The sequence below is a fragment of the Agrococcus sp. AC640b genome, from assembly GCF_979255995.1.
The window spans coordinates 57,672-112,156 of record NZ_CEEDMM010000003.1; the positions used below are offsets into that span (position 1 = coordinate 57,672).

The window sequence follows — 54,485 nt, forward strand, 5'->3', positions numbered from 1 at the left end:
TCGCCGAGCATCGCGTAGGTGCGCGAGTCGCCGACGTTGAAGATCGCGAAGTACGGCTCGCCGTCGTGCTCGGCGAACGCGCAGCCCGTCACGGTCGTGCCGGTGCCCGCGTCGGCGTCGCCGACGAGCCTGGCGATGTCGGCCGTCGCCTCGCGCAGCGCCTCGACGACGTCGGCGGGCTCGATGCGCTCGCGTCCACCGAGCTCGCCGAGCCGTTCGACGACGACGCGGCTGGCGAGGTCGCCGTGGGAGTGGCCGCCCATGCCGTCGGCGATCGCGAAGACGGGCGGCAGCGTCACGAGGCTGTCCTCGTTGTGCTGGCGACGCAGGCCGACGTCGGTCGTGCCCGCCCAGCGCACCTGGAACGCCTGGCTCGCCGGCCCCTGGCCGGTGTGCTCGCCGACTGCTGCTCCGATGTGCGTCACACGGACCAGTCTCCCAGATGCGCACGGCCACCGCGTGCGCCCGCGCCGTCGCCGTCGTCACGACGGATTCCACCTGCCACGACAGGCTCCGACGACGGAATCCCTTGCAGACGCGCCGACCCTCGGCCAGGATCGTAGGCATGAGCGACCGCAGGGGCCCTGTGCTCGACGACGTGTCGAAGGCCATCATCGAGCGTCTCCAACGCGACGGACGCCGCTCGTACGCCGAGATCGGCCGCGAGGTGGGGCTGAGCGAGGCTGCGGTGCGCCAGCGCGTGCAGCGGCTCACGGAGTCGGGCGTCATGCAGATCGTCGCGGTCACCGACCCGCTGCAGCTCGGCTTCCGCAGGCAGGCGATGGTCGGCATCCGCGTGCACGGCGACACCGTGCTGGTCGCCGACACGCTCGCATCGCTGCCGCAGATCGACTACGTCGTGCTGACGGCGGGCTCGTTCGACATCATCTGCGAGGTGGTCTGCGAGGACGACGACGCGCTCATCGAGGTGCTGAACACCCACGTGCGCACCATCGAGGGCGTCGCGGCGACCGAGACGTTCCTGTACATGCGCCTCGTCGAGCAGCGCTACGACTGGGGCACCCGCTAGGAGGATGCGATGACCGAGCTCACCGATCTGCAGACGAAGGCCGCCGACCATCTCTGGATGCACTTCGCGCGCCAGTCGGCGCTCGAGGCGGGGCAGACGCCGATCATCGTGAAGGGCGAGGGGCACCGGATCTTCGACGACGCCGGCCGCTCGTACATCGACGGCCTCGCCGGCCTCTTCGTCGTCGCCGCCGGCCACGGCCGCGAGTCGATCGCGGAGGCCGCGGCGCGGCAGGCGAAGGAGCTCGCGTTCTTCCCGCTGTGGTCGTACGCGCACCCGCCCGCCATCGAGCTCGCCGACCGCATCGCCTCCTACGCGCCCGGCTCGCTCGACCACGTGTTCTTCTCCTCCGGCGGTGGCGAGGCCGTCGAGACGGCGTTCAAGCTCGCGAAGCAGTTCTGGCGCATGCAGGGCAAGCCCATGAAGCACAAGGTGATCTCGCGCGCCGTCGCCTACCACGGCACGCCGCAGGGCGCGCTGGCCATCACGGGCATCCCGGCGCTCAAGCAGATGTTCGAGCCGCTCGTGCCAGGCGGCTTCCGCGTGCCCAACACCAACCGGTATCGGGCTGAGGAGTCGGGCTTCACGGGCACGACCGACGAGGAGTTCGGCATCTGGGCCGCCGACCGCATCGAGGAGATGATCCAGTTCGAGGGAGCCGACACCGTCGCGGCCGTGTTCCTCGAGCCCGTGCAGAACGCAGGAGGCTGCTTCCCGCCGCCGCCCGGCTACTTCCAGCGGGTGCGCGAGATCTGCGACCGGCACGACGTGCTGCTCGTGAGCGACGAGGTCATCTGCGCCTTCGGCCGCATCGGGCACATGTTCGCGTGCGACGCATACGGGTACGAGCCCGACATGATCACGTTCGCGAAGGCCGTCACGAGCGGCTACGCGCCGCTGGGCGGCACGGTCGTGAACGACCGCGTCTACGAGCCGTTCCGGCACGGCGATGCGATGTTCAGCCACGGCTACACCTTCGGAGGGCATCCCGTCTCGGCGGCGGTCGCGAACGCGAACCTCGACGTGTTCGACGACGAGGGGCTGCTGGAGCGCGTGCGCACCCTGTCGCCTGCGTTCCGATCGTCGCTGGAGTCGTTGCTCGACCTCGACATCGTCGGCGACGTGCGCGGCGACGGCTACTTCTTCGGCATCGAGCTCGTGAAGGACAAGGCCACGAAGACGTCGTTCGACGGGCCGGAGTCCGAGCGCCTGCTGCGGGGCTTCCTCTCGAAGGAGCTGTGGGAGGCGGGGCTGTACTGCCGCGCAGACGACCGCGGCGACCCCGTCATCCAGCTCGCGCCGCCGCTCACGATCGGCGAGCCCGAGTTCGCCGAGATCACGGCGATCCTCCGCGACGTGCTCACGCGCGCGCAGGCGCAGGTGTAGCCCGTGCGCACCAGACCCGAGCTCCACGGCACGTTCGGCGCCGTCGCCTCCACCCACTGGCTCGCCTCGAGCGCAGGCATGGCCGTGCTCGAACGCGGCGGCAACGCCGCCGACGCCGCCGTCGCGGCCGGGTTCGTGCTGCACGTCGTCGAGCCGCACCTCAACGGGCCGGGCGGCGACGTGCCCGCGATCGTGCAGCAGCCCGGCGCCGAGCCTCGCGTGCTGTGCGGCCAGGGCGTCACGCCTTCCGCCGCGACGATCGACGCGTACCGTGCGCTCGGCGTCGACCACGTGCCTGGCACCGGCCTGCTCGCCGCAGTCGTGCCCGGTGCCGTGCCAGCGTGGATGACGCTGCTGCGCGATCTCGGCACGTGGACGCCAGGCGACGTCCTCGCGTTCGCGATCGACCTCGCCGAGCGCGGGCACCACGTGCTGCCGCGCGTCGCGGCGACGATCGGCGCGAACGCGGAGCGGTTCCGTCGAGACTGGCCGACGTCGGCCGCGCTGTGGCTCGGCGACGGCGTGCCGGAGCCCTGGCAGCGCATCCGGATGCCGCAACTCGCGGCGACGTATCGCAGGCTCGTGGATGCGGGCTCCGGACTCGGCCGCGAGGCCGCGTGCGACGCCGCGATCGCCGCCTGGAGCGAGGGCTTCGTCGCCGAGGCGATCGATGCGCACGGCCGCACCGCCGTCGTCGACGCCACGGGCGACGCGCATCCCGGTCTGCTGCGCGGCGACGACATGGCGGCGTGGGCGCCGACGTGGGAGGCGCCGATGGCGCTCGACTGGCGCGGACGCCGCGTGCTGAAGTGCGGCGCGTGGACGCAGGGGCCCGCGCTGCTCGCGCAGCTCGCGATCCTCGAGCCGCTGCTGCCGGCGCGTGCCCAGCGCTTCGACGCCGACCTCGTGCACGTCGCGACGGAGGCGGCGAAGCTCGCGTTCGCCGACCGCGACGCATGGTTCGGCGACGGCGCCGACCTCTCCGGCCTGCTCGACGGGGGCTACCTCGCGGACCGTCGCGCGCTCATCGGCGAGACGGCATCGCTCGAGCTTCGACCCGGCGCGCTCCACGGCGCGCCGCGCATGCCCATCGTGCAGGTCGACGGCGGCGATCGCGCCGCGGGGGCAGGCGAGCCGACGCGTGGCGACACGTGCCACCTCGACGTCGTCGACGCCGACGGGCTCGTGATCTCGGCGACGCCGAGCGGCGGCTGGCTGCAGTCGAGCCCGACGATCGACGGCCTCGGGTTCTGCCTCGGCACGCGCGCCCAGATGCTGTGGCTCGAGGAGGGCCTCACGACCTCGATGGCGCCTGGCATCCGACCGCGCACGACCCTCTCGCCCTCGATGGCGCTGCACGACGACGGCACCGTCGCGGCGTTCGGCACGCCGGGCGGCGACCAGCAGGATTCGTGGCAGCTGTCGATGCTGCTGGGCATGGGCGTGCTCGGCCTCGAGCCGCAGGCGGCGATCGACGCGCCGGCGTGGCACACGACGCACCTCGTGTCGTCGTTCGATCCGCGCGTGTGGGAGCCGGGCGGCCTGCACGTCGAGTCGCGCCTCGGCGGCGACGTCATCGCCGAGCTGCGCCGCAGGGGCCACCGCGTGACCGACGCCGGCGACTGGAGCCTCGGCAGGCTGAGCCTCGCCAGCCGGGCGCCGGACGGCACGGTGCGCGCCGCCGCGAACCCTCGCGGCGAGCAGGGCTACGCCGTCGTGCGCTGACGCGGCGCTCGCACGGCTCACGAGACCGCGGCGCGGTCGGCGGCCACCCACTCGGGCAGCATGCCCGAGTGCAGCACCGTCGCGACCAGCAGGGCCATGCCGTGCTCGGGGTCGTCGCGCAGCGCCGCCTCGACGCACGCTGCAGCCGTGCCTGACCTGCCCACGAGCCAGTGCAGGGTCGCGAGCATCACCAGCGGCGCGGCCCGCATGCCGTCGGGCGCCACCGCCGCGACCTCCTCGAGCAGCCCGATGCCCCGCTCGACGCGGTCGCGGTCGGGAGGCTCGCCCTCCCCCAGCAGACGGCCGGGGTCTGCGGCAGAGGGCTCGCCGCGCTGCAGCGCGTGGGCCTCGACGCCAGCAGCGAGCCCGTCGAGCAGCTGGCACGTCGCCGCGTCGCGCAGCGCGGGCTGCTGGACGAGCGCGAGCACCGTGGCCGCACGCTCGGGCGTCAGCACGGCCGCGTGCAGCGCGAGCTCGACGGCGACGACGGGGTCGTCGAGCGCCGCGCGCAGCTCGCCGGATGATGCGACCGTCTCGAGCGCCTCCGCGACCGCGAGACGCCTGGCAGCCGGGGCATCGCCTGGCACGGTCGGCGGCGGCGTCGGGCGCAGGAACGGCAGCCCCTCGGTGACCTCGAGCTCGGCGAGCGGGCCGCGCGCGGCCGAGGGCTCCGCGTAGTCGCCCCAGGCGTCGGCGGCCTGGCACAGCCGGGCGCGCACCGGCACGCCGGCCCTGCGTGCCGCAGCAGCCAACGCGCGGACGATCGCGCGGTGCGGCAGCGCCCCCGCGCCGACGCACGCATCGGTCACGACCGCGATGGCCAGCGCGTCGGGCTCGACGTCGAGCAGGCAGCCGACGACGTGGTCGGCCCAGGCGCGCAGCGCGGCGCGCGGGAGCTCGGGGATGTCGCATCGCAGCGCCATGCCCGTGCGGCTGCCGTGGAACGGCACGACCACGACGGAGCGCGCGATGCCGGGCCCTGCCAGATGCGGGAGGGCGAGGAGGAGCTGCTGGGGCGAGGAGGCTCTGACGATCTGCATGCGCGAGACCATGGCCTGCGCCGCCGACGACGCGACGAGCGAGGGGCACGCCTGTGGAGAACCACGGCGGGGAGGGACGCGCGCGCCCCGCCTGGCGCTACGAGAAGAGGTCGGAGATCGCCTCGACGACGTCGGCGCCCATGCGCGCCTCGCCTGCCGCGACGTTCTGCGCGATCTGCTCGGGCTTCGTCGCGCCGGCGATGACCGAGACGACGGGCTCCTGCGCGAGCAGCCACGCGAAGGTCGCCTCGAGCATCGTGAGTCCCGCGTCGCGCGCGATGCGGTCGTACTCCTCGAGCTGCGTCCAGTCGACGCCCTCGAGCAGCTGCGGCTTGATGCGCGTCAGGCGGCCGTCGTGCGGCTGCTCGGTACGCGTGTACTTGCCGGAGAGCAGGCCGTTGTACAGCGGGAAGTACGGCAGGAAGCCCAGCCGCGCCTCGCGCGCGGCCGGCAGCACGTCGGCCTCCACGCCGCGTGCGAGCAGGCTGTACTCGTCCTGCGCCGTCACGAAGCCGTTGGGAGTCGGCACGGCGGCGGCCTCGCGGATCTGCGCGCCCGAGAGGTTCGAGTGGCCGTAGCTGCGGATCTTGCCGGCCTCGACGAGCTCGTCGAGCGCGTCGATGGTCGTGGCGATCGGCGTCTCGGGATCCGGCGTGTGCAGCTGGTACAGGTCGATCCAGTCGGTCTGCAGTCGCGTGAGCGACGCGTCGACCGCGTTGCGAACGTAGCGGCGCCCACCCTTCGGGCCCCAGTCCTCCGTGCCGGGCACGGGCAGCGACGAGTGGCCCCACTTCGTGGCGAGCACCACCTGGTCGCGCTTGCCCTGCAGCGACTTGCCGAGCAACGTCTCGCTCGTCGTCGGCGGCACGCCGTAGACGTCGGCGGTGTCGAGCAGCGTGATGCCGTGGTCGATCGCGGCGTGCACGAGCCGGTCGGTGCCTGCCTGCTCCTCGGTGGCCGTGCCTGGCCTGCCGAGGTTGTTGAGCCCGAGGCCCACCTGGCTCACGACGATGTCACTGGTTCCGAGCGTGCGACGCATCCATCCAGCCTAGCCACGCATCCGCCGTGCCCGTCGCGCTGGCAGCGGACACGGCGGGCGTGCACGGCGTCGTCAGCCGAGGCCCGCCGCCGTCGCGACGAGCTCGAGCCGGTCGTCTGCGGTCGCGCGCAGCCGGATGCCGTGGTCGTCGGCCCACATCGCGAGCCCGTCCGCGCCGCTTGCCGCGAGGCCCGACTCGGCCATGCGGCGCACGAGCGCGCCCTTCGCGTGCTTGTTCCAGTGGTTGAGGGCGGCGCCGTCCTCTCCGACGACGTCGACGGCGATCGCGCCGGGCACGGGGGCGACGTCGACGTACGCCTTCGAGCGCAGGTCGACGACGACCCCGCCTGCGACCTGCTCCCCCGCCGACGCCCACGCCCCGCGCAACGGCCCCTTCAGGTCCGACGCCGAGCAGCGGTACGAGGGGATGCGGTCGCTCGCGCGCACGAAGCCCCACAGCGCCGAGCCGACGACGACGTGCCCGTCGACCCACGCGCGCGCGCCCGCGTCGAGCGTCGCAGCGCCGAGGGCGTCGTACAGCACGCCCTCGTAGCGTTCGATCGCCGGCATCGTCGGCGAGGCGCGCAGGGCGCGGTCGTCGTCGATCCACCGCTGCTTCGCCGGCGTCGCGGCCGGTGGCGCGGCGAGGGCCTTCGCGATGGTCGCGTCGAGCACGCGCTCGCGCGTGGGAGTCAGGGGCGGGAACGCCAATGCGCCGAGGTCCAGCATGGACCCCGGCGCACCGCCCGCCGCCTTCGTCTCCGAGGGCGGCAGGATGACGATCACGCGAGCTGTGCGTGCCGAGCGACGATCTCGACCCTGTCGTGGTCGACGGAGAGGAAGCCGTCCTCCGCGTCGACGGCGATGACGCTGCCGTCGATCGGCGTCACGCGCACCTGGCCGGAGCCGAGCACGGCGAGCACGGGCTCATGGCCCGTGAGGATGCCGATCTCGCCCTCGACCGTGCGGGCGATGACCTGGCTCGCCTCGCCCGACCACACCTCTGCCTCTGCGGAGACGATGCTGACGGCGAGTGCCATCAGCCGTTCTCCTTCTGGATCTGCGCCCACTTCTCCTCGACGTCGGTGATCGAGCCGACGTTGAAGAAGGCCTGCTCGGACACGTGGTCGAACTCGCCCTTGGAGATCGCGTCGAACGACTCGATCGTGTCCTTGAGCGGCACCGTGGAGCCCTCGACGCCCGTGAACTTCTTCGCCATGTACGTGTTCTGCGAGAGGAACTGCTCGATGCGACGTGCACGCGACACGACGATCTTGTCCTCCTCGGAGAGCTCGTCGACGCCGAGGATCGCGATGATCTCCTGCAGCTCCTTGTTCTTCTGCAGGATCTGCTTCACCGTCGTCGCCACGCGGTAGTGGTCGTCGCCGATGTAGCGCGGGTCGAGGATGCGGCTCGTCGACGTGAGCGGGTCGACGGCCGGGTAGAGGCCCTTCGACGCGATCGCGCGGCTCAGCTCGGTCGTCGCGTCGAGGTGCGCGAACGTCGTGGCCGGGGCCGGGTCGGTGTAGTCGTCGGCCGGCACGTAGATCGCCTGCAGCGAGGTGATCGAGTGACCGCGCGTCGAGGTGATGCGCTCCTGCAGGAGGCCCATCTCGTCGGCGAGGTTGGGCTGGTAGCCCACGGCGGAGGGCATGCGGCCCAGCAGCGTCGACACCTCGGAGCCAGCCTGCGTGAAGCGGAAGATGTTGTCGATGAAGAGCAGCACGTCCTGCTTCTGCACGTCGCGGAAGTACTCCGCCATCGTCAGCGCCGACAGCGCGACGCGCAGACGCGTCCCGGGGGGCTCGTCCATCTGGCCGAAGACGAGGGCGGTCTTGTCGAAGACGCCCGCCTCCTCCATCTCGTGGATGAGGTCGTTGCCCTCACGCGTGCGCTCGCCGACGCCTGCGAAGACCGACACGCCGCCGTGGTCCTGCGCGACGCGCTGGATCATCTCCTGGATGAGGACGGTCTTGCCGACGCCCGCACCGCCGAACAGGCCGATCTTGCCGCCCTGCACGTACGGGGTGAGGAGGTCGATGACCTTGATGCCGGTCTCGAACAGCTGCGTCTTCGACTCGAGCTGGTCGAACGCGGGCGCCTTGCGGTGGATGGGCCACCGCTCGCTCACCTCGAGCGTCTCGCCCTCGGGGAGGTTCAGCGCCTCGCCGATGACGTTGAAGACCTTGCCCTTGGTGATGTCGCCGACGGGGACCGTGATGGGCTCGCCGGTGTCGCGCACCTCCTGGCCGCGGACGAGGCCGTCCGTGGGCTTCAGGGCGATGGCGCGCACGAGGTCGTCGCCGAGGTGCTGCGCGACCTCGAGCGTGATCGTCGTCGACTCGGTGCCCTCGCCGAACGACACGTCGGTCTTGAGCGCGCTGTAGATGCCGGGGATGGCGTCGTGGGGGAACTCGATGTCGACGACCGGGCCCGTGACGCGGGCGATGCGGCCGACGGCTGCCTGCGTGGCTGCTTCCGTGATGGTCATGCTCTCAGTTGCCTTTCGTGGCTTACTTCGCCGAGCCGAGGGCGTCCGCGCCGCCCACGATCTCGGAGATCTGCTGCGTGATCTCGGCCTGACGCGCGTTGTTGCGGAGGCGCGTGTAGTCGGTGATGAGCGTGTCCGCGTTGTCGGACGCCGACTTCATGGCCTTCTGCGTCGCGGCCTGCTTGGAGGCCGCGGACTGCAGGAGCGCGTTGAAGATGCGGCTCTCGACGTACACGGGCAGGAGCGCGTCGAGCACGCGGCCCGGCTCCGGCTCGAACTCGTAGAGCGGGAGGGCGTCGGTGTCGCTCGCGTCGTCGGCCGCGTCGACGATCTCGAGGGGCAGCAGACGGACGGTCTGCGGCTCCTGCGTCATCATGCTGACGAAGCGGTTGTAGACGACGTGGATCTCGTCGACGCCACCCTCGGACGAGCCCTTGACGTACGACTCGATGACGGCGTCGGCGATCTCCTTCGCGAGGTCGGCCGAGGGCACGTCGGTGTCGCCCGTCCAGTCGCGCACCGCGGCGCGGCGACGGAACTGGAAGTACTGCACCGCCTTGCGGCCGACCAGGTAGTGCTCGACCTCCTTGCCCTGCGACTCGAGCTGCGCCCGCAGCTCGCCGGCCTCGCGGAGGATCTGCGAGTTGAACGCGCCGGCGAGGCCGCGGTCGCTCGTGAGGACCACGATCGCGCTGCGGCGGATCTCGTCGCGCTCGAGGGTGAGGTCGTGGACCTCGTTCGAGTACGTCGCGACCGCGCTCACGGCACGCGTGATCGCGCGTGCGTACGGCGAGGAGGACTCGACCCGCGCCAGCGCCTTCTGGATGCGCGACGCGGCGATGAGCTCCATCGCCTTCGTGATCTTCTTGGTCGTCTGCGCAGACTTGATCTTCTGCGTGTAGACCCTGAGCTGGGCTCCCATATGGCTTAGCGCTTGCCCTTCACGATCTGCGCCTGGTTGACGTCGTCGAGCGGCATCTCCTCAGGCGAGTCCGAGATGATCGAATCCGACTCGTCGGCGACGAAGCCGGCCGCGAACGCGTCGACCTCGCTCTCGAGCGTCGAGAGGGTCTCGTCGTCGAGCACGTTCGTCTCGCGCAGCGTGTCGAGCACCGTCGAGTTGCGACGCAGGTGGTCGAGCAGCTCGGACTCGAACCGCAGCACCTCGCTGACGGGCACCGTGTCCATCTTGCCGTTCGTGCCAGCCCAGATCGACACGACCTGCTCCTCGACCGGGTAGGGCGAGTACTGCGGCTGCTTCAGCAGCTCGGTGAGGCGAGCGCCCCTGGCGAGCTGACGACGCGACGCGGCGTCGAGGTCGGATGCGAACATCGCGAACGCCTCGAGCGAGCGGTACTGCGCGAGCTCGAGCTTCAGCGTGCCGGAGACCTTCTTGATCGACTTCACCTGCGCGTCGCCACCGACGCGCGACACCGAGATGCCCACGTCGACCGCGGGACGCTGGTTGGCGTTGAAGAGGTCGGACTGCAGGAAGATCTGGCCGTCGGTGATCGAGATCACGTTGGTGGGGATGTACGCCGAGACGTCGTTCGCCTTCGTCTCGATGATGGGCAGGCCCGTCATCGAGCCGGCGCCGAGCGCGTCGGAGAGCTTCGCGCAGCGCTCGAGCAGGCGGGAGTGCAGGTAGAACACGTCGCCCGGGTACGCCTCACGGCCCGGCGGGCGGCGCAGCAGCAGCGAGACGGCACGGTAGGCCTCCGCCTGCTTCGACAGGTCGTCGAAGATGATGAGGACGTGCTTGCCCTCGTACATCCAGTGCTGGCCGATGGCCGAGCCCGTGTACGGCGCCAGGTACTTGAAGCCGGCGGGGTCGGATGCGGGAGCCGCGACGATCGTCGTGTACTCCATGGCACCGGCGTCCTCGAGGGCGCCCTTGACCGAGGCGATCGTCGAGCCCTTCTGGCCGACGGCGACGTAGATGCAGCGAACCTGCTTCGAGACGTCGCCCGACTCCCAGTTGGCCTTCTGGTTGATGATCGTGTCGATCGCGATCGCGGTCTTGCCGGTCTGACGGTCGCCGATGATCAGCTGACGCTGACCGCGGCCGACGGGGATCATGGCGTCGATGGCCTTGATGCCGGTCTGCATGGGCTCGTGCACCGACTTGCGGTCCATGACGCCTGCAGCCTGCAGCTCGAGCGCGCGACGGCCGGTCGAGGCGATCTCGCCGAGGCCGTCGATGGGTGCGCCCAGCGGGTCGACGACGCGACCGAGGTAGCCGTCGCCGACGGGGACCGAGAGGACCTCGCCGGTGCGGGTGACCTCGAGGCCCTCGACGATGCCGCCGAACTCGCCGAGCACGACGACGCCGATCTCGGTCTCGTCGAGGTTCTGCGCGAGGCCCAGCGTGCCGTCCGCGAAGCGGACGAGCTCGTTGGCCATGACGCCGGGGAGGCCCTCGACGTGCGCGATGCCGTCGGCGGCGTCGGTGACGCGACCGACCTCGCTCGTCGACGATGCCTTGGCCTCGTACGAGGCCACGAAGTCGCTCAGCGCACCCTTGATGACATCGGGGCTGATGGTGATCTCTGCCATTGCTTCTCCTCGTGTGACCTAGGCCAGCCGAAGCCGGAGGTCGGTGAACTTCGAGCGGATCGTGCCGTCGATGACGTCGTCCGCGACCGCGACCCGGAGGCCGCCGATGATCTTGGGGTCGACGACCTGCTGCACCTGCAGGCGTCGTCCGTATCGCTGCGTCAGCCCGGACTCGAGCCTGCGCAGCTGCGCCTCCGGCAGCGCGACGGCCGTCGTGACCGTGGCGATGCTCGTGCCTGCCGCGTCGGCGACCGACTGGGCCGCCTGCTGCAGCAGGGCACCGATGCGGCGGCCGCGAGGGCTGCGCACGAGGTGGTCGAGGATCGCGAGCGTCGCGTCGGACGCCGCGCCCGCGAGCAGGCGGTCGACGAGGACCGCCTTGTCGTCGGCTGCGCCCAGCAGGCCGCCGAGCGCGAGCTCGAGCTGCGCGTCGCCGTCGACGATCTCGCCGAACTGGTGGATCTCGCCCGCGACGTCCGCGTCGGACGCGGTGGCTGCGATGCGGAATCCGGCGTCCTCGAGGCCTGCGAGGAGGTCCTCGCCCGACGACCAGCGCTGCGACGCCGCGATGGTGACGATGCGCTGCGCCTCGGCGCCGAGCTGACCGAAGACGCTCGCGACGAGCGTCGCGCGGTCGTCGGTCGTGCCGTTCGAGTCGACGAGCGCCGCCAGCAGCTGCGGGCTGCGCTCGATGGCGCGTGCCGCCTGCAGCACCTCGCGGGCGTCGGAGACGCCGGCGCCCGCCGACGCCGTGACGGCGTCGGTCAGGGCGCCGTGCGCCTCACGGGTGGCGGACCTCACCGGCGACCAGCCTCCTCGGCCTCGAGGTCCGCGAGGAAGCGGTCCACGATGCCTGCGGCACGCTGCTCGTCGAGGGCCTCGCCGACGACCTTCTCGGAGAGGTCGAGTGCGAGCACGCCGACCTCCTGGCGCAGCGACTGCACGGCAGCCTGGCGCTCGGCCTCGATCTGCGCACGCGCGGTCGCGCCGACGCGGTCGGCCTCGTCCTGCGCGGCGACCTTGAGCTCCGCGAGGATCTGCGCACCCTCGGCGCGCGCCTTCTCGCGGATCTGCGACGCCTCTGCGCGAGCCTCGGCGAGGATCGCTGCATTCTCCTCGACGGAGGCCTTGGCCTTCGCCTCCGCGGCCTCCGCACGCTCCAGCGCGCCCTCGATCGCGTCGCGACGCGCATCGAGCGCCCTGTTCAGCTTCGGGACGAGCCAGAAGAAGAACGCCAGGACGATCGCGAAGACGACCGCGCTCCAGACGATGTCGTAGATCGCGGGGATCAGCGGGTTCGGCGCGCTGGCCTCACCATGGTCATCCGCCATGACGACGGGGAATGCGAGCTGCATCCCGACTCCTTTACTTCTCGAGGACCGCTAGGCGGTGGACGATCAGGCGCCCGGGGCGACGAACGGGATGAATCCCGTCGCGATGGCGATGAACGCCAGTGCCTCGGTGAAGGCGATGCCGAGGAACATGAGGCCCGTCAGGCGGCCCTGCAGCTCGGGCTGGCGGGCGACCGACTCGATCGTCTTGCCGACGATGATGCCCACGCCGATGGCGGAGCCGATGGACGCGAGGCCGAATGCGATCGGGGCGAGGTAGCCGACGATGTTCATTGGTGCGGTTCCTTTCTGGAGGTTGCTGTACGACCTGGGTGAGGTCGGACGATCAGTGCTCGTCTGCCAGCGCGAGCTGGATGTAGACGGCAGCGAGATAGGTGAAGACGTACGCCTGCAGCACCGCGACGAGGATCTCGAACAGCGTGAACGCGAGGCCGAAGGCCAGCGTGCCGATGCCGAGCAGGCCGAGGAAGTCGCCGTATGCGAGCAGGGAGAAGAAGAAGAAGTGCGTCGCCGCGAAGCACAGCACCAGCAGCAGGTGGCCGGCGACCATGTTCATGAGGAGTCGCAGTGCGAGCGTCACCGGGCGCAGCACGAAGGTCGAGAGGAACTCGATCGGCGTCACGATGATGTAGATCGGGATCGGCACGCCCGACGGGAACAGCGAGTTCTTGAGGAACGCGCCCGGGTGCTTCTTGAGGCCCGCGTAGATGAACAGCACGTACGCGACGAGCGCGAGCACGAGCGGCATGCCGATCACGGACGTGCCCGCGATGTTCAGCCCGGGGATGATGCCCGTGATGTTCATCGCGAGGATGCCGAAGAACATGGCCATGAGCACCGGCATGAACCGGCGGCCGTCCTTCTCGCCGAGCGTGTCGATGATGACGCTCTTGCGGACGAAGCCGAGCAGGAACTCGGCACCGGCCTGGAACCTCGTGGGCACGATGCGCATGTTCCGCACGGCGAGCCAGAGGATGAGCATCATCACCGCGACCGCCAGGAAGCGGATGAGCATGATGCGGTTCAGGCCGAAGATCGGCTCCTCGGCACCCGAGAGGCCCACGGCCGTCGGGTCTGCGAGGAGGAAGACCTCAGGGAAGAACTCCGTCAGGCTCGGCGGGTGGAACGGCTCAGGCTCCGGTGCGGCGGCGGAAAGGGCCAGCAGGGGAAGCGCGCTCAGCGGTGTCTCCGTCGGTCACGGCGCGTCACGGCGCCAAGTTCGTCGTCGTAGTGCTCCCCTTCGGCCTCTCGCCGCTGCACGACCTCGCGGGCGCAGAGCATGAGGGATCAACCTGGGGGAACGCTGCCAGCCTAGCAGAGCGATGGGCTCAGCGGCGCGCGGGACGCCCCTGGGTCTCCTCCTCGGCGGGCTCGTCGACCGTCGGCTGCCTGGAGCGGCCGATGACGAGCACGTCGACGACGAGGGATCCGAGCACGGCGGCGAGCATCGTGCCGAAGACGACGCCGCCTGCGAGCCACGCCTGGTCGCGCAGCACGAGGATGAGCACGAAGAACACGGCGAACTTCAGCAGCATGCCGCCCAGCAGCACGCCGAAGAAGCCCGCGTGCAGCAGCTCGCCGCGCGAGACCTTGAATCCCACGATGACGCTCACCGCGGTGAGCGAGAGGAATGCGATCGCGATGGCGGTGCCGACGAGCGCGCTGACGACGCCCGTCCAGCCCGCGACGACGAAGCCGACGATGCCGCCGACGATCGCGACGGCGAGCGCCAGCATCCCGCCGTAGGCGAGCACGCGGCGCATGACGTCCTGGATGGTCATCGTGACTCCCCTGCGTCGACCCGGTCGATGGCTGGCTCCGCCCGCCGCGTCCGACGCTCCGCGACGCGAAGCCTCGCGAGGCGTCGCGCGGAATGCCAGACCCGCCTGCTCACCGGCAGCGCGGTCAGGATCGCGCAGACGAGGAAGCCGATCCCGATGATACCGGCTGCGAGCCACTCGTCGAGGAACAGGAACAGCAGCGTGCCGACGGAGACCACGATCGTCCACGAGTAGAAGATCAGCACGGCGCCCAGATGCGTGTGCCCCATGTCGAGCAGCCGGTGGTGCAGGTGCTTGCGGTCGGCGGCGAACGGGCTCTGCCCGTTGAGCAGCCTGCGCACGACGGCGAGCACGAAGTCGAGCAGCGGCAGCGCGAGGATCGCGAACGGCAGCAGCACGGGGATGAACGCCGGCAGCAGCTGCGAGCGGCCGCCGACGACCGTGAGGTCGATCTGGCCGGTGACCGAGATGGCGGCCGTCGCGGTGAGCAGGCCGATCATGAGCGCGCCCGCGTCGCCCATGAACATCTTGGCGCGATGCCAGTTGAGCGGCAGGAAGCCGACGCACGCGCCGACGACGATTGCCGTGAGGACGCTCGCGAGCGAGAAGTAGGTGTCGCCCTGCCCCAGGGATCGGGTCATGAAGGAGATGTAGGCGAAGAACGCGGCCGACCCGATGATCGTCGTGCCTGCGACGAGGGCGTCGAGGCCGTCGATGAAGTTCACGGCGTTCATCACGAGCACGATCGTGATGACCGTGAGCGCGATCGACATCTGCTGCGAGCCCACGGCGATGCCGCCGAACGGGTTCGGGGTGCTCGTGATGCGCACGACGAAGAAGGCGACGACGCCTGCGGCGACGAGCTGCGCGCCGAGCTTGACCATCCAGTCGAGGTCGAGGAGGTCGTCGAGCACGCCCACCACGACGATGAATCCGGTCGCGCACAGCAGGGCGACGATCTTCAGCGGCTCATCGTAGGCGGCCGCGAACTGCGGCACGAACGAGCCGGCGGTGATGGCCGCGAGCACGCCTGCGAACATCGCGACGCCGCCGAGGCGCGGCGTGGGCTTCGCGTGCACGTCGCGCTCGCGCACCGGCGGGTGGATGCCGCGGGCGAGCGCGAAGCGCAGCGTGCCGAGGCTCGTGAGCCAGGTGACGACCGCCGCGAGCACCGCGACGGCGATGAACAGCATCATGGCGCGAGCGCCTCGCCCACGACCTCCGCGATGCGCTCGCGCGCGAGCACGCCTTGGCGCACGATGCGGATGCGCTCCCCCGTCGCATCGACGATCGTCGAGCCGTTCTGCGTCGCGTCGCCGTCGGCGTGCGGCTCGTAGCCCTCGCCGACGGCGCCCGCGTCGAGCACGACGGCGACGTGCTCCGCCAGCGCCTCGGCGGGCCCTGCGGCGGTCGTCGACGCCGGCCTGCCATGGAGGTTCGCGCTCGACACGGCCAGCGGCCCGGTCTCGGCGAGCAGGCCCAGCGCGACGTCGTTCGCAGGCATGCGCAGCGCGACGGTGCCGCGCGTCTCGCCGAGATCCCACTGCAGGCTCGGGCGAGCGCGCACGATGATCGTGAGCGGGCCGGGCCAGAACGCCGCCGCGAGCGCCTCGACCTCGCCAGAGACGTGCTCGGCGAGCGCCGTGAGGGTCGCGAGGTCGGGCACGAGCACGGGAGGCGGCGACGTGCGGTCGCGACCCTTCGCCGCGAGCAGCGCCGCCACGGCCTCCCGGCTGAACGCGTCGGCGGCGATGCCGTACACCGTGTCGGTCGGCATGATCACGAGCCCGCCGGTCTGCAGCGCCTGCCGCGCGGCTCGCACGCCTGCGAGGAGGGTCGCCGGCACGCTGCAGTCGAAGGTCTCGGACACGCATCCATCGTACGGTCGCCGCTGGCAGGGCGCCGCGCGCGGCGCCGCGCGGGTCACCGGCGCGCGGTCGTGACCCGGTCGCGGCCCGTGAGATCGGGGTGGGTGGCGGCATCCCGCCAGCCGGCCGAGGCGAGGGCTGCACGCACCGCCGAGCCCTGCTCCTCGCCGTGCTCGAGCGCGAGCGCGCCGCCCGGGCGCACCATCCGCAGCCCCACGTCGGCGAGCGCGCGCACGACGTCGAGGCCGTCGCTGCCCGAGTACAGCGCGAGCGCAGGGTCGTGCAGGCGCACCTCGGCGTCGCGCGGGATCGCGGCATCAGGCACGTACGGCGGGTTCGAGACGAGCACGTCGACGATGCCGACGACCTCCGGCAGCAGCGCGTCGAGCCCGGCGACGTCGCCTGCCACGACATGCACGTCCGGTGCCAGCGCGGCGACGTTGCGCCGCGTCCACGCCAGCGCGTCCTGCGACAGCTCGACGGCGTGCACCTGCGTGCGCGGCCGCTCCGTCGAGATCGCGATCGCGACCGCGCCCGAGCCCGTGCACGCGTCGACGACGACGGGTGCTCGCCCGGCTGCCGCCGCCGCATCCACGGCCTCGAGCGCGCGGTCGACGAGCACCTCCGTCTCGGGCCTCGGCACGAAGACGCCCGGGCCGACCGCGAGGGTCGCATGGCGGAAGTGCGCCTCGCCCGTGAGGTGCTGCAGCGGCTCCCGCTCCCCTCTGCGCGCCACGAGGGCGCCGAGCGCCCGCGCCGCGCCGTCGTCGAGCGCGTCGCCGCGCACCATGCGCATCCGCAGCTCGCCGAGCGACGCGCCCAGCACGTGCGCCGCGAGGATCTCCGCATCGGGACCGACGACCTCCACGCGAGCGAGGGCGTCGCGGGCTGCGAGCACGGTCGCGCGAAGATCTGGCATCCCGGCACCGTATCCTGCACGCGGCGCCATCCGAGCCCTCGCTCGGCGTCGAACGGATACCATCATCACGACTGCTTCTCCCCCGTGAAAGGTCCACCTATGGCTCGCATCTACGACGACGTGACCGCGACGATCGGCGGCACGCCGCTGGTCCGCCTGCAGCGCGTCGACGACACCCACGCGACGATCCTCGCGAAGCTCGAGTTCTTCAACCCGGGAGCGAGCGTCAAGGACCGCATCGGCAAGGCGATCATCGACGCCGCCGTCGCCTCCGGCGAGCTCCAGCCCGGCGGCACGATCGTCGAGGGCACGAGCGGCAACACGGGCATCGCGCTCGCGCTCGTCGGCGCAGCCCGCGGCTACCGCGTCATCCTCTCGATGCCGGAGACGATGTCGGTCGAGCGCCGCGCCGTGCTGAAGGCGCTCGGTGCCGAGCTCGTGCTCACCCCCGGCTCGGAGGGCATGCGCGGCGCCGTCGAGCGGGCCGCGCAGATCGTCGAGGAGACGCCGGGCGCGATCCTCGCCCGCCAGTTCGACAACCCCGCCAACCCCCAGGTGCACCGCGAGACGACGGCGGAGGAGATCTGGGCCGACACCGACGGCGCCGTCGACATCTTCGTCGCGGGCATCGGCACCGGCGGCACCGTGACGGGCGCAGGCGCCCGCCTCAAGGAGCTGAAGCCCGACGTGCAGGTCGTCGCCGTCGAGCCCATCGACTCCCCGCTGCTGACGCAGGGCACCGCGGGACCGCACAAGATCCAGGGCATCGGCGCGAACTTCGTGCCCTCGATCCTCGACCGCGAGGTCTACGACGAGGTCGTCGACGTCGCCCTCGACGACGCGGTGCGCGTCGCGCGCGAGCTGTCGGCGAAGGAGGGCATCTTCTCGGGCATCTCCTCTGGCGCGATCGTCTGGGCAGCGCTCGAGGTCGCCCGCCGACCCGAGAACGCGGGCAAGACGATCGTCGCGATCATCTGCGACACCGGCGAGCGCTACCTGTCGAACCCGCTCTACGCCGACCTGGCCTGATCGACCGGTGCTGGGGATCCGCGAGGACGTCCGGAACGCGCGACAGCGCGATCCGGCCGCTCGCGGCGCCCTCGAGGTCGGGCTCACCTACTCGACCCTGCACGCCGTGTGGGCCCACCGGTGGCACCACTGGCTCTGGCGGCACGGGCTGCGGTTCGCAGCCCGCGCCGGCAGCCAGTGGACGCGCTTCGTCACCGGCGTCGAGATCCACCCGGGAGCGACGATCGGCAGGCGCCTGCTCATCGACCACGGCATGGGCGTCGTCATCGGCGAGACCGCGGTCGTCGGCGACGACTGCCTCATCTACCACCAGGTGACGCTCGGCGGCACGAGCGCCGCGGGTGGACGGCGCCACCCCACGCTCGGCGACCGCGTGACGATCGGCGCGGGCGCGAAGGTGCTCGGCCCCATCACCCTCGGCGACGACGTGAAGGTGGGCGCGAACGCCGTCGTCGTCCGTGACGCCCCGAACGGCGTCACGCTCGTTGGCGTGCCCGCGTCCGTCGCTCGCTCGGGCTCGATCGAGTACCAGATCTGACGCCGCTCGCCGTCGCTCAGCCGGTGACGACGACGCGTGCGCGCTCGTCGGGATGCGGCGGCTCGACGGAGGCGACGTACGCCTCGAGCGCCTGCCGGTCGAGCGTGAACGCGTTGGGGTCGTCGCGATCGTCGCGCTGCTGGACGCGCGCCCACAGCACGTCGACGGGCGCCTCGAGCACGACGAGGTCGACGCTCGCGCCCGCCTGCTCCGCCGCCTCGCGCCACGCATCGCGGACCGCGCGCGTCGTGAGCGACAGGTCGACGACGACGGGCCTGCCCTCTGCGACGGCCGCCGCCATGCGCGCCTTGAGGTCGCGCTCGAGCTCCGCCATCAGCTCGACGGGCGGGAAGACGCCGCGGTAGCCGGCATCCCACTGCGCCTCGTCCATCGACAGCCGCACGGCGCCCGCCGACTCGAGCGCCCTCGCCATGGTCGTCTTGCCGGTCGCGGTCGGGCCGCTGAGGAGCGTGACGAGGGGCATGCGCCGAGCCTACGTCGCGTCGACGACGGGCGCGCAGCCCGCAGGCGTCGTGACGAGACCCGTGCACGGCCCCGGTCAAGCCCGCGGCACGATGCGAGCGCGCACGGCATGCTGAGGGCATGCGCATCGTGCTCGACCTCGTGCTGGACTGCGAGGTCGACCGCGCCTGGGAGCTGCTGCACTCCCCCGCCGCGATGCGCTTCGCGATGTCGCCGCTCGTCGTGCCGACGCCCACCTCCGGCACCTGGCCGGTGCGGTGGCCGGACGCCGAGCCGATCGAGCTCGACACCCGCAGCGCGGGCGTGCCTGCCGGGCGCATGGTCGTCGAGCTGCACGACGTGCCGCGCCACGATGCCGTGCAGATGGTGCACGATCGCGGTCGCCCGGTGACGGGTGCGCTCGCGACGCTCGACACGTGGCGGCACCGCATGGCCGTCTCGCCGCTGCCGGATGGCCGCACGCGCTTCCGCGACCGGCTCGACGTCGGGGGCGCCACGGCACCCGCGCTCTGGCCAGCGCTGTGGGTGGTCTGGCAGTGGCGAGGCCACCGGCTGCAGACGCTCGCACGCGGCGCGTAGCCCCGCGCAGCCTCGCGTCAGAACGGCGGCCAGGGCACCGCGGGCAGACCCGCGGCAGGCCCGGGGAAGGCGCCGCGCGCGAGCAGCGCATCGCAGCGCACCGCGAGCGCGTCGACCTCGCTGGGCGCCAGGAGCTCGCCGAGCACCGCGCCGAGGTCGCCCTCGAGCGCATCGAGCACGCGCTCGACGCCCGCGACCTCCTCGTCGGCGAGCCGCTGGCCCGCCCACCCCCACAGCACCGTCCGCAGCTTGTGGTCGACGTGCATCGTGAGCCCGTGGTCGATGCCGTGCCGGTGCCCGTCCGCACGCGCGAGCACGTGGCCACCCTTGCGGTCGGCGTTGTTCGTCACCAGGTCGAGCACCGCGATGCGTCGCAGCCCGGCGGTGTCCTCGTGGACGAGCGCGACCGGCTCGTCGTCGATGCCGAGGCCATCGAGCACGTGCAGCATCCCCGCCGGCACGCGATCGGCATGCACGAGCGCGACGGCGTCCTGGTCGGGGTCCGCCTCGACCCACCGCTGCAGCATGCCGACGCCGTAGGGGCCGTCGACCAGGCGCGTCTCGGGCACGACCTCCCAGCCCGTCGCGCGCGAGACGGCGTACGCGGCGACCTCGCGGCATGCGAGGGTGCCGTCCGGGAAGTCGTGCAGCGGACGCTCGCCCGCCACCGGCTTGTAGACGACGCGCTGCCCGTCGAGCTCGCCCACGAGCACGGCGTTCGAGGCCGACACGACGCGGCCGGTGAGGACGAGCCGATCGGCGAGCGGCTCGGGCTCGGCGATCACGGCAGGTCGTCTGGGAACCCGCACACGTGGCGCCGATCCGGCCGGATGGGCTCCTCGCACAGCGGGCAGAGCGGACGACCCGCCGCGACGACCTCGCGCGTGCGCAGCGCGAAGGCCCTCGCCGACCCGACCGGGATGCGGACCACGAGGAGCTCGTCGATCTCAGGCTCCTCGAGGAGCGCATCCTCGTCGTCGGACTCGGCCGCCAGCGGCAGCGCCTCGATCACGATCTGCGAGGTCGAGGGATCCCAGCCGAGCGTCAGCCTGCCGACGCGGAACCGCTCGAGCACGGGCCCGTCGAGCGGCTCGTCGTCGACGAGCTCGATCGGCGTGCCCGCTGGGACGTGGAACGGATTGCCACCCTGCTCCCGCAGCTCGTCGAGCACGCGGTCGACGCCCACCGCGAGCTGGGCGGCCTGCTGCTTCTCCAGGGCGACGCTCACGATCTCGGCGCCGCTGCGGGCCTGCAGGTAGAACGTGCGTGCGCCTGGCTCGCCGACGGTGCCGACGACGAATCGGTCTGGCCAGTCGAATCCGTGGACCTGGGGGGTCATGCCCTCCATGCTACGAGCGCGGCGCCGGTCCGGCACCGCCCCCGACGACCGCGTCGCCGGCAGCCGCACCCTCGACGCCCGCCGCTGCCTGCGGACGCAGCCAGGAGAGGTCGCCGGCATGCGTGTTGCAGCCCACGACCTGCGGGCGGCCGGAGCCGTAGCGCACGATCGACACCGACGCGGGGTCGACGTGCAGCCGCTGGAAGAGATCGAGGTGCATGCCGAGGGCGTCGGCGAGGATCGCCTTGAGGATGTCGCCGTGGCTCACCGCCGCCCACACGGCATCCGGCCCGTGCTCGGCGAGCACCTCCGCGTCGATGCGGCGCACGGCCTCGACGGCGCGCGCGTGCATCGCGAGCATCGACTCCCCGCCGGGGAAGGTCGCCGCAGACGGGCTGGACTGCACGACCCGCCACAGCTCCTCGCCCGCGAGGTCGGCGAGCGGGCGCCCCTGCCAGTCGCCGTAGTCGCACTCGCTGATGCCGGGCTCGAGCGTCGACGCCGGCGCACCCTGCTGCCTCGCGAGGATGGCGTCCGCGGTCTCGCGGCAGCGCTCGAGGGGGCTGGAGACGACGCGCACGAGCGACACGTCGGCGATGCGACCCGCGGCATCGGCCGCCTGTCGCAGGCCGACGTCGTCGAGGCGCACCCCCGGGGCCCTGCCGGCGAGCACGCCAGCGGCGTTGGCGGTCGTGCGGCCGTGGCGGACGAGCAGCACGGTGGGCATGTCGTCGAGCCTAGGCCGCGAGCGGCGCGCGTCAGGCCGGCGCGCGGCCGCCGAGCGACGCCGTGACGCCCTCCGCGGCCGCGACGACCGCATCGACCATCGACGCGCACGCCTCGAACGGCATCCGCAGCGTCGGCCCCATGACGGTGAGGGCGCCGACGACGCGCGCGTGCGCGTCGAACACGGGCGCCGAGACGCCGGAGGCCGCCTCCACGCGCTCCCCGATCGTGATCGCGTAGCCCTGCGACCTGGTCTGCGCTGCGACGGCCCGCAGCGCGTCGGCGTCGGTGATCGTGGCCTGCGTCAACGCCGGCAGCGGCTCGGCGACGACGGCGTCGAGCAGCGCAGCATCCCACGCGAGCAGCACACGGCCCGCGCTGCCGACGTGCAGCGGCTGGATGCGGCCGACGTACATCGCTCGCTTGAGTCCGTGCCTGGTCTCGGCGACGCCGATGCACACGCGCGCGCCCTGCTCGGCGCGGAAGCAGCACGCCGTCTCGCCCGTCGCGTCGCGCAGCGCCTCGAGCTGCGGTGCGAGCAGGTCGACGAGGTCGCGGGCACGCGTGGCGGGGCCGGCCCAGTAGGCCATGCGCGCGCCGATGCGGAACGCGTCGCCCTCGCGGTCGAGGAAGCCGTGCTCGACGAGGTTCGCCAGCAGCCGGTGCGCCGTCGACGACGGCAGTCCCGTCGCCTGGCGGATCTGCGCGGCGGAGCGCACGGGGGCGGCGAGCGTGAACGCGTCGAGGATGCTGCGGATCTTGCCCAGCACGAGGAGCGGCTGCTCTGCCATGCGCCGATGGTAGCGATCGACACGCCGTCGACCTACCCATGTCGCAGGATGCGTCCTACGATGTGGCAAGCGCGGTGTCCCCCATCGCCACCTGCGACGCTCGACGGCGAGCACCGCATCCCTCGACGAGGAGGAGCCGAAGTGCCCGACTGGTACACGCTGACGGTCGTCGGCATCGTCATCCTGGCGGTGGTGGTCGTCATCGTCCGCTTCCGCATCAACCCGGTCATCGCGCTCGCCCTCGGCGCCGCCGCGATCGGTCTGCTCACGGGCCTCGGTCCCGTCGACACCGTCGCGACCATGACGCGCGGCTTCGGCGACGTCATGATGGAGGCCGGCCTGCTCATCGCATGGGGCGTCCTCATCGGCGCGATGCTCAACGAGATGGGCGCCATCACGCGCCTCGTCGAGTCGCTGCTGCGCGTGTTCGGCAGGCGCGGCGTGCCCTACGCCCTCGGGCTGTCGTTCGCGACGTACCTGCAGACGATCTTCGTCGACGCCATGATCGTCATCGCCGCCCCGCTCGCACGCCGCATCGCCCCCAGGCTCGGGAAGGCCGGGACGGGCATCATGGCCGCGACGTTCGCGATCAGCCTCGAGGTCGGCATCGTCATGATGGTGCCCGGCTTCGCCGCCGTCGCCCTCGCCGGCCTCCTCGGCGTGCCGCTCGGCATCATGCTGCTGGGCGGCCTCGCCGTCGTCGTGCCCACCGTCGTGCTGTCGATCCTCGTCGTCGGCACGCTGTTCCGCCTCGGGCTCTGGAAGCCGGAGCGCGACGAGCAGGCGCTCATCAGCGACGTCGACGAGTCCGCCGCGCAGGCGGCTGCGCAGGAGGTCGGCACGTCGCGCTCCGTCGGCGGCGACCACGGCGACCGCTCCACGACGTCGATCGCGACCATCTCCGGCTCGTCGAGGCACGAGGGCCCCCGCGATCCGTCGACGATGCCGCTCATCGTGCTGTTCGGCCCCATGCTCGCCGCCCTCGCGCTCATCGCCGCGCAGGCAGTGCTGACCGTGCTCGAGGTCGAGGTGCCCGCGATGCAGTTCCTCGGCGACCCCGTCATCGCGCTGCTGCTCGCCGTCATCGCCACGGGCCTCGTCGGAAGGTCGACGATCGGCACCGCGCGCGTCGAGCGTGCGCTGGTGCGCGGCTTCCAGGACGGTGGCCAGATCTTCGTGCTCACGGGCGTCGGCGGCGCGCTCGCCGCCGTCATCGCCGAGGGCGACCTCGGCACGATCCTGCAGGGGTACTTCCAGGCGACGACCGTCGCCCCGTTGCTCGTCGTGTGGGTCATGGCGGCGGTGCTGCACATCGCCGTGGGCTCCGTGACCCTCTCGGCCATCACGGCTGCCGGCATCCTCGGCCCCGTCGCCGCGACGCTCGGCCTCAACCCGCTGCTCATCGCCCTCGCCGCCGGTGCGGGTGCGCTGTTCTGCATCCACGTGACGTCGAACACGTTCTGGCTGCTGCAGTCCTTCCTCGGCCAGTCGGTGCGCGGCGCGCTGAAGTCGGTGACGTTCGGCGTCTCGGTCGCCTCCGTCATCGCGCTCGGCATGACGCTCGTGCTGTCGATCTTCGTCTCGTGACCGGGATGCATGGCGCGATGGGGCCGCTCGCGGGCGTGCGGGTCGTCGAGCTCGGCAACTACATCGCCGCGCCCACCACGGGCAGGCTGCTGGCCGACTTCGGCGCCGACGTCGTGAAGGTCGAGCGGCCGCGCACGGGCGACGAGCTGCGGCGCTGGCGGCTGCGCTCCGGCACGACGTCGATGCTGCACCGCACGATCAACCGGTCGAAGCGCTCGATCGTCGCCGACCTGCGCACCGAGGAGGGGCGCGATCTCGTGCTCGACCTCGTGCGCGGCTCGGACGTGCTGCTCGAGAACTTCCGACCGGGCACGCTCGAGCGGTGGGGGCTCGACGCCGCGGCGCTCGAGGCAGCGAACCCCGACCTCGTGGTCGTGCGCATCTCGGCGTTCGGGCAGACGGGGCCGCTCGCTCCCAGGCCCGGCTTCGCGGCCGTCGCGGAGGCGGCGGGCGGGTTCCGCGAGCTCGTCGGCGAGCCCGGCAGGGCGCCGAGTCGCACGGGAGTGTCGATCGGCGACACGATCGCGGGCCTGTACGGCGCGTTCGGCGCGGTCATGGCGCTGCTCGAGCGCGAGACGACGCGCGCCGCCCGCGGCGAGGCGCATCTGGCGATCGACCGCCGCACGATCGACGTCGCCCTCAACGAGGCGATGCTGTCGGTCACCGAGTCGCTCGTGCCCGAGTGGTCGGCCTACGGGGTGCGTCGCGAGCGCACGGGTGGGCGCATGGAGGGCATCGCGCCGTCGAACGCGTACCTGTGCGCCGATGGCCGCAGCATCGTCGTCGCGGGCAACGGCGACGGCATCTACCAGCGCTACATGCGCGCGATCGGCCGCGAGGACCTCGCCGCCGACCCTGCGCTGCAGACGAACGACGGCCGCTGGGCGGCGCGGGACGCCCTCGACGACGCGATCGGCGCGTGGGCCGCGGCGCTCGCCAGCGACGACGCCCTCTCCGTGCTCGACGCCGCCGGCGTGCCCTCCGGCCTCATCGCGACGGCCGAGGATCTGTGCGCCGACGAGCAGCTCGCGGCACGCGACATGATCCAGCACCTCGACGTCGACGACGGCGAGCGGTCGCTGCCAGGCACGGCCTTCCCCGGCGTCGTGCCCGTGCTGGGCGCGCGGTCGCTGCCCATCCGGCACGCGGGCCCGGACCTCGGAGCCCACACGGGCGAGGTGCTGCGAGCGCTGGGATGGAGCGACGATCGCGTCGCCGACTACGAGGAGCGGATGCGATGACCCAGGCAGTGCAGATCCGAGACGTCACGCTGCGCGACGGGCTGCAGCTCGTGGGGCGGCCCCTGCCGACCGAGCGCAAGGTGCACCTGGTGCGCGAGCTGCTCGCGCTCGGCGTCGAGCACGTCGAGGTGGGGTCGATGGCGAGGCCCGACCTCGTGCCGACGCTCGCCGACACGCTCGACGTCGTCGCGGCGCTCGACGAGGCCGAGCGCGACCGAGCATGGGTGTGGGTCGCGACGCCCAGGCACGTGGAGCGGGCAGCCGCGGCGGGCGTGCGGCGATTCCAGTACTGCCTGTCGGCATCCGACAGCCACAACCGTGCGAACGTCGGGCGCGATGCGGAGGCGTCGGTCGCGGCGTTCCCCGACGCGATCGCCGCGGCGCAGGCCGTGGGCGGCACGGTGCAGCTGTGCGTCGCGACGGCGTTCACGTGCCCGTTCGAGGGAGAGGTCGCGCTCGAGCGCGTGCTGTCGATCGTCGACGATCCGCGCACCGACGGTGCCGTCGACGTCGTGATCGCCGACACGCTCGGCCAGGCGCATCCCGGCGAGGTGCGTCGACGCATCGCCGAGGCCGCACGGCTGCGGCCGGGGCTCGGCGTCGTGTTCCACGGCCACGACACGTGGGGCAACGGCGTCGCCAACGCGCTCGCTGCCGTCGACGGGGGTGCGACGGTCGTCGACGGCGCGCTGGGGGGCCTCGGCGGCTGCCCGTTCGCGCCGGGCGCCTCCGGCAACACCGCCACCGAGGATCTCGCGTTCGGCCTGCGCCCCGCATGGGCGACCCCTGCGTCGTTCGGCGAGCTCGTGCGCCTCGGCGAGGAGCTCACCGGCACCCTCGACGAGCCCGACCGTGCCCGGTCGCAGGCGGGTGCGCGCAGCGGCGCGGACGCGTTCGGCTGGATCGTCGCCGACTGACCGCCGGCCGCGCCTCGCGAGGCCGCAGACGTGCGACCTCCTTCGGGCGCGACCTGCTCAGGCCTCGCGGCGCACGATGCCCTGCGCGGCGAGCCGCCTGTCGACCTCCGCCTGCTCGACGCGCTCCCCCACCGACGCGTGCCGCCGCAGCGGGGCGACGGCGTGCACGACGGTCTCGGGCAGCACGTGCACGAGCGCGAGCGCCTGCTCGCCGTCCTGCCCGCGCGTGCCGCCGCCGGCCGCGAGGAGGTCCTGCGTGTAGGCGAGGCCGCTCGCGGCGTGCACGGGGATGCCCGCGAAGGTCGTCGACACCGCATGGTGCACGTGGCCGCTGAGGATGGCGCGCACGTCGGTGCCGACGAGCGCGGCGGCGAGGCGGTCCTGCCCGCGCAGCTCGACGGTGAGCGCGAGGTCGAGCAGCGTCGGCGCCGGCGGGTGGTGCAGCACGAGGATCGTGCCGAGCGGAGCGGGCGTGCGCAGCTCGTCGGCGAGCCACGCGAGCTGCGCGTCGTCGACGGCGCCCCAGTGGCTGCCTGGCACGCTCGAGTCGATCACGACGATGCGCAGCCCCCGCACGTGGTGCACGGAGCGGATCGGCCGATCTGCGGGCTCGGAGTCGTCGGCGAGCAGGTGCCGTCGCAGCGCGCTGCGGTCGTCGTGGTTGCCCGTGGCGACGACGAGCGTGGCGCCCATGCGCTCGGCGGCCGGCACGACGAGGTCGCGGATGCGGTCGTAGGCACCCGGCTCTCCGCGGTCGGCGAGGTCGCCGGAGAGCACGATGGCGTGCGGCTGCACCCCGGAGGCCTCGAGCCGCTCGATGGCCGAGGCGAGCGCGGCGGCCGAGTCGACGCTGCCGTACAACGGCGCACCGTCACCGGTGACGTGGAGGTCGGTGAGGTGCGCGAGCACGACGCTCGGCGCGGGGAACTCGGTCGTGATCATGCGTGCTCCACGGGTCGCAGGGTTCGGCCGGGCAGCAGCTCGCCGCGCCACCGCCGATGGATGGGCAGGTCGACGTCGCCGTCCAGCAGCGCCGACAGTCGGGCGACCGCCGCGTCGGCGGCGGTCTCGACGGGCACGCGCACCGTCGTGAGGCCGAGCAGGTCGACGCCGGGCAGCATGCCGTCCCACCCGGTCGTCGAGCAGTCGCGCACGCGGCCCGCGAGGCCGCGCATGACCGCGAGCTGGCGCGTGTCGGAGGCGCACAGCACGGCGGTCGCGCCGTCGTCGACGGCGGCGAGCGCGTCGGCCACGCCGTCGTCGGGCTCGGCGCCCGTCTCGATGCGGTCGACGCGCGCCGAGCCGAGGCCAGCCAGCAGCGCCTCGGCGCGCTCGTGCTCGCCGTACGACGTCGCGGCGCCCGCACCGAGCACGACGACGCGCTCGTGGCCGAGCTCGCGCACCCGCGCTGCGAGCACCGTGCCGTGCCAGCCCTCGTCGTACGCCTCGGCGTGGATGCGCTCGCTCGGCTCGTCGCGGCCGACGCGCACGATGGGCACCTCGCTCGCGAACGGCTCGAGCCGGTGGGAGGCGACGCCGCCGGTGGCGACGAGGAGTCCTGCCACGCGCATCCCCAGCAGTCGACGCAGCGCCTGCACCTGCTGCTCGCCGCCGGGGTCGGCGCCGATCGTGACGGTGACGAGCTCGAGGTCGGCATCGCGGGCAGCGACCTCGATGCGCGAGAAGAGCGCGCCGAAGACGGGGTTCGCGGCATCGCGCAGCATGAGGCCCACGACGCCCGTGCCGCCTGCGGCGAGGTCGGCGGCGGCGAGGTTCGGCACGTAGCCGAGCGCGGCGGCGACCTCCTCGACGCGCGTCCGCGTGGCCTCGGCGATGCGCCCGTGCCCGCGCAGCGCCCGCGTCGCCGTCGAGCGCGAGACGCCCGCCTCGCGCGCGACGTCCTCGACCGTGACCTGCAGCTGCCGCTCAGCCACGACGCCTGCGCAGCCCTCGCCCGTAGACGAGCCAGAGCACGAAGCCCTGCACGATCATGAGCAGGACGGTGTAGACGAACGTGATCGACATGGCCTGCACGTTCGCCTCCCCCTCGGTCGCTCGTCGGATCGCGATGCCCAACGGCTCCGCGAGCGGGTGGTAGAGGAACACGGCGGCATCGTAGTCGTCGACGAGGCTCGTGAAGTTGAGGGCCGTGACGGCAGCCATCGTGGGCGCGATGATCGGGATCACGACGCGGCGGATGGTCGTGAGCTGCCCGGCGCCGAGGATGCGCGCGGCATCCTCGAGCTCGTCGGGCACCGCGGCGAACGCCGCCTTCAGCAGTCGCAGCGTGAAGGGGATCTTCACGATGACGTATGCGATGCCGAGGATGAGGAACGTGCCCTGCAGCACCTGGCCGCCGACGATCCACTGCGGCCGGTCGAACGTGATGACGAGGCCGAGGGCGATGAGGATCGTCGGCAGGATCCACGGGATGTGGAGCACGTACTCGATGACGCTCGAGAGTCGGCCGCGCCAGGTGGTGAGGGCTCGGGAGACGAGCACGAGGCCGAGCACGACGGCGATCGACGCGACGGCCGAGTACACGACGGAGACGACGAACGGCGAGAGCGCGTCCGGCTGCGTGAGCACCGTGACCCAGTGCTCGATCGTGAGGTCGCCGAGCCCGATCGAGCCGCCCTGCACGGCGCGGGAGTCTGCGAACGAGAACAGCACGGCGCACAGCACGGGGAACACGTACACGGCCCACAGCGCCCAGGCGGCGACGTGCATCGCGATCGAGCCCCAGCGGGTGCGGAAGGCCTGCGGCTCGAGCGGCGACGCGACCTTCGCGACCGCGAAGTAGGTGCCGCCGCGCTCGACGCGGTTGAGGATCGCGAGCAGCACGATCGTCGCGAGCCCCAGCAGGATCGCCAGGAGCGCGGCGACGTCGCGCGAGGTGGTGGTGCGCGAGAACGACAGGATCATGGGCGCGACGGTCTGGAAGTCCTGGCCGCCGAGCACGAGCGGCGCCGTGAGCGCGCCGAGGCCGGTGAGGAACACGAGCACGGTGACGGCGAAGATCATCGGTCGCAGCGTCGGCAGCACGATGCGACGCAGGATGGTCCAGTTCGACGCCCCCATGAGCCGTGCGGCCTCGATCGACTGGTGGTCGATCTTCGCGAGCGCCGACGACAGGAAGAGCATGTGGTTCGTGGTGGTCGCGAACGTCATGACGAGCACGACGGCCATGAAGCCCGAGAACCAGTCGCGATCCATCTGGGGCCACACGTTCGCGATCGCGTTCGTGAGGAAGCCGTACCTGCCGTAGATGAAGGCGTAGCCGGTGGCGAGCACGATGCCGCCGTAGATGAACGTCGTCGCGTAGCCGAGCCACAGCACGCGTCTCGCGCGCATCTTGAACCAGCCGGTGACGAGGACGATGAAGATGCCGACGACGTTGACGGTCACGGCGAGCGTCGCGGCGAGCAGCACGCTGTTGCCGAGCGAGCGCAGGGCACGCTCGCTCGAGAGGAGGCGCTCGATCGCCGAGAGCGACAGCTCGCCGTCGGGTGCGAACGTCGCCTGCAGCAGCGTGACGTTCGGCATCACGAGGAACGCGACCGAGAACCACAGCGTGACCATGACGACGCCGATGCCCAGCGGCGAGCGCAGCATGCGCGCCGTCGCACCGCGCGGTCGTCGCGTCGGCGGCTTGGGCGCGAGGCCCGCGTCGACGGGGGTGCGAGGCTCCGCGGCCCGCTCGGCGGTGCTCATGCCGCGACCGGGAAGCGATGCACGCGCTCGGCGTCGAGCACGACGCGCACGGTGTCGCCGAGCGTCAGGCCCGCTGCGGCGGCGCTCGCCGACTCGACCCGCAGCACCGAGCCTGCGAGCTCGAGCTCGAGCAGCGTCGCGGCGCCGCGGTAGGCGTGCTCGCGCACGACGCCCTCGACGCCGCCGGAGTCGGTGATGGCGACGTGCTCAGGGCGCACCCACGCGTCGAGGTCGCCCGCGAGGGCGTCAGGTGCGAGCGCGGTGCGCTGCTGCGGCGTGAGGCGCGTCGCCTCGCCGACGAAGTCGCACACGAACGCGCTCGCCGGCTGCTCGTAGATCTCGCGCGGCGTGTCCAGCTGCTCGAGCCTGCCCTCCGACAGCACCGCGATGCGGTCGCTGAGGGCAAGGGCCTCCTCCTGGTCGTGCGTGACGTAGACCGTCGTGATGCCGACCTCGCGCTGGAGGCGCTGCAGCTCGCCGCGCAGCTGCACGCGCAGCTTCGCGTCGAGGTTCGACAGCGGCTCGTCGAGCAGCAGGATGCTCGGCTCGAGCACGAGCGCGCGGGCGATCGCGACGCGCTGCTGCTGACCGCCCGAGAGCTCGGAGACGCCGCGGCCGAGCTGTTCGGGCTTCAGCCCCACCTGCTCGGCTGCGCGGTCGACGCGCTCGCGCTGCTCGGCCTTCGACACGCGCTGCACCGCGAGCCCGAACGCGATGTTGTCGCGCACGGTCATGCTCGGGAACAGCGCGTAGCTCTGGAACACCATGCCGACGCCGCGCTGCTCGCTCGGCACGCGCGTCACGTCGCGGCCGGCGACGTGCACGCTGCCCGCCGTCGGCTCGACGAAGCCTGCGAGGGCGCGCAGCGCCGTCGTCTTGCCGCACCCGGAGGGGCCCAGCAGGGTGCAGAACTCGCCCTCGGCGATCTCGAGGTCGAGCCCGTGCAGCGCGACGTGGTCGCCGAACGCGACCCTGACGCCATCGAAGCGGATCATGCGGTGCTCCTCCTGGTCGGCGCTGCCGACCGTCGACGCGCGCTCCGCGCGCTTCCGGACGCCTGCCTGCTGCGGCGGCGTCAGAGAGCGCGCGAGCGCGCCTTCGGACTCGGTCAGGGCAGGTACTCGAGCTCGATGCGCTCGACCCACTCGCCGATGTGCTCGCGCACGAGGGCGTAGTCGATGTCGGCGCGCTCGACGGAGCCGACGAGCTCGACGATCTCGGGGTTCGCCTGCTCGAGCGCGATCTCGTTGACCGGCAGCGCGTTGAACTCCTGCGCGAAGGCGCCCTGCACCTCGGCGCTGCCGAACCAGTCGATGAACTCCTGCGCCTGCTCCTCGCGCTGCGTGCCGGCGATGACGCCGATCTGCTCGGTGACGAACGGCACGCCATCGGCGTTCGGCACGATCGCCGTCTCGGTGCCGTACTCGGCGTCGCGCGCCAGGATGCCACCCGAGGGCAGCACGCCGTACGAGACGTCGTCCTGCTCGAACCGCGCGTACAGGTCGGTGCCCTCGACGGCGGGGCTGCCGTTGGCGAAGTAGGCGTCGACGGCCTCCCAGCCCTCGTCGGAGACCTCGCCGTCGTCATCGGCGTAGGGCGCGAGGATGCCGGCGACGACGAGCTGCGGCGTGGCCTCGCCGAGCGCGGTGTTCACCTCGTACTGCCCCTCGTACTCGGAGCTCCACAGGTCGCTGACGTCCTCGGGCGCGTCGGTGACGGCGTTCGCGTCGTACACGGTGACGATCGCCTGGTCGACGAGCGGCCAGTACGCGCCGTCGACGGGGTCGCCCGCGTCCTCCGGCACCTCGCCCGACCACGACGGCTCGTAGGCCGTGATGGCCTCCTCCGCCTTGAGCGTCTCGAAGAACATGGTGTTGAGGCCGAAGACGACGTCGCCGACGGGGTTGTTCGCCTCGGCGACGATGCGGTTCGTGAGGTCGGCGCCGCCGAGCCCGACGATCTCGATCTCGAAGCCGTTCTCGGCGGCCTGCTCGGTGAGCCACTCGCCGCGCCCGTCGCCGTTCGAGTTCGTGTAGACGATGAGCGGTCCGCCCGCGTCGCCGCCCTCACCCTCGCCGCCGCTCGCGCATCCTGCGAGCGCGACGCCCGCCAGTGCCAGTCCTGCCGTCGCGCGCAGTGCGCGCCTGCTCGATGCCTGCATGGTCTCTCCTCGTCGAACGACCTCTCACGATGGAGAGTATCTACAACCGGACGCGAAATCCATGGGTGCGGTCGCGCGTCCGCACATACGGTATGGGGCCTCGGTGAACGCACGCCGAGCCGAAGGTGAACGTTCGGGCACTCCATCCCGCTCCCCGAGGTGCGAGCGCAGCGAGCGCACCCCGCTCCCCGAGGTGCGAGCGCAGCGAGCCTCGAGGGGCACGCACCACCGCGACGAGCTACGCCGCGGCGTCCGACGGCGCGGCAGCACCCTTCGGCGCCGTCACCTTGAGCCCGATGACGCTGCCGACGATGCCGACGACGAACAGCACCGTCCACCAGGAGAACGGCTGCGAGCCGGTGGCGATCGCCCACCCGACCGTGAGGGCGGCGCCGAGCCCCACCCACACCGCGTAGGCGGTCGCGATCGGGATCGACCGCGCGGCCCGCTCGAGACCGATCATCGACAGGACGCAGCCGACCACGAACACGACCGACTCGACCGGCCGCGTGAAGCCCTCCGACGCGCCGAGCGCCGTGGCCCAGACCGCCTCGAGCACGGCGGAGACGACGAGCACGATCCACGCCATGGCTACGCCACCACCTTGAGGCCGACGACGCAGCCGACGAGCACCGCGAGCAGCACGACGCGCGTCACCGTCGCCCGCTCCGCCTTCGTGACCATCGCCCACGCCGCGGTCGTGACGGCGCCGATGCCCACCCACACCGCGTACGCGGTGCCCGTGGGGATCGTGAGCATCGCGACGGCGAGCCCGACCATGCTCGCCACGAGCGCGAGGCCGAAGACGACGGTCGGCCTCCAGCGCGTGAAGCCCTTCGTGCGTGACAGCGCGGTGGCCCAGACGGCCTCCAGCAGCCCAGAGACGACGAGGATGACCCAGTCCATGACAGACCTCCAGAGTGGTCAGTCTTGTCGCTGTGCGGGTACTGCGCCCTCGTCCGCACGCCTGCGTCGGCGTTGCACCCAGGATAGCGAAGGAATGCGATCCTGGCAGCGCTCAGCCGACGCCCAGGCAGCGGGCGCGAGCGCGCGTCAGGTGGGCGTCCTGCCCCATCGCACCGCGTCGCGCACTGTCGCGGGCGCCTCCGCGGCGAGGCGCAGGTCGGGAGCGGCACCGAGCGCGTCGTTCACGGTGGAGAAGGCCTGACGGAGCGCGACGTACACCGTCGCCGCCAGGATCTGCCGATCGTCGAGGCCTGCGGTGCGCAGCGCCGCGACGTCGTCGGGCGTCGTGCCGTTGGGATCGTGCACGACGCGACGCGCCCACGTGGCGAGCGCGCGGTCGCGATCGTCGAGCGCGGCGCGATCGCCCTCCAGCACCGCGACGGCGACGTCGTCGCCGGCCGAGGACGCGAGCCGCGCACCCCACGCGAGCGCACAGTAGGCATCGCCCATCTCGCTCGCGGTCGCGGCGATCAGCACGCCCTTGTCGCGGAACCCGAGCCCGGCGGCCGAGGCCGCCTCCGCCACCGCGCTCGACCAGCTCGCGTGCAGCTCGGGGGCGTGCGCCCACACGCGCGTCGCGCGCATGACGTAGCCGAGGTCGTCGAGATCCTCGGCCAGGAGCGCCGAGGCCGCCTCGGAGTCGGGCGCCGACCGCAGATGACCCGCATCGTGCTCGGGCATGCCGACCTCCTCGTCGGCACCAGGATGGCACCGGAGGTCGGCGAGCGGTAGTGGTGGGTCAGGACTCGTCGGCGAGGGCCGCGAGCCGCGCCTCCTCGTCGGCGGTGATGCACGAGTCGATGACGGCCTGCAGCGCGCCGTCCATCACGGTGTCGAGGTTGTAGGCCTTGAACCCCGTGCGGTGGTCGGCGATGCGGTTCTCGGGGAAGTTGTACGTGCGGATGCGCTCGGAGCGATCCATGCCGCGGATCTGCGAGCGACGCGCGTCGGAGGCGGCGGCGTCGATCTCCTCCTGCTGCTTCGCGAGGATGCGCGCGCGCAGCACGCGCATGCCGGCCTCGCGGTTCTGCAGCTGCGACTTCTCGTTCTGCATCGACACGACGATGCCGGTCGGCAGGTGCGTGATGCGCACGGCCGAGTCGGTCGTGTTCACCGACTGACCGCCGGGTCCGGACGATCGGAAGACGTCGATCTTCAGGTCGTTCGGGTCGATCTGCACCTCCTCGGGCGCATCGACCTCCGGGAACACCAGCACGCCCGTCGTCGACGTGTGGATGCGGCCCTGCGACTCGGTCGCGGGCACGCGCTGCACGCGGTGCACCCCGCCCTCGTACTTCAGCGACGCCCACACGCCTTGCGCAGGATCGTTCGACGAGCCCTTGATCGCGACCTGCACGTCCTTGAAGCCGCCCATGTCGCTCGCGGTCGACTCGAGCATCTCGGTCTTCCAGCCGCGCGCCGTGGCGTAGTGCTCGTACATGCGCAGCAGGTCGGCCGCGAAGAGCGCCGACTCCTCGCCGCCCTCGCCGCCCTTGATCTCCATGATGACGTCGCGGCCGTCGTCGGGGTCGCGCGGGATCAGGAGTCGCCGCAGGCGCTCCTCAGCCTCGTACGCGGCCTGCTCGAGCGTCGGCACCTCGTCGGCGAACGCCTCGTCCTCGCGAGCGAGCTCGCGGGCGGCGGCGAGGTCCTCCCTCGCCGCCGTCCACCGCTCGTGCGCGGCCTTGACCTGGCTGAGCTCCGCATAGCGGCGGTTGACGCGCTTCGCGCGCCCCGCATCCGCATGCAGCGCGGGATCCGCGAGCTCGTGCTCGAGGTCCGCGTGCTCCGTCAGGAGCGCTGCGACCGACTCGAACACGGGGTCAGACCTGCTCGCCGCCCGGCGTCGACTTCGAGACCTTCATGAGGAACTCGACGTTCGACTGGGTGTCCTTGAGGTTCTTGAGCACGAGCTCCGTCGCCTGCTGCGGGTCGAGGCCCGCGAGCGCGCGACGCAGCTTCCACATGACCTTCGTCTCCTCGGTGCCCAGCAGCATCTCCTCACGACGCGTGCCGGAGGCGTTGACGTCGACGGCGGGGAAGATGCGCTTGTCGGCGAGGTGGCGCGACAGCCGCAGCTCCATGTTGCCGGTGCCCTTGAACTCCTCGAAGATGACCTCGTCCATCTTCGAGCCCGTCTCGACGAGCGCCGTCGCGAGGATCGTGAGCGAGCCGCCGTGCTCGATGTTGCGCGCTGCGCCGAAGAAGCGCTTCGGCGGGTACAGCGCGCTCGAGTCGACGCCGCCGGAGAGGATGCGACCCGACGCGGGCGTGGACAGGTTGTAGGCACGACCGAGGCGCGTGATGCCGTCGAGCAGCACCACGACGTCCTTGCCGAGCTCGACGAGACGCTTCGCGCGCTCGATCGCGAGCTCGGCGAGGGTCGTGTGGTCCTCGGCCGGACGGTCGAACGTCGACGCGATGACCTCGCCCTTGACGGTGCGCTGGAAGTCGGTGACCTCCTCGGGGCGCTCGTCGACGAGGACGATCATGAGGTGGACCTCGGGGTTGTTCTCGGCGATCGCGTTCGCGATCGCCTGCATCACGAGCGTCTTGCCCGCCTTGGGCGGCGAGACGATGAGGCCGCGCTGACCCTTGCCGATGGGCGCGACGAGGTCGATGACGCGCGTCGAGAGCTTGCCGGGCACCGTCTCGAGGCGCAGGCGGTCCTGCGCGTACAGCGGCGTGAGGTTCGCGAACTCCTGACGGTCCGTCGCCTCCTCTGCGGACTGGCCGTTGACCGAGTCGACGCGCACGAGCGCGTTGAACTTCTGCCGACCCTGGCCTGCCTGCTGCTCGCCCTCGCGGGGCTGCTTGATGGCGCCGACGACGGCGTCGCCCTTGCGCAGGCCGTGCTTGCGGACCTGACCGAGCGAGACGTAGACGTCGGTCGGGCCGGGCAGGTAGCCGGAGGTGCGCACGAACGCGTAGTTCTCGAGCACGTCGAGGATGCCCGCGACGGGCAGCAGGACGTCGTCCTCGAGGATCTCGGGCTCGAGGTCGTCGCCGCGGCCGGCGCCCGAGCCGCGTCGGCGGTCGCGCGTGCGGTTGCGGCGCGAGGTCTCGAGCTCGACGTCGCCGCCGCGGCCACCACGGCCGCTGCCGTTGCCGTCGCCGTCCTGGCGGTTCGAGTCCTGGCCCTGCTGACGGTTGCCGTCGCCGCCGTTCTGGCGACCGTTGCCGTCGCCGCCGTTCTGACGGTTCGCGTCCTGGCCGTTCTGGCGGTTGCCCCGCCCACGGCCGCGACGGCCGCCCTCGGCAGCGTCGTCGTCGTTCGGCTGCTGCTGCGACTGCTGCTGCTGGCGTCCGCCCTGCTGCTGGCCGTCCTGGGCGGGCTGCTGCTCGTCTGCGCGGTCCGCGCCCTTGCCGCGGCCGCGGCGACGGCGAGCGGGACGCTGCTCGCCGGATGCGTCGTCGGAGCCGTCTGCCTTGGTGGGCGCGTCGGCCTTCGCCTCGCCCTCCTCCGCACGCTGCTCGTCGGTCTTCGCCGACTCGACGGGCGCCTCGGAGGTCTCGGCGACCTGCTCGGCCGGCGCGTCCTCGACGGCCGCGGGCGCCTCGGCCTGCGCTGCCTCGGCCTGCGCCGCCTCGGCAGCAGGCGCCTCGGCAGCGGAAGCCTCGGCCTCATCGGTCTCGGCAGCGGGGGCCTCGGCAGCGGGTGCCTCGGCCTCGGCGGCGGCCTCGACGGCCACCGGCTCCTTCTTCTTGCGCGGCGCGCGCTTGCGCTTGGGCGGCTCGACGGGAGCGTCCTCGCTCGCAGCCGGCGCCTCCTCGGACTGCGCGGGCGCGGGCTCGGCTGCGGGCGCCTCGGCGGCGGTCGGCAGGTCGAGCGTCGCTGCGTCGGGGGCCGCTGCCGCACTCTGCGCACGCCGCGAGCGGCGTGCCTTCGTGACGGGTGCGGGTGCTGCGTCGGCCTGCTGCGCGGCCGTCGCGGCCTCTGCTGCGGCAGCGTCGACTGCGGGGGTCTCGTTGGTCATCGTCTCCCTTTCCGGGGGAACCGGCCGTGGATGCACGACCTGGGGATGCGCGGCACCGTCGCGCGGCGTTCGAGAGGACATCGCCGGCGATGGGCGGTGCTGCGACTGGAGTCTCGTGATCCCCCCGCGAGCGGACACGGATCGTGGCCGGGACTAGCGGGGGTCGACCTCGACTGTACCACCCTTGATGTCCACGGCCAGCAGCAGCGCGTCCCATCCATCGGGCTGCGCCGCGACGACCTCGGCCGCCGCGAGCCGCTGCTCGGGATCGCTCGAGAGCACGAGCACGCTGGGGCCCGCGCCCGACACGACGGCGGCGTGCCCGGCCTCGCGCAGGTCGGCGACGAGCCGCGACGTCGCCGGCATCGCCGAGGCGCGGTAGCGCTGGTGGAGACGGTCCTCGGTCGCGGCGTGCAGCAGGTTCGGGGTTTGCGTGAGCGCTGCGATGAGCAGCGCGGCACGAGAGAGGTTGAAGACCGCGTCGGCGTGCGGCACGTCCGCAGGCTGCAGGCTGCGCGCGAGCGACGTCGACATGCGCTCCTCCGGCACGGCGACGAGCAGCGAGACGCCGCGGTGCACGGCGAGCTCGGTGTGGTGGGGGCCGTCGTCGTCGACCCACGCGATGGTGAGGCCGCCGAAGATCGCGGGCGCCACGTTGTCCGGATGCCCCTCGAGCTCGGTGGCCAGGCGCAGCACCGTGGCGTCGTCGACCTCGACGTCGTCGCCGATCAGTCCGACGGCGGCGAGCACGCCCGACACGATCGCCGCACCCGACGAGCCCATGCCGCGCGAGTGCGGGATGGCGTTGCGGGCGTGGATGCGCAGGCCGGGGGCCGCGACGCCGAGACGATCGAACGCGTGCAGCGCCGCACGGGCGACGAGATGCGTCTCGTCGGTGGGCACCTCTCCGGCTCCCACGCCCTCGACGGTGATCGCGATGCCGGAGGCGGTGGCCTCGACCTCGAGCTCGTCGTGCACGTTGAGGGCGAGGCCGAGCGTGTCGAACCCGGGGCCCAGGTTCGCGCTCGTCGCCGGCACGCGCACGCGCACGCGACGGCCGACGAGGCTCACGCGAGCCCCAGCAGGCTCGCGACCTCGCTCGTCTCGGCGCGCACGACCTGCGGCGAGGCGTCCTGACCGTCGTCGCCCTTGAGGCCCCACTGCGCGTCCTTCAGGCCGTGGCCCGTGACGGTGAGCACGACCGTGGAGCCCTTCGGCACCTCGCCGGCCGCGTGCCGCTCGAGCAGGCCGGCGAGGCTGATGGCCGACGCGGGCTCCACGAAGATGCCCTCCTCGCGGGCGAGCAGTCGCTGCGCCGCGAGGATGCGCTCGTCGTCGATCGCCCAGAAGCCGCCGTTCGACTCGTCGCGCACGGCGAGGGCCTGCTCCCACGATGCGGGGTTGCCGATGCGGATCGCCGTCGCGACGGTGTCGGGCTCGCGCACGACCTCGCCGCGGACGATCGGCGCCGAGCCGAGCGCCTGGAAGCCGAGCATGCGCGGCGTGCGCGTCGTGTCGCCGCGCTGCGCCGCCTGCGTGTAGCCACGCCAGTACGCCGTGATGTTGCCAGCGTTGCCGACGGGGATGAGGTGCAGGTCGGGCGCGTCGCCCAGCACGTCGACGATCTCGAACGCCGCCGTCTTCTGCCCCTCGATGCGGTCGTCGTTGACGGAGTTCACGAGGTGCACGGGGTAGTGCTCCGAGAGCTCCTTCGTGATCTCGAGGCAGTCGTCGAAGTTGCCCTGCACCTGCAGCAGGCGCGCGCCGTGCACGACCGACTGCGCGAGCTTGCCCATCGCGATCTTGCCGTCCGGCACCAGCACTGCGGCCGTGATGCCCGCGTGCGCCGCGTACGCCGCCGCCGACGCCGACGTGTTGCCCGTCGAGGCGCACGCGATGGCCTTCGCGCCCTGCTCGACGGCCTTCGTCACCGCCATCGTCATGCCGCGGTCCTTGAAGGAGCCCGTGGGGTTCATGCCCTCGAACTTCACGAAGACGCGCGCGTCGACCCGTGCCGACAGGTGCGACGCCTCGATGAGCGGCGTGCCGCCCTCGCCGAGCGTCACGATCGGCGTCGACGCCGTCACGTCGAGTCGGTCTGCGTACTCGCGGATCACTCCGCGCCACTGCTGTGCCATGCGTCCCTCTCCCCCGCTCAGGCCTGCGCCTCGATGCGGATGACGTGCTCCACGCTCGCGACGTCCTCATGCGACCGCAGCGCCTCGACGACCCGCTGCAGCCGCCCTTCGGGCGCGGCGTGGGTGCCGAGCACCAGGCTAGCCGTCGGCCCATCGGCCACATGCTGCTCGATGGCCTCGATCGACACGTCGTGCGTGCTGAGCACCGTCGCGATCGCCGCGAGCACGCCGGGCCGGTCGGCGACCTCGAGGCGCAGCTGGTACCGCGTGGGCACGTCGTCGAACGGTGCGATCGGCAGTCTCGCGTGGCTCGACACCGCGAGCCCAGGGCCGCCGATGACGTGGCGGCGGGCGATGGAGACGAGGTCGCCGAGCACGGCGCTCGCCGTCTCGGGGCCGCCGGCGCCGGCGCCGTAGAACATGAGGTCGCCAGCGGCCTCCGCCGTGACGAAGATGGCGTTCTTCGCCTCGTGCACGGCTGCGAGCGGGTGGTCGCCCGGGATGAGCGCGGGGTGCACGCGCGCCGACACGCGGTCGCCGTCCGGGCCTGCGAGGCGCTCGCAGATCGCGAGCAGCTTCACGACGCGACCGTCGCGCTCCGCCTGCTGCACGACGGCGTCGGTGATGCCCGTGATGCCCTCGCGGTGCACCTGCTCGACGGGCACGGTCGTGTGGAACGCGAGCGACGCGAGGATCGTCGCCTTCGACGCGGCGTCGAAGCCCTCGACGTCGGCGGTGGGGTCGGCCTCGGCGTAGCCGAGGCGCGTCGCCTCGGCGAGCGCATCCTGCATCGTCGCGCCCTCGCGGTGCATGAGGTCGAGGATGTAGTTCGTCGTGCCGTTGACGATGCCCATGACGCGGGTGATGCGGTCGCCCGCGAGGCTCGCCTCGAGCGGGCGGATGATGGGGATCGCACCGCCGACGGCCGCCTCGAACGCCAGCTGCCCGCCGACGCGCTCGGCCGCGTCGAACAGCTCGGGCCCGTGCGCCGCCACGAGCGCCTTGTTCGCCGTGACGACGTCGGCGCCCGAGTTGAGCGCGTCGAGCACGAGCGAGCGAGCAGGCTCGATGCCGCCGAGCAGCTCGACGACGATGTCGGCGGATGCGGCGAGGCGTGCGAGGTCGGTGGTGAGCAGCTCGCGCGGCAGCTGCACGTCGCGCTGCGCGTCGACGTCGCGGACGCCGATGCCGACGAGCTCGAGGCCCGCTCCCGCACGGGCGGCGAGCTCGTCGGCGTGCTCGAGCAGCAGCCGAGCGACCTGCGAGCCGACGCTGCCGGCTCCGAGCAACGCGACCTTGAGGCTGCGGTAGGCGGTCATGGGGTTCCTCCAAGGCCCGCATCGCGTGCGAGCAGGTCGTCGATGGTCTCGCGACGCACGAGCACGCGCGATGCGCCGTCTGCGACGGCCACGATCGGCGGACGCGGCGTCATGTTGTAGTTCGAGGCGAGGCTCGCGCAGTACGCGCCCGTCGCGGGCACGGCGAGCAGATCGCCGGGCCCGACGTCGCCGGGCAGCCGCACCTCGTCGACGACGATGTCGCCCGACTCGCAGTGCAGCCCGACGACGCGAGCGCGCACGGCATCCGCATCCGACGACCTGTCCACGATGCGCGCCGTGTACTGCGCGCCGTAGAGCACGTGCCTCGGGTTGTCGCTCATGCCGCCGTCGACCGAGACGTAGACCCGCTCGCCGTCGGCGAGGTCCATGCGCTTGACGGTGCCGACGCGGTAGACGGTCACGCCTGCGGGGCCCGCGATGGAGCGCCCGGGCTCGATCGCGACGCGCGGCATCGCGACGCCCTCGCGGGCGCACGCCGCGCGCAGCGCCTCGGCGAACGATGCGGCGATCTGCTCGATCGGCTGCGGATCGTCGGCCTCCGTGTACGCGATGCCGAAGCCGCCGCCGACGTTGAGCTCGGGCAGGTCGCCGCCTGGCAGCAGCGACGCGTGCAGCGCGACCATGCGGTCGAAGGCGGCCGCGAATCCTGAGCCGTCGAAGATCTGCGAGCCGATGTGGGTGTGGAGGCCGCGCAGCTCGAGCACGTCGTCGGCGCGGATGCGCGCGACGATCGCGGGCGCGTCTGCGATGGGCACGCCGAACTTCTGGTCCTCGTGGCTTGTCGCGAGGAACTCGTGCGTCGAGGCGTGGACGCCCACGTTGATGCGCAGGCGGATGCGCTGCCGCACGCCCGCCTCGGCTGCGATGCGGGTGAGCCGGTCGACCTCGAGCTCGGAGTCGACGACGATCGTGCCGACGCCGGCCGCGACGGCCGAGCGCAGCTCGCGCTCGGACTTGTTCGAGCCGTGGAACCCGACGATCGCGGGGTCGACGCCCGCGGCGCGCACGAGCGCGAGCTCGCCTCCCGAGCACACGTCGACGCCGAGCCCCTCCGCGACCACCCAGCGGGCGACGTCGGCGGTGAGCAGCGCCTTGCCCGCGTAGTAGACGATCGGGTCGTCGAGCACGGCGTGGAACGCGGCGCGGATGCGCGCGGCCCGGCCGCGCAGCTCTGCCTCGTCGAGCAGCATGAGCGGCGTGCCGTGCTCGGCGGCGAGCGCGTCGAGCGCGGCGCCGCCGACGTGCACGACGCCGTCGACGCGGTGCGCGCTCGTCGGCCAGATGGCGGGCTGGAGCGCGTCTGCGGTGGAGACGTGGGTCATGTCGGTCCGTGGGGTGGTGGGGATCGCCTGCGGTGCGAGCGCGCTGCGCTCGGATCAGCAGGCGAGCGGACCCGGCGTGGCCCCTGAAGCCTGACGACGCCAGCCTACCCGGCGCCGGATCGGTGCCTCGCGCCGCGTCGCCGCATGACGCGCGTCAGCCGACGCAGGAGCCCAGCGGCGACTGCAGCTGCAGCACGGAGCGCTGCTCGATGCCGAAGACGAGGATGACCGCGCCGTTCGACACCCGCACGTCGGTGATCTCCATCGTCGTCGGCACCGAGTCGGCGATGCAGAACCCCGTCTGGTCGAACAGCGTCGACGTCGGCACGCCGTAGCGGGCCTCGAACTCCGTCGGCGACAGCGCAGCGGCCCCCACCTCGATCGACTCCGGCACGAGCACGATCCGCGACCCGCGCGTCACCGGCTCGACGACGACCGTCACGGGCACGATGCGGCCGCGCAGCTCGGCGTCGATCTCGACGCGCAGGGTCGGCGGCTCGAGCGTCACGTCTCGCACCTCGACGTCGACGAACTCGCCCGTCAGCTGCACGACCGACTCCTGGTCGAGCGCCACGTACGAGTACACGCGCGGGATCGGCTGCAGCATGTTCGTCGGCAGGTCGTAGATCTCGGCGTGGAAGGTGCCGTCGGCGACGCCGAGGTCGAGGTCGGGCACCGTGATCGACACGTGGTCGACGGAGCCGAGCAGCAGCTGCAGGATGGCGCTGCCGCCCGTGACCTCCGCCTCGACCTCGTCGGGGTCGTCGAGCTGCAGCGCGACCGCGATCTCCTCGCGCGCGATGCGCTCCATGCCTGCGCGCACGAGCACGTCCGCCAGGATCCCCGCGCCGACGAGCGCCGCGACGCCCGCGAGTCCCGCGGCGACGCGGACGAGTCGGCGCGGCACGGCGCTACATCCGCTCGGGAGCGCTGACGCCCAGGTGGCCGAGGGCGGTGCGCAGCACCTGTCCCGTCGCATCGTTGAGCCACAGGCGCGAGCGGTTCACGTCGCCGATCGGCTCGTCGCCGACCGGCACGACGCGGCAGGCGTCGTACCAGCGGTGGTAGAGGCCCGCGAGCTCCTCTGCGAACCTCGCGACGCGGTGGGGCTCGCGCAGCTGCGCCGCCTGGGCGAGCACGCGCGGGAAGTCCGCCAGCGCACCCAGCAGCGCCGACTCCGACGGGTGGTCGAGGGTCGAGGCGTCGAATGCGGAGCGGTCGACGCCGGCCGCCGCCGCGTTGCGGTCGACGGCGCTCGTGCGTGCGTGGGCGTACTGCACGTAGAACACGGGGTTGTCGTTCGAGCGCCGCTGCAGCAGCTCGAGGTCGATGTCGAGCGGCGAGTCGACGCTGGATCGCGCGAGGGAGTAGCGGGCAGCGTCGACGCCGACGACCTCGACGAGGTCCTCCATCGTGACGATCGTGCCCGCGCGCTTCGACATGCGCACGGGCTTGCCGTCGCGCACGAGGTTCACCATCTGCCCGATGAGCAGCTCGAGGTTGACGTGCGGCTCGTCGCCGAACGCCGCGCACATCGCCATCATGCGACCCACGTAGCCGTGGTGGTCGGCGCCGAGCATGATGAAGCACTGCTCGAAGCCGCGCTCGCGCTTGTTGAGGTAGTAGGCGAGGTCGCCGGAGAAGTAGGCGGGCGCACCGTTGGAGCGCACGACGACCCGGTCCTTGTCGTCGCCGAGCGCAGTGGTGCGCAACCACGTCGCGCCGTCCTCGACGAAGACGTGCCCGCGCTCGCGCAGCCGCTCGATCGCGCGCTCCACGTCGCCGTTGGCCTGCACGTCGTGCTCGTGGAAGAACACGTCGAACACGACGCCGAAGTCGGCGAGCGACTGCTTGATCTCGCCGAACATCATCTGCACGCCGTGGGCGCGGAAGTGCTCCTGCAGCGCGTCGTCGTCGAGGTCGAGCATGTCGATCTCGCTCTCGGCCTCGACGCGCGCCGCGATGTCGCCGATGTAGGCGCCGCCGTAGCCGTCCTCCGGCGTGGGCAGCCCGCGCCACGCCGCGACGAGGCTGCGCGCGAAGCGGTCGATCTGCGCACCGTGGTCGTTGAAGTAGTACTCGCGCGTCACGCGGGCACCCTGCGACTCGAGGATGCGGGCGAGCGAGTCGCCGACGGCAGCCCAGCGCACGGCGCCGAGGTGCAGCGGCCCCGTGGGGTTCGCGGAGACGAACTCGAGGTTCATCGGGATGCCCTGCATCGCGTCGCCGCGACCGTAGGCGCCGCCGGCCTCGACGATCGTGCGGGCGAGCTCGCCTGCGGCGGCCGCGTCGAGGCGAAGGTTGAGGAAGCCGGGGCCCGCCACCTCGACCGCCGAGACGCCCGTGATCGTCGCGATGCGCTCCTGCAGCTCGACTGCGAGCTCGCGCGGGGCGACGCCGACGCGCTTCGCGAGCCGCATGGCGGCGTTCGTCGTCCAGTCGCCGTGCTCGCGGCTGCGCGGCCGCTCGAGCACGATGTCGGCTGCCGAGACCTCCGCTCGGTCGCCGACGACGGCCTGGACGCTGGTGAGGATGGCGTCGGCGAGCGCGGCAGGATGCATCCCCCGATCCTATGCTGGCCGCATGCGCTCGACTCGCCCCGCCCTCGCCGCCCTCGCAGGCTCCGCCGCGCTCGCGCTCGCCGCCTGCGCGCCGGGCGCGCTCGAGGTCGCGCCGAGCGCGCCGAGCGCGCCGAGCTCGCCCTCCCCCTCCGGCTCGAGCACGCCGGCCCCGAGCGCGACGCCCAGCGACCCGGCGCTCGAGCCCGATCCGAGCCCGTCGGACTTCCAGCCGCCGCCGAGCGTCGCACCCACGACCGACCCGGTGAGCGGCGACCTCGACCTGGCGTGCACCGACGTCGTGACCCCCGACCAGATCTACGCCATCAACCCCGAGCTGCTCGCCACCGAGAACCCCGCAGGCGGCATCCCCGCCGACCTCGACGAGTACGCCGACGCCGGAGTCGTGTGCGCGTGGCAGCACGTGACGAGCGGCGACGTGCTGCTCGTGGGCGTGCTGCGCGCCGACGACGGCACGCGAACGCCGATCCGCGACCTGCCGGGCGCCGCGTCGGTCGAGGGCGAGTGGCTCATCGCCGTCGCCTCGCAGTACTTCGAGGGGGCCGGCGGCGACGCCGACGCGCTCATCGAGCAGGTCGCGACCAACCTCGGCTGACGGCGGCGCCCACGGGCGCGTCGGGGCTCAGGACAGCCGGATGCGCTGCGTCGGGTCGTCGATCGCGCCCTCGTCGAGCGCGTCGTCGTGGGCGGAGACCTCCATGGAGTCCAACGTGACCCAGCCGCGCGAGTTCGTCGCCCACGCCGTCTCCTCGGCGTCGACGCCCGTCGCGATGCGCACCATGCTGCCTCGCGGCGCCAGGTGCGTCGCATCGACGACCCACCACGCGCCGTCCACGTGCACCTCGGCGACGGCGTGGAAGTCGGGCGGCTGCAGTGCGGGCGCGTACACCGACGCGTAGCGCGCCGGGATGCCGACGGCCCTGCACAGCGCGATGACGACGTGCGCGTAGTCGCGGCACATGCCGCCGTGCTTGCGCAGCGTCGCGACCGCGCCGTCGTCGAGCTCGGAACGGAACATGTCGTACTCGAGGTTGCGGGCGACGTACCGCACGATCGCGTCGACGGCGGCCCAGCCGGTGGCGCGGCCGAATCGCTCCGACGCGAAGTCGCGCAGCGCCTCCACCTCGGCGTAGCGCGACGCCGCGAGGTAGCGCTCTGGCACGTCGCCCTCGTCGGCGCTCGGCGCATGCCCTGCGATGCGGGCGTCCAACGTGCACGAGAGCCTGCCCGGACCCGCTGCGAAGCGCAGCTCGCGCGTGCCGTGCCTGCCCTCGACCTCCTTCGCATCGACGGCGGCGCCGTCGAGGGTCAGCTCGAGCCGCTCGTCCTCTGCGTGGCCGGAGGACGGCAGCAGGAGCAGCACGAAGTCGGCCTCGCCATCGACGTCCATGGCGAACTGGGCGTGCAGGGTGCGCATCGTGTGCGTCTCCTCGCGTCGGGGTGGGGCGCCGTCTGGCGTCGGTGGAGGGCGGATGCGGCCCCGGGTGCTAGCCTGATCCAGCCCCTGCCCTCGTAGCTCAGGGGATAGAGCGTCTGCCTCCGGAGCAGAAGGTCGTAGGTTCGAATCCTATCGAGGGCACCACCGCACGGATGACCGCCGTGTCGCAGGTCGGCGGCTCACGCGGACGCCCACCGCGGCGCTCACGCCGCAGCGGCCCCGGCGATCGGCTCGGGCGTCGGCGCCTCGCGGAATGCCGGGTGCGCGAAGGCCAGCCCGATCGCGCCCGAGAGCACGACGACGCACGCCACGAACGGTGCTGCCGTCGACACGCCGAGCAGCAGCGTGCCGCCCGCGGGCCCCACGACGGCGCCGAGCACGCCCGCGATGCCCATGACCTGCTGCGCCGACGTGCGCCCGCCAGCAGCGGACGCCGTGCGAGCGACGCCCGAGAGCGCCAGACCCGCGCCGATGCCGGCCGCGACGATCGCGACGAGGATCGTCATGACGTTCGCCGCGGGCACGAGCCCGACGACCGCAACGACGAACAGCACGGCGCCACCGCGTGCCAGCAGCGCGGGCCGCCGCGACGCCCGCGACAGGAGCGACTGCGCCACGACCGCCGCGAGGCTGCCCACCAGCAGCATGCCGCCCGTGGCGAACCCGGTCGTCGCGGCGTCGAGGTCGAGACGCGCCGCGAGCACGAAGCCCAGCACCAGCTGCACGCACGCGATGCTCGCGAGCACGGCGAGCGCCACGAGCGCGAACGGCCACGCGCGGGCATCGATCGACAGCGCGCCCCGTCCGGGCGTCGGCGCCGCGAGCGTCGCCTGGTGCGGCAGGCCGATCCCGACCACGAGCGCTGCCACCAGCAGGATCAGCGGCGCGGCGAGCAACGGCACGAGCGCGCCGAACGCCGAGAGGAAGCCGCCGAGCGCGACGCCCATCACGACCGCGACGCCCTGCACGGTCGCGACGCCCGCGAGTCCGCGCATGCGTGCGGCGGCATCGGGCGTCGCCGCGATCACGAGCCGAGCAGCAGGCACGATCGCCGCGAGCGACGCGCCCAGCGCGACGCCGCGCAGCAGCAGGATCGCCGCGACGAGGATCCACCCGTCCACGAGTCCTCGTGCGCCGAGCATCGCGAGGCAGGCGAACGCCGCCATCGCCGCTGCGGCGAGCGCGAGCGCGGCGACCATGGGACCACGGGCGCCCACGCGGTGCACGCGACGCATCCACCCGGGCACCCCGGCGAGCATCATGGCGGCGGATGCCGCGACCGCGACGCCCACCTGCCACGGTGCGAGACCCAGCTCGACCGCGAGCGGCGCGGACGCCGGCTGCACCGACATCTGCGCCGACGCCGACAGCAGCACGGCAGCGAGCACGACGACGACGGGTGCGGGAATGCGCACGGGACTCTCGGCTGCCATGGAGCCTGCATCTCTCGAGGAGTGGTAGAACGACGTTCGATTGCACGCTATCGCGTCGACGTGCCCCGGTCACGCGCCACCGCGCACTCCTGGCGCGTCGCGGATGCCTGCCGACGCCCGCGCATGCGCCAGACTGGCAGCGATGGACGGCGAGACGCGCGGCGAGGATGCGCCCTTCCACGTCGGCCTGACCCCGCAGCGAGTGGTCGACGAGGCCGTCGCCCTCACCCGCCGGACGCACCTGCTGGGATGGTCGGTGCGCGACCTCGCCCGCAGGCTCGACGTCGCAGCCTCCGTGCTCTACCACCACGTCGGCAGCAAGGACGTCATCGTGCGTCGCGTCGTCGAGCGCGTGCTCGGCGACATGACGCTGCCCGACCGCGACCTGCCCTGGCAGGACTGGTTCCGTGCGTTGATCCTGCCCGCTCGCAGCCTCGTCGGCGCCCACCCCGGCGTCGCGAAGTGGCTGCTCATGCACGGCCCCACGCTGCCCCCGCTGCAGCCCGTCGTCGAGCAGGGCGTCGTCGTGCTGCAGCGCGCCGGGTTCGGCGCCCACGCGGCCATGGCGTACGCGGCGATCGTGAACAACGCCCTCTCGGCGGTCGCGATGGGCGACGACCGGCGCCTCGTCGACGACGACGGCCCCCGCGACCTCGCTGCGATGCGTGCCGCGCTCGACGCCGCCGACGCCGACCGCGCGGCGATCGACCACATCGTCGAGACCCTCGTCGACCCCTTCATCGACGAGGACGAGCACGACGGCGAGGAGCGCTACGTCGCGTTCATCCTCGAGACGACCATCGCGGGCCTCGAGGCGCTCCACGCCCGCGACTGGCAGGGCGCGTGACGCGCCGAGCGTTCCACGACCGCGCAGCGCGGACGTGACGATGGACGCCGACGCGACGCGGGCGTGGCTCGCACGCGACCCGGTCGTGGTCGCGCCGCTGCTGCTGGGCGCGACGATCGCGCACGACGCCCCCGAGGGTCGCGTCGCGGTGCGCATCACCGAGGTCGAGGCGTATCGCGGGGCCGACGACCCCGGCGCGCACTCGTTCCGGGGCCGCACGGCGAGGAACGCGACGATGTTCGGCGAGGCCGGGCACCTGTACGCGTACTTCACGTACGGCATGCACCACGCGATCAACGTCGTCGCAGGCACCGCAGGCGAGGGCTACGGCATCCTCGTGCGCGCCGGCGCCGTCGTCGACGGCGAGCCGCTCGCACGCGCCCGCCGCGAGGCGAGGCCGCGTCGCTCGCCGATCGTCGAGCTCGCGAGCGGCCCCGGCAACCTCGCGCAGGCGCTCGGAGCGACGCTCGCCGACGACGGCGCCGACCTGCTGGGCGACGGCTCGTGGAGCCTCGACCTCGGCCGCACGCCACCGACGCATCCACTCCCGCATCGCACGGGCCCGCGCGTGGGCGTGTCGGGCGACGGCGGCGACGCCGCGCGCTTCCCGTGGCGCTGCTGGCTGCCCGACGAGCCCAGCGTCTCCGCCTACCGGGCGGCCGCGCCGCGACGGCGCAGCGGCAGGGCCGGTCAGGCCACGTAGACCTTGGCGAGGTCCTCGTGCACCGTCCACTCGGTGCGCCCCCCCGCCGTCAGGGTCACGAGGTCGCCCGCAGCGACGTCGATCGTCTCGCCATCGTCGAAGCGGATCGTCGCACGGCCCGAGAGCACGACGAACGCCTCGTCGGCCTCGACGTCGCGCGCGACGCCGCGCGTCATGCGCCACACGCCCACCTCGGCCTCGCCGACGGTCGCGAGCGCCACGGATCCGGCAGCCGGCGCGCCTGCGACGACGTCGGCGGCAGGCAGCGGGGCGAGCGGCACGTCGACGCCCGCGAGCGGCACGACGCGGGTCATCGCCGCGCCCTCGCCGCCACCCCGGTCGTCGCGCTCACGAGTCGAAGCCGAGTCCGAGCGCGTCGAGCGTCTGCAGCAGCGCGTTGCGCCTGCCGCCCTGATGGTCGGCGCGATCGAGCGACCACCTCGTCGCCTGGATGCCGGCGGACGCGAACGGCTCCGGCGGGAACGGCACCGCGAGCTGTCGCACCATCTGCAGCTGCGTGCGCTCCGTGTCGAGGCCCGTGAGGCGGTCGAGGCTGACGTCGGCGGCGAAGCGCGTCGCAGCGACCCCGAGGCCCGTGAACCCGTTCGCGTACGCCACCTTGCCGCCGCGGGCGAGGCCGTACTGCGCGCAGAACCGCGTCGAGGTGTCGACGACGCCCGCCCATCGGTACGCGAAGCGCACGTCCTCCAGCTGCGGGAACGTCATGAGGAAGTGCGCTGCGAGCCGGTCGAACGACGCCTGCCTGCGCTCGTGCTGCGGCCGGATGCGCCCGCCGTAGAAGTAGACGGCGTCGTAGCCGCCCCACACGATGCGGTCGTCGGCCGTGAGCCGGTAGTAGTGGAACTGGTTCGCGGCGTCGGAGATGCCTCGCCTGCCACCCCATCCGATCGCCGCCTTCTGCTCCGCCGTGAGCGGCTCGGTCGTGAGCACGTAGTCGTAGACGGGCACCGTCGAGAGCCGGTCGCGCTTGAGCAGGCTCGGGAACGCGTTCGTCGCGAGCATCGCCCTCGGTGCGCGGACGCTGCCGCCGCCAGTGTGCACGGTGACGCCCGCGTCGTCGGAGTCGAGCGAGATCGCCTTCGAGCGCTCGAAGATCTCGACGCCGCGGTCGAGGCATGCGCGGGCGAGCTCGTGCACGAGCCTGCCGGGATGCACGAGCGCCGTGCCGACGCGGTCGAGGTAGCCGCCGAGGAACGTGGGCGAGTCGAGCTCGGCACGCGTCTGCTGGGCGTTCAGGAACACGCCGCGATCCTCGATCGCCTCGGTGCGCAGCCACTCCACCTGGTGCGGCTCGGTCGCGACCGTGAGCGAGCCGGTGCGCTCCCACTCGACGTCGAGCCCGAGGCGCTCGACGTCGGCGCCCATGCCGTCGAGGTTCTCGAGCCCGAGCTCCTCGAGCCGGTCGAGCTCCGCAGGCCATCGCGCCTCGCCGTTGGCGCGGCCGTGGGTGAGGGAGGCGTCGCAGAAGCCGCCGTTGCGACCCGACGCCGCCCATCCCAGGCGGTGCGCCTCGACCAGCACGACCTTGGTGCCGGGCTCGCGCTCCACGGCCTTGAGCGCCGTCCAGAGGCCCAGGTAGCCGCCGCCGACGACGACGAGGTCGGCGCGCACGTGCGACGTGAGCCGCGGGTGCCGCGGTGCGGGGCGGTCGAGCCACACCGAGCCCTCCTGCGCGGGTGCGAGCGCTCTGGCGACGAGCGCCGGGTCGACGGCTGCGTCGAACGTGGTCTCCATGGTCGGAGCCTAGGACAGCGTGGCGTCCGACGCCGCACGCGCGGCCTCGCGCGTCAGGGCAGCAGGCGAGCGCTCGGCGCGGGCGCGAGCGGGATGCGCGCCAGCAGCAGGGCGGCGACGGTGCCGACGACGCCGAACGCGGCGAGCGGCAGGTCGAGCCCGAACGTCATGATGAGGAACGGGGGCGCGATGAACAGCGCGATCGCGACGACCGTGCGCCACGCGGGCGGCGACTCGACGAGCTCCTGCACGCGCTCGAACCGTGCCAGCGGGATCGACAGCGCGCACACGAGCGCGAGCACCACGAGGAAGAACGGGATGCGCTCGAGCCACCACTGGCCCGTGCCCGGCGTCGACAGCGGGAACGGCAGGAGCAGCTGCACGCCGACGAGCAGCATGATGAGCGGCAGGTGCCACAGGTAGATCGTCATGAGGCGCGATCCGAGCAGCAGCACCGCGCCCTGCGCGGGCCGGAGTCGCATGAGCGCAGTCAGGGGCCGGTGCAGCAGCTGCAGCAGGCACGCCTGCGCGATGCCGAGCAGCAGCAGCGGCACCGTCGGCGGGAACTGGTTCGAGAGCATGTTCGTCGAGTAGTCGCCGACGCGCACGACGACGAGGAGGACGCCGTATGCGACGACGACGACCGCGGCGAGCTGCCACCAGCGTCTGGCCGCGAACCATCCGTCGTGCATCCAGAAGCCCAGCTGCTGCACGGCGAGCCACACGAACGCCACGTTCGGCAGGCCCACGAGGTCCTCGCCGACGAGGATGCGCACGAGGTCGGTCGCGCACGCGAGGGCGACGAGCGCCGCGAGCGTGACGACGGGCCTGCGCTCGTGCCACTCGATGAGGATGGGCGCGAGCGCCTGCACGAGCATGTACGACGCGAGGAACCACAGCGGAGAGCCGACGCCCACGGCGACGCCTGCGACGAACGCGGGATCGACAGGCAGGAGCGCGGCGATGCCGAGCACGACGGCGAGGAAGACGAACACCGGCAGCGACGGGCGGGCGAGGCGAGCGAGGCGCACGCGGGCGAAGTCCTCGGGGTCGTCGCCTCGACGGCGCGCGCTGCGGAACCCGGCGGCGCCCGCGAAGCCGCCGACGACGAAGAACAGGGGCATGATGAGCCCGAACCACGTCGCGGCGGGGAACCACGACTGGATCTCGAGGGTGCGTTCGAGCGCGATGCCGTCGTCGCTGACGGAGACGCCTGCGAAGAGCAGGTGCACGACGACGACGAGCAGCACGCACACGACCCTCGCGAGGTCGAGCGTGAGGTCGCGCTTGGCGAGCCTCGCCTCCGCAGCGCTGCGTTCGTCGGTGGTCACGCCGTCACTCTAGGACGACGACGATGCGGTCCCGGTGACCCGCGCGCCCGCGGCTGCGCCGACGACTGGCGTCCAGATACCCCCTTGGGGTATGGTCTCGAGCATGGAGCAGCACAGCCAAGGCTACGCGGACGACAAGCAGGCCATCCTGCGTCGCCTCAAGCGCGCAGAGGGCCAGGTGCGCGGCATCGCGCGCATGGTCGAGGAGGACGAGTACTGCATCGACATCCTCACGCAGGTCTCCGCAGCCACCAAGGCGCTCGAGACCGTCGCGCTGCAGCTGCTCGACGACCACCTGGCGCACTGCGTCGCCGAGGCAGCGAAGACCGGCGGCGCCGTCGCCGACGAGAAGATCCGCGAGGCGAGCCAGGCCATCGGCCGGCTCGTGCGCTCGTGACGAGAGGGAGCAGCATGCAGCAGGACGTCGAGATCACCCGGGCTCCGCAGGTCGCCGAGCAGGGCGGATGCTGCGGCGGCGGATGCTGCGGCGGCGACGCCGCGCAGGCCACGCCGGCCGCGACGCAGGACTTCGCCGTCACCGGCATGACGTGCGGCCACTGCGTCTCCGCCGTGCGCGAGGAGCTCGGCGAGATCGACGGCGTGCGCAGCGTCGAGGTCGACCTCGTCGCAGGCGGCACCTCGACGGTGCGCGTCGACGCAGACGGCCCCCTCGACGTCGACGCCGTGCGCGCCGCCGTCGCCGAGGCCGGCTACACGCTCGCCGACTGATGCCCACCGAGGTCGTCGACCTCGAGATCCAGGGCATGACGTGCGCGTCGTGCGCCGCTCGCATCGAGCGGCGCCTCGGCCGCATGCCCGGCGTCGAGGCGACCGTGAACTACGCGACCGAGGTCGCGCACGTCACCCTGCCATCCGGCACGACCATCGCCGATGCGATCGCGACCGTCGAGGCCACCGGCTACGGCGCATCCATGCCGGAGGCCGAGCGCCGCCGCTCGGACTCCGGGCTCGCGTGGCGGCTGCTCGTCGCCGCGACCCTCGGCACGCCGGTCGTCGCGATGGGCATGGTGCCCGCGCTGCAGATCGACGGGTGGCAGTGGCTGTCGCTCGTGCTCGCCACCCCCATCGCCGCATGGTCGGCGTGGCCGTTCCACCGCGCGGCCGCGAAGGCGCTGCGCCACGGCGCCACCACGATGGACACCCTGGTGTCGATGGGCGTCATCGCCGCGTACCTCTGGTCGGTGTGGGCGCTCGTGTGGGGCGGCGCCGGCGAGATGGGCATGCACATGGGCGGCCTGCTCGCCACGGGCGACGGCGCCGGCCTCTACCTCGAGGTCGTCGCGGCCGTGACGGCGTTCCTGCTGGCCGGCAGGCTCATCGAGCATCGCGCGCGCCGCGGCAGCGTCGACGCGCTGCGCTCCGTCGCGCGCCTCGGCGCCCGCGAGGCGACGCGCGTCGTCGGCGACGTCGACGAGCGCGTGCCCGTCGACGCCCTCGCGGTCGGCGACCTCGTGCGCGTCGTGCCAGGCGAGAAGATCGCCGCCGACGGCGTCGTCGTGGAGGGCGCCTCCACCGTGGATGCCTCGCTCGTGACGGGCGAGTCGATGCCCGTCGAGGTCGCAGAGGGCTCGTCGGTCGTGGGCGCGACGATCAACGGCGCAGGCGTGCTGCTCGTGCGCGCCACCGCCGTCGGCGGCGACACCGAGCTCGCGCGCATCGCGAGGCTCCTCGAGCAGGCGCAGGAGGGCAAGACGGCGGTGCAGCGCATCGCCGACCGCATCTCGTCGGTGTTCGTGCCCGTCGTCGTCGCGCTCGCCGTGCTGACGCTCGTGGGGTGGATCGTCGCCACCGGCGACGTGCAGCACGCGTTCACGGCCGCGATCGCGACGCTCATCATCGCCTGCCCGTGCGCGCTGGGCCTCGCGACGCCGACGGCGCTGCTCGCGGGCACGACGACGGGAGCCGAGCTCGGCATCCTCATCCGCGACGCGCGCGTGCTCGAGGCGGCGCGGCGCGTGCGCGTGCTGCTCGCCGACAAGACCGGCACGATCACGGCCGGGCGCATGCGGCTCGAGGGCACCACGACGGCGGCGGGCGTGGATGCCGACGAGGTCGTGCGCGTCGCCGCCTCGCTCGAGCGCGGCAGCGAGCATCCCATCGCCCGCGCCATCGTCGCAGCAGCGCCCGACGCGCCGCGTGCGGAGGGCGTGCAGGCTGCCGCGGGGCTCGGCATCCACGGCGTCGTCGACGGTCGGGCCGCGCAGGCCGGATCGGCCGAGTGGATCGCGAGCGCATGGTCCGCTCCCCTGCCTCCCGCCCTGGCAGCGGCGCTCGACGAGGCGCAGGCGCGGGGCGCGACGACCGTCGTCGTCGCATGGGACGGCGAGGCGCGAGGCGTGCTTG

The 54,485-nt window shown here is 72.7% G+C and carries 57 protein-coding genes, 1 tRNA gene and 1 riboswitch (2 of these 59 cut by a window edge); of the genes, 16 read left to right on the forward strand and 42 right to left on the reverse strand.

Going from position 1 to position 54,485, the window contains the following annotated elements; all coding sequences use genetic code 11:
• A protein-coding gene (locus ACZ6H8_RS01885) for a PP2C family protein-serine/threonine phosphatase (RefSeq protein WP_464143806.1) crosses the window boundary here: on the reverse strand, window positions 1-425 show its 5' portion. The gene continues 406 nt to the left of window position 1, outside the view; only the first 425 of its 831 coding nucleotides appear in the window; its start codon is at window positions 423-425; its stop codon lies off the left edge, out of view.
• Window positions 426-565: 140 nt separating this feature from the next.
• Here ACZ6H8_RS01885 and ACZ6H8_RS01890 point away from each other — a divergent pair, with 140 nt between their 5' ends.
• From ACZ6H8_RS01890 to ACZ6H8_RS01900, 3 genes are all read left to right on the forward strand, one after another.
• Window positions 566-1,030 (forward strand): Lrp/AsnC family transcriptional regulator, encoded by a 465-nt coding sequence (locus ACZ6H8_RS01890; protein WP_464143807.1) that lies wholly within the window; start codon window positions 566-568, stop codon window positions 1,028-1,030.
• Between the two features lie 9 nt (window positions 1,031-1,039).
• Window positions 1,040-2,416, forward strand: a complete 1,377-nt coding sequence (locus ACZ6H8_RS01895; RefSeq protein ID WP_464143809.1) for an aspartate aminotransferase family protein — start codon at window positions 1,040-1,042, stop codon at window positions 2,414-2,416.
• A 78-nt stretch (window positions 2,417-2,494) separates the two neighbouring features.
• Complete coding sequence (locus ACZ6H8_RS01900) at window positions 2,495-4,141, forward strand: gamma-glutamyltransferase family protein (protein ID WP_464143989.1); 1,647 nt, start codon at window positions 2,495-2,497, stop codon at window positions 4,139-4,141.
• A 17-nt stretch (window positions 4,142-4,158) separates the two neighbouring features.
• Here the strand turns inward: ACZ6H8_RS01900 and ACZ6H8_RS01905 are convergent, their stop codons facing one another.
• The 15 genes from ACZ6H8_RS01905 to prmC form a co-directional block, all read right to left on the reverse strand.
• Window positions 4,159-5,181 carry a DUF4192 family protein gene (locus tag ACZ6H8_RS01905; RefSeq protein WP_464143810.1) on the reverse strand — a complete coding sequence of 341 codons (1,023 nt, stop codon included), beginning with the start codon at window positions 5,179-5,181 and terminating at the stop codon, window positions 4,159-4,161.
• A 97-nt stretch (window positions 5,182-5,278) separates the two neighbouring features.
• Window positions 5,279-6,220: an aldo/keto reductase gene (locus tag ACZ6H8_RS01910; protein ID WP_464143812.1), complete on the reverse strand. Its 942-nt coding sequence runs from the start codon at window positions 6,218-6,220 to the stop codon at window positions 5,279-5,281.
• Between the two features lie 72 nt (window positions 6,221-6,292).
• A complete protein-coding gene (locus ACZ6H8_RS01915; protein ID WP_464143814.1) occupies window positions 6,293-6,895 on the reverse strand; it encodes a YaaA family protein in 603 nt (200 codons plus the stop codon).
• A gap of 107 nt (window positions 6,896-7,002) precedes the next feature.
• Window positions 7,003-7,260: a F0F1 ATP synthase subunit epsilon gene (locus ACZ6H8_RS01920; protein WP_464143816.1), complete on the reverse strand. Its 258-nt coding sequence runs from the start codon at window positions 7,258-7,260 to the stop codon at window positions 7,003-7,005.
• On the reverse strand, window positions 7,260-8,711 hold the full coding sequence (gene atpD / locus ACZ6H8_RS01925; RefSeq protein ID WP_464143818.1) for a F0F1 ATP synthase subunit beta: 1,452 nt from the start codon (window positions 8,709-8,711) through the stop codon (window positions 7,260-7,262). Before atpD ends, ACZ6H8_RS01920 begins: the two co-directional genes overlap by 1 nt.
• Window positions 8,712-8,733: 22 nt before the next feature.
• Window positions 8,734-9,633: a F0F1 ATP synthase subunit gamma gene (locus ACZ6H8_RS01930; protein WP_464143820.1), complete on the reverse strand. Its 900-nt coding sequence runs from the start codon at window positions 9,631-9,633 to the stop codon at window positions 8,734-8,736.
• Between the two features lie 5 nt (window positions 9,634-9,638).
• On the reverse strand, window positions 9,639-11,267 hold the full coding sequence (gene atpA, locus ACZ6H8_RS01935) for a F0F1 ATP synthase subunit alpha (RefSeq protein WP_464143822.1): 1,629 nt from the start codon (window positions 11,265-11,267) through the stop codon (window positions 9,639-9,641).
• Window positions 11,268-11,285: 18 nt separating this feature from the next.
• Complete coding sequence (locus tag ACZ6H8_RS01940) at window positions 11,286-12,068, reverse strand: F0F1 ATP synthase subunit delta (protein WP_464143823.1); 783 nt, start codon at window positions 12,066-12,068, stop codon at window positions 11,286-11,288.
• On the reverse strand, window positions 12,065-12,622 hold the full coding sequence (locus tag ACZ6H8_RS01945; RefSeq protein WP_464143825.1) for a F0F1 ATP synthase subunit B: 558 nt from the start codon (window positions 12,620-12,622) through the stop codon (window positions 12,065-12,067). The genes ACZ6H8_RS01940 and ACZ6H8_RS01945 overlap by 4 nt, the downstream gene beginning before the upstream one ends.
• Window positions 12,623-12,664: 42 nt before the next feature.
• Window positions 12,665-12,892: an ATP synthase F0 subunit C gene (atpE, locus tag ACZ6H8_RS01950; RefSeq protein ID WP_464143827.1), complete on the reverse strand. Its 228-nt coding sequence runs from the start codon at window positions 12,890-12,892 to the stop codon at window positions 12,665-12,667.
• 52 nt (window positions 12,893-12,944) lie between these two features.
• A complete protein-coding gene (gene atpB / locus ACZ6H8_RS01955) occupies window positions 12,945-13,799 on the reverse strand; it encodes a F0F1 ATP synthase subunit A (protein ID WP_464143992.1) in 855 nt (284 codons plus the stop codon).
• Between the two features lie 148 nt (window positions 13,800-13,947).
• Window positions 13,948-14,400: a hypothetical protein gene (locus tag ACZ6H8_RS01960; protein WP_464143829.1), complete on the reverse strand. Its 453-nt coding sequence runs from the start codon at window positions 14,398-14,400 to the stop codon at window positions 13,948-13,950.
• A complete protein-coding gene (locus ACZ6H8_RS01965) occupies window positions 14,397-15,596 on the reverse strand; it encodes an MraY family glycosyltransferase (protein WP_464143831.1) in 1,200 nt (399 codons plus the stop codon). The genes ACZ6H8_RS01960 and ACZ6H8_RS01965 overlap by 4 nt, the downstream gene beginning before the upstream one ends.
• Window positions 15,593-16,270, reverse strand: coding sequence for an L-threonylcarbamoyladenylate synthase (locus ACZ6H8_RS01970; protein ID WP_464143833.1), 678 nt, complete (start codon window positions 16,268-16,270; stop codon window positions 15,593-15,595). The genes ACZ6H8_RS01965 and ACZ6H8_RS01970 overlap by 4 nt, the downstream gene beginning before the upstream one ends.
• 53 nt (window positions 16,271-16,323) lie before the next feature.
• A complete protein-coding gene (prmC, locus tag ACZ6H8_RS01975; protein ID WP_464143835.1) occupies window positions 16,324-17,187 on the reverse strand; it encodes a peptide chain release factor N(5)-glutamine methyltransferase in 864 nt (287 codons plus the stop codon).
• A 99-nt stretch (window positions 17,188-17,286) separates the two neighbouring features.
• Between prmC and cysK the strand changes: the two genes are divergently transcribed.
• Both cysK and cysE read left to right on the forward strand, forming a co-directional pair.
• Entirely contained in the window at window positions 17,287-18,216 is a 930-nt protein-coding gene (cysK, locus tag ACZ6H8_RS01980) for a cysteine synthase A (protein WP_464143836.1), read from the forward strand.
• 7 nt (window positions 18,217-18,223) lie between these two features.
• Window positions 18,224-18,754, forward strand: coding sequence for a serine O-acetyltransferase (gene cysE, locus ACZ6H8_RS01985; RefSeq protein WP_464143839.1), 531 nt, complete (start codon window positions 18,224-18,226; stop codon window positions 18,752-18,754).
• A 16-nt stretch (window positions 18,755-18,770) separates the two neighbouring features.
• On the opposite strand, the gene ACZ6H8_RS01990 is transcribed toward cysE, so the two are convergent.
• A complete protein-coding gene (locus ACZ6H8_RS01990; RefSeq protein ID WP_464143840.1) occupies window positions 18,771-19,238 on the reverse strand; it encodes a P-loop nucleotide/nucleoside kinase family protein in 468 nt (155 codons plus the stop codon).
• A 119-nt stretch (window positions 19,239-19,357) separates the two neighbouring features.
• Between ACZ6H8_RS01990 and ACZ6H8_RS01995 the strand changes: the two genes are divergently transcribed.
• Window positions 19,358-19,816, forward strand: a complete 459-nt coding sequence (locus tag ACZ6H8_RS01995) for a hypothetical protein (protein ID WP_464143842.1) — start codon at window positions 19,358-19,360, stop codon at window positions 19,814-19,816.
• Window positions 19,817-19,833: 17 nt separating this feature from the next.
• Here the strand turns inward: ACZ6H8_RS01995 and ACZ6H8_RS02000 are convergent, their stop codons facing one another.
• Genes ACZ6H8_RS02000 through ACZ6H8_RS02015 form a run of 4 tightly spaced genes read right to left on the reverse strand, consistent with a single transcriptional unit; the run spans window position 19,834 to window position 22,672 of the window.
• Entirely contained in the window at window positions 19,834-20,598 is a 765-nt protein-coding gene (locus tag ACZ6H8_RS02000; protein ID WP_464143995.1) for an SCO1664 family protein, read from the reverse strand.
• A complete protein-coding gene (locus ACZ6H8_RS02005; RefSeq protein WP_464143843.1) occupies window positions 20,598-21,155 on the reverse strand; it encodes a DUF3090 family protein in 558 nt (185 codons plus the stop codon). Before ACZ6H8_RS02005 ends, ACZ6H8_RS02000 begins: the two co-directional genes overlap by 1 nt.
• Before the next feature lie 10 nt (window positions 21,156-21,165).
• Window positions 21,166-21,882 (reverse strand): MSMEG_4193 family putative phosphomutase, encoded by a 717-nt coding sequence (locus ACZ6H8_RS02010; RefSeq protein ID WP_464143845.1) that lies wholly within the window; start codon window positions 21,880-21,882, stop codon window positions 21,166-21,168.
• 31 nt (window positions 21,883-21,913) lie between these two features.
• On the reverse strand, window positions 21,914-22,672 hold the full coding sequence (locus tag ACZ6H8_RS02015; protein ID WP_464143847.1) for an IclR family transcriptional regulator: 759 nt from the start codon (window positions 22,670-22,672) through the stop codon (window positions 21,914-21,916).
• A gap of 141 nt (window positions 22,673-22,813) precedes the next feature.
• Here ACZ6H8_RS02015 and ACZ6H8_RS02020 point away from each other — a divergent pair, with 141 nt between their 5' ends.
• Genes ACZ6H8_RS02020 through ACZ6H8_RS02030 form a run of 3 tightly spaced genes read left to right on the forward strand, consistent with a single transcriptional unit; the run spans window position 22,814 to window position 26,417 of the window.
• Window positions 22,814-24,259: a GntP family permease gene (locus ACZ6H8_RS02020; RefSeq protein ID WP_464143849.1), complete on the forward strand. Its 1,446-nt coding sequence runs from the start codon at window positions 22,814-22,816 to the stop codon at window positions 24,257-24,259.
• A gap of 5 nt (window positions 24,260-24,264) precedes the next feature.
• Complete coding sequence (locus ACZ6H8_RS02025; RefSeq protein WP_464143998.1) at window positions 24,265-25,500, forward strand: CaiB/BaiF CoA transferase family protein; 1,236 nt, start codon at window positions 24,265-24,267, stop codon at window positions 25,498-25,500.
• Window positions 25,497-26,417 (forward strand): beta/alpha barrel domain-containing protein, encoded by a 921-nt coding sequence (locus tag ACZ6H8_RS02030; RefSeq protein WP_464143851.1) that lies wholly within the window; start codon window positions 25,497-25,499, stop codon window positions 26,415-26,417. Before ACZ6H8_RS02025 ends, ACZ6H8_RS02030 begins: the two co-directional genes overlap by 4 nt.
• Before the next feature lie 57 nt (window positions 26,418-26,474).
• On the opposite strand, the gene ACZ6H8_RS02035 is transcribed toward ACZ6H8_RS02030, so the two are convergent.
• The 16 genes from ACZ6H8_RS02035 to argS all read right to left on the reverse strand — a co-directional run bounded on the left by ACZ6H8_RS02035 (window position 26,475) and on the right by argS (window position 44,596).
• Entirely contained in the window at window positions 26,475-27,359 is an 885-nt protein-coding gene (locus tag ACZ6H8_RS02035) for a metallophosphoesterase (protein ID WP_464143852.1), read from the reverse strand.
• Window positions 27,356-28,351 carry a LacI family DNA-binding transcriptional regulator gene (locus ACZ6H8_RS02040; RefSeq protein WP_464143854.1) on the reverse strand — a complete coding sequence of 332 codons (996 nt, stop codon included), beginning with the start codon at window positions 28,349-28,351 and terminating at the stop codon, window positions 27,356-27,358. The genes ACZ6H8_RS02035 and ACZ6H8_RS02040 overlap by 4 nt, the downstream gene beginning before the upstream one ends.
• Complete coding sequence (locus ACZ6H8_RS02045) at window positions 28,344-30,131, reverse strand: ABC transporter permease (protein WP_464143855.1); 1,788 nt, start codon at window positions 30,129-30,131, stop codon at window positions 28,344-28,346. The genes ACZ6H8_RS02040 and ACZ6H8_RS02045 overlap by 8 nt, the downstream gene beginning before the upstream one ends.
• Window positions 30,128-31,126 (reverse strand): ABC transporter ATP-binding protein, encoded by a 999-nt coding sequence (locus ACZ6H8_RS02050; RefSeq protein ID WP_464143857.1) that lies wholly within the window; start codon window positions 31,124-31,126, stop codon window positions 30,128-30,130. The genes ACZ6H8_RS02045 and ACZ6H8_RS02050 overlap by 4 nt, the downstream gene beginning before the upstream one ends.
• A 113-nt stretch (window positions 31,127-31,239) precedes the next feature.
• A complete protein-coding gene (locus ACZ6H8_RS02055) occupies window positions 31,240-32,292 on the reverse strand; it encodes an extracellular solute-binding protein (protein ID WP_464143859.1) in 1,053 nt (350 codons plus the stop codon).
• A gap of 238 nt (window positions 32,293-32,530) precedes the next feature.
• Complete coding sequence (locus ACZ6H8_RS02060) at window positions 32,531-32,881, reverse strand: DMT family transporter (protein ID WP_464143861.1); 351 nt, start codon at window positions 32,879-32,881, stop codon at window positions 32,531-32,533.
• Window positions 32,882-32,883: 2 nt separating this feature from the next.
• Window positions 32,884-33,198, reverse strand: a complete 315-nt coding sequence (locus ACZ6H8_RS02065; RefSeq protein ID WP_464143863.1) for a DMT family transporter — start codon at window positions 33,196-33,198, stop codon at window positions 32,884-32,886.
• A gap of 13 nt (window positions 33,199-33,211) precedes the next feature.
• A riboswitch (guanidine-III (ykkC-III) riboswitch) is annotated at window positions 33,212-33,276 on the reverse strand.
• A 69-nt stretch (window positions 33,277-33,345) separates the two neighbouring features.
• A complete protein-coding gene (locus ACZ6H8_RS02070; RefSeq protein ID WP_464143864.1) occupies window positions 33,346-33,939 on the reverse strand; it encodes a carboxymuconolactone decarboxylase family protein in 594 nt (197 codons plus the stop codon).
• 58 nt (window positions 33,940-33,997) lie between these two features.
• Entirely contained in the window at window positions 33,998-35,077 is a 1,080-nt protein-coding gene (prfA, locus tag ACZ6H8_RS02075) for a peptide chain release factor 1 (RefSeq protein WP_464143867.1), read from the reverse strand.
• A 4-nt stretch (window positions 35,078-35,081) separates the two neighbouring features.
• The gene (rho, locus tag ACZ6H8_RS02080; protein WP_464143870.1) at window positions 35,082-37,235 is read right to left on the reverse strand and encodes a transcription termination factor Rho; all 2,154 of its coding nucleotides are present in this window, start codon (window positions 37,233-37,235) and stop codon (window positions 35,082-35,084) included.
• Window positions 37,236-37,388: 153 nt separating this feature from the next.
• Window positions 37,389-38,306: a homoserine kinase gene (gene thrB, locus ACZ6H8_RS02085; protein WP_464143872.1), complete on the reverse strand. Its 918-nt coding sequence runs from the start codon at window positions 38,304-38,306 to the stop codon at window positions 37,389-37,391.
• Window positions 38,303-39,373, reverse strand: a complete 1,071-nt coding sequence (gene thrC / locus ACZ6H8_RS02090; RefSeq protein ID WP_464143874.1) for a threonine synthase — start codon at window positions 39,371-39,373, stop codon at window positions 38,303-38,305. Before thrC ends, thrB begins: the two co-directional genes overlap by 4 nt.
• A 17-nt stretch (window positions 39,374-39,390) precedes the next feature.
• Window positions 39,391-40,692: a homoserine dehydrogenase gene (locus ACZ6H8_RS02095; RefSeq protein WP_464143877.1), complete on the reverse strand. Its 1,302-nt coding sequence runs from the start codon at window positions 40,690-40,692 to the stop codon at window positions 39,391-39,393.
• Entirely contained in the window at window positions 40,689-42,035 is a 1,347-nt protein-coding gene (lysA, locus tag ACZ6H8_RS02100; protein ID WP_464143880.1) for a diaminopimelate decarboxylase, read from the reverse strand. The genes ACZ6H8_RS02095 and lysA overlap by 4 nt, the downstream gene beginning before the upstream one ends.
• Before the next feature lie 154 nt (window positions 42,036-42,189).
• A complete protein-coding gene (locus ACZ6H8_RS02105) occupies window positions 42,190-42,942 on the reverse strand; it encodes an LmeA family phospholipid-binding protein (protein ID WP_464143882.1) in 753 nt (250 codons plus the stop codon).
• Window positions 42,943-42,946: 4 nt separating this feature from the next.
• Entirely contained in the window at window positions 42,947-44,596 is a 1,650-nt protein-coding gene (gene argS, locus ACZ6H8_RS02110; RefSeq protein ID WP_464143885.1) for an arginine--tRNA ligase, read from the reverse strand.
• 22 nt (window positions 44,597-44,618) lie between these two features.
• Between argS and ACZ6H8_RS02115 the strand changes: the two genes are divergently transcribed.
• Window positions 44,619-45,209: a hypothetical protein gene (locus tag ACZ6H8_RS02115; RefSeq protein ID WP_464143888.1), complete on the forward strand. Its 591-nt coding sequence runs from the start codon at window positions 44,619-44,621 to the stop codon at window positions 45,207-45,209.
• A 27-nt stretch (window positions 45,210-45,236) separates the two neighbouring features.
• Here ACZ6H8_RS02115 and ACZ6H8_RS02120 read toward each other — a convergent pair whose 3' ends face one another.
• Window positions 45,237-46,031: a transglutaminase-like domain-containing protein gene (locus ACZ6H8_RS02120; protein ID WP_464143890.1), complete on the reverse strand. Its 795-nt coding sequence runs from the start codon at window positions 46,029-46,031 to the stop codon at window positions 45,237-45,239.
• A gap of 89 nt (window positions 46,032-46,120) precedes the next feature.
• On the opposite strand from ACZ6H8_RS02120, the gene ACZ6H8_RS02125 reads away from it, so the two are divergent.
• A tRNA-Arg gene (locus ACZ6H8_RS02125) sits at window positions 46,121-46,196 on the forward strand.
• 59 nt (window positions 46,197-46,255) lie between these two features.
• Here ACZ6H8_RS02125 and ACZ6H8_RS02130 read toward each other — a convergent pair.
• Entirely contained in the window at window positions 46,256-47,485 is a 1,230-nt protein-coding gene (locus ACZ6H8_RS02130; protein WP_464143892.1) for an MFS transporter, read from the reverse strand.
• Window positions 47,486-47,627: 142 nt separating this feature from the next.
• On the opposite strand from ACZ6H8_RS02130, the gene ACZ6H8_RS02135 reads away from it, so the two are divergent.
• Window positions 47,628-48,332 (forward strand): TetR/AcrR family transcriptional regulator, encoded by a 705-nt coding sequence (locus ACZ6H8_RS02135; RefSeq protein WP_464143894.1) that lies wholly within the window; start codon window positions 47,628-47,630, stop codon window positions 48,330-48,332.
• 40 nt (window positions 48,333-48,372) lie between these two features.
• The gene (locus ACZ6H8_RS02140) at window positions 48,373-49,035 is read left to right on the forward strand and encodes a DNA-3-methyladenine glycosylase (protein WP_464144000.1); all 663 of its coding nucleotides are present in this window, start codon (window positions 48,373-48,375) and stop codon (window positions 49,033-49,035) included.
• Here the strand turns inward: ACZ6H8_RS02140 and ACZ6H8_RS02145 are convergent.
• From ACZ6H8_RS02145 to ACZ6H8_RS02155, 3 genes are read right to left on the reverse strand one after another with little or no spacing between them, the layout of a single operon-like run.
• Window positions 49,023-49,349, reverse strand: coding sequence for a cupin domain-containing protein (locus ACZ6H8_RS02145; RefSeq protein WP_464143897.1), 327 nt, complete (start codon window positions 49,347-49,349; stop codon window positions 49,023-49,025). The two genes, ACZ6H8_RS02140 and ACZ6H8_RS02145, sit on opposite strands and share 13 nt — an antisense overlap.
• Before the next feature lie 34 nt (window positions 49,350-49,383).
• Window positions 49,384-50,790: an NAD(P)/FAD-dependent oxidoreductase gene (locus ACZ6H8_RS02150; RefSeq protein ID WP_464143899.1), complete on the reverse strand. Its 1,407-nt coding sequence runs from the start codon at window positions 50,788-50,790 to the stop codon at window positions 49,384-49,386.
• A 53-nt stretch (window positions 50,791-50,843) separates the two neighbouring features.
• Entirely contained in the window at window positions 50,844-52,121 is a 1,278-nt protein-coding gene (locus ACZ6H8_RS02155) for an acyltransferase family protein (protein ID WP_464143901.1), read from the reverse strand.
• 103 nt (window positions 52,122-52,224) lie between these two features.
• On the opposite strand from ACZ6H8_RS02155, the gene ACZ6H8_RS02160 reads away from it, so the two are divergent.
• The 3 genes in view from ACZ6H8_RS02160 to ACZ6H8_RS02170 are tightly spaced (at most 14 nt apart) and all read left to right on the forward strand, a layout consistent with a single transcriptional unit that may run on beyond the window.
• The gene (locus ACZ6H8_RS02160) at window positions 52,225-52,518 is read left to right on the forward strand and encodes a metal-sensitive transcriptional regulator (RefSeq protein WP_464143903.1); all 294 of its coding nucleotides are present in this window, start codon (window positions 52,225-52,227) and stop codon (window positions 52,516-52,518) included.
• A 14-nt stretch (window positions 52,519-52,532) separates the two neighbouring features.
• Window positions 52,533-52,850 (forward strand): heavy-metal-associated domain-containing protein, encoded by a 318-nt coding sequence (locus ACZ6H8_RS02165; protein WP_464143905.1) that lies wholly within the window; start codon window positions 52,533-52,535, stop codon window positions 52,848-52,850.
• Window positions 52,850-54,485, forward strand: the 5' portion of a protein-coding gene (locus ACZ6H8_RS02170) for a heavy metal translocating P-type ATPase (protein WP_464143908.1). Its footprint extends 545 nt past the window's final position; only the first 1,636 of its 2,181 coding nucleotides appear in the window; its start codon is at window positions 52,850-52,852; its stop codon lies beyond the right edge, outside the window. Before ACZ6H8_RS02165 ends, ACZ6H8_RS02170 begins: the two co-directional genes overlap by 1 nt.

What these genes read in the sequence shown, in the direction of transcription:
- ACZ6H8_RS01890 (WP_464143807.1), top strand. Translation starts at nt 566, where the DNA reads ATGAGCGACCGCAGGGGCCCTGTGCTCGACGACGTGTCGAAGGCCATC.
- ACZ6H8_RS01895 (WP_464143809.1), top strand. Translation starts at nt 1,040, where the DNA reads ATGACCGAGCTCACCGATCTGCAGACGAAGGCCGCCGACCATCTCTGG.
- ACZ6H8_RS01900 (WP_464143989.1), top strand. Translation starts at nt 2,495, where the DNA reads ATGGCCGTGCTCGAACGCGGCGGCAACGCCGCCGACGCCGCCGTCGCG.
- ACZ6H8_RS01905 (WP_464143810.1), bottom strand. Translation starts at nt 5,181, where the DNA reads ATGCAGATCGTCAGAGCCTCCTCGCCCCAGCAGCTCCTCCTCGCCCTC.
- ACZ6H8_RS01910 (WP_464143812.1), bottom strand. Translation starts at nt 6,220, where the DNA reads ATGCGTCGCACGCTCGGAACCAGTGACATCGTCGTGAGCCAGGTGGGC.
- ACZ6H8_RS01920 (WP_464143816.1), bottom strand. Translation starts at nt 7,260, where the DNA reads ATGGCACTCGCCGTCAGCATCGTCTCCGCAGAGGCAGAGGTGTGGTCG.
- atpD (WP_464143818.1), bottom strand. Translation starts at nt 8,711, where the DNA reads ATGACCATCACGGAAGCAGCCACGCAGGCAGCCGTCGGCCGCATCGCC.
- ACZ6H8_RS01930 (WP_464143820.1), bottom strand. Translation starts at nt 9,633, where the DNA reads ATGGGAGCCCAGCTCAGGGTCTACACGCAGAAGATCAAGTCTGCGCAG.
- atpA (WP_464143822.1), bottom strand. Translation starts at nt 11,267, where the DNA reads ATGGCAGAGATCACCATCAGCCCCGATGTCATCAAGGGTGCGCTGAGC.
- ACZ6H8_RS01945 (WP_464143825.1), bottom strand. Translation starts at nt 12,622, where the DNA reads ATGCAGCTCGCATTCCCCGTCGTCATGGCGGATGACCATGGTGAGGCC.
- atpE (WP_464143827.1), bottom strand. Translation starts at nt 12,892, where the DNA reads ATGAACATCGTCGGCTACCTCGCCCCGATCGCATTCGGCCTCGCGTCC.
- ACZ6H8_RS01960 (WP_464143829.1), bottom strand. Translation starts at nt 14,400, where the DNA reads ATGACCATCCAGGACGTCATGCGCCGCGTGCTCGCCTACGGCGGGATG.
- ACZ6H8_RS01965 (WP_464143831.1), bottom strand. Translation starts at nt 15,596, where the DNA reads ATGATGCTGTTCATCGCCGTCGCGGTGCTCGCGGCGGTCGTCACCTGG.
- prmC (WP_464143835.1), bottom strand. Translation starts at nt 17,187, where the DNA reads ATGCCAGATCTTCGCGCGACCGTGCTCGCAGCCCGCGACGCCCTCGCT.
- cysK (WP_464143836.1), top strand. Translation starts at nt 17,287, where the DNA reads ATGGCTCGCATCTACGACGACGTGACCGCGACGATCGGCGGCACGCCG.
- ACZ6H8_RS01990 (WP_464143840.1), bottom strand. Translation starts at nt 19,238, where the DNA reads ATGCCCCTCGTCACGCTCCTCAGCGGCCCGACCGCGACCGGCAAGACG.
- ACZ6H8_RS01995 (WP_464143842.1), top strand. Translation starts at nt 19,358, where the DNA reads ATGCGCATCGTGCTCGACCTCGTGCTGGACTGCGAGGTCGACCGCGCC.
- ACZ6H8_RS02005 (WP_464143843.1), bottom strand. Translation starts at nt 21,155, where the DNA reads ATGACCCCCCAGGTCCACGGATTCGACTGGCCAGACCGATTCGTCGTC.
- ACZ6H8_RS02010 (WP_464143845.1), bottom strand. Translation starts at nt 21,882, where the DNA reads ATGCCCACCGTGCTGCTCGTCCGCCACGGCCGCACGACCGCCAACGCC.
- ACZ6H8_RS02015 (WP_464143847.1), bottom strand. Translation starts at nt 22,672, where the DNA reads ATGGCAGAGCAGCCGCTCCTCGTGCTGGGCAAGATCCGCAGCATCCTC.
- ACZ6H8_RS02025 (WP_464143998.1), top strand. Translation starts at nt 24,265, where the DNA reads ATGCATGGCGCGATGGGGCCGCTCGCGGGCGTGCGGGTCGTCGAGCTC.
- ACZ6H8_RS02030 (WP_464143851.1), top strand. Translation starts at nt 25,497, where the DNA reads ATGACCCAGGCAGTGCAGATCCGAGACGTCACGCTGCGCGACGGGCTG.
- ACZ6H8_RS02035 (WP_464143852.1), bottom strand. Translation starts at nt 27,359, where the DNA reads ATGATCACGACCGAGTTCCCCGCGCCGAGCGTCGTGCTCGCGCACCTC.
- ACZ6H8_RS02045 (WP_464143855.1), bottom strand. Translation starts at nt 30,131, where the DNA reads ATGAGCACCGCCGAGCGGGCCGCGGAGCCTCGCACCCCCGTCGACGCG.
- ACZ6H8_RS02050 (WP_464143857.1), bottom strand. Translation starts at nt 31,126, where the DNA reads ATGATCCGCTTCGATGGCGTCAGGGTCGCGTTCGGCGACCACGTCGCG.
- ACZ6H8_RS02055 (WP_464143859.1), bottom strand. Translation starts at nt 32,292, where the DNA reads ATGCAGGCATCGAGCAGGCGCGCACTGCGCGCGACGGCAGGACTGGCA.
- ACZ6H8_RS02060 (WP_464143861.1), bottom strand. Translation starts at nt 32,881, where the DNA reads ATGGCGTGGATCGTGCTCGTCGTCTCCGCCGTGCTCGAGGCGGTCTGG.
- ACZ6H8_RS02065 (WP_464143863.1), bottom strand. Translation starts at nt 33,198, where the DNA reads ATGGACTGGGTCATCCTCGTCGTCTCTGGGCTGCTGGAGGCCGTCTGG.
- ACZ6H8_RS02070 (WP_464143864.1), bottom strand. Translation starts at nt 33,939, where the DNA reads ATGCCCGAGCACGATGCGGGTCATCTGCGGTCGGCGCCCGACTCCGAG.
- rho (WP_464143870.1), bottom strand. Translation starts at nt 37,235, where the DNA reads ATGACCAACGAGACCCCCGCAGTCGACGCTGCCGCAGCAGAGGCCGCG.
- thrC (WP_464143874.1), bottom strand. Translation starts at nt 39,373, where the DNA reads ATGGCACAGCAGTGGCGCGGAGTGATCCGCGAGTACGCAGACCGACTC.
- ACZ6H8_RS02095 (WP_464143877.1), bottom strand. Translation starts at nt 40,692, where the DNA reads ATGACCGCCTACCGCAGCCTCAAGGTCGCGTTGCTCGGAGCCGGCAGC.
- lysA (WP_464143880.1), bottom strand. Translation starts at nt 42,035, where the DNA reads ATGACCCACGTCTCCACCGCAGACGCGCTCCAGCCCGCCATCTGGCCG.
- argS (WP_464143885.1), bottom strand. Translation starts at nt 44,596, where the DNA reads ATGCATCCTGCCGCGCTCGCCGACGCCATCCTCACCAGCGTCCAGGCC.
- ACZ6H8_RS02115 (WP_464143888.1), top strand. Translation starts at nt 44,619, where the DNA reads ATGCGCTCGACTCGCCCCGCCCTCGCCGCCCTCGCAGGCTCCGCCGCG.
- ACZ6H8_RS02120 (WP_464143890.1), bottom strand. Translation starts at nt 46,031, where the DNA reads ATGCGCACCCTGCACGCCCAGTTCGCCATGGACGTCGATGGCGAGGCC.
- ACZ6H8_RS02130 (WP_464143892.1), bottom strand. Translation starts at nt 47,485, where the DNA reads ATGGCAGCCGAGAGTCCCGTGCGCATTCCCGCACCCGTCGTCGTCGTG.
- ACZ6H8_RS02135 (WP_464143894.1), top strand. Translation starts at nt 47,628, where the DNA reads ATGGACGGCGAGACGCGCGGCGAGGATGCGCCCTTCCACGTCGGCCTG.
- ACZ6H8_RS02140 (WP_464144000.1), top strand. Translation starts at nt 48,373, where the DNA reads ATGGACGCCGACGCGACGCGGGCGTGGCTCGCACGCGACCCGGTCGTG.
- ACZ6H8_RS02145 (WP_464143897.1), bottom strand. Translation starts at nt 49,349, where the DNA reads ATGACCCGCGTCGTGCCGCTCGCGGGCGTCGACGTGCCGCTCGCCCCG.
- ACZ6H8_RS02150 (WP_464143899.1), bottom strand. Translation starts at nt 50,790, where the DNA reads ATGGAGACCACGTTCGACGCAGCCGTCGACCCGGCGCTCGTCGCCAGA.
- ACZ6H8_RS02160 (WP_464143903.1), top strand. Translation starts at nt 52,225, where the DNA reads ATGGAGCAGCACAGCCAAGGCTACGCGGACGACAAGCAGGCCATCCTG.
- ACZ6H8_RS02165 (WP_464143905.1), top strand. Translation starts at nt 52,533, where the DNA reads ATGCAGCAGGACGTCGAGATCACCCGGGCTCCGCAGGTCGCCGAGCAG.